48 protein-coding genes and 1 pseudogene are annotated in these 57,671 nt (G+C 59.1%); 30 read left to right on the top strand and 19 right to left on the bottom strand.

What is annotated here, in order from left to right; all coding sequences use genetic code 11:
- Positions 1-8 precede the first annotated feature (8 nt).
- The 17 genes from RE428_RS14325 (at position 9) to RE428_RS14245 (ending at position 18,534) form a co-directional block, all read left to right on the top strand.
- Entirely contained in the window at positions 9-446 is a 438-nt protein-coding gene (locus RE428_RS14325) for a TlpA family protein disulfide reductase (protein WP_004582707.1), read from the top strand.
- 102 nt (positions 447-548) lie between these two features.
- On the top strand, positions 549-4,028 hold the full coding sequence (gene dnaE / locus RE428_RS14320) for a DNA polymerase III subunit alpha (protein WP_004582706.1): 3,480 nt from the start codon (positions 549-551) through the stop codon (positions 4,026-4,028).
- A gap of 161 nt (positions 4,029-4,189) precedes the next feature.
- A complete protein-coding gene (gene accA / locus RE428_RS14315) occupies positions 4,190-5,143 on the top strand; it encodes an acetyl-CoA carboxylase carboxyl transferase subunit alpha (RefSeq protein ID WP_004582705.1) in 954 nt (317 codons plus the stop codon).
- A complete protein-coding gene (gene tilS, locus RE428_RS14310) occupies positions 5,127-6,449 on the top strand; it encodes a tRNA lysidine(34) synthetase TilS (RefSeq protein ID WP_004582704.1) in 1,323 nt (440 codons plus the stop codon). Before accA ends, tilS begins: the two co-directional genes overlap by 17 nt.
- Before the next feature lie 90 nt (positions 6,450-6,539).
- Positions 6,540-8,168 carry a CTP synthase gene (locus tag RE428_RS14305; RefSeq protein ID WP_004582703.1) on the top strand — a complete coding sequence of 543 codons (1,629 nt, stop codon included), beginning with the start codon at positions 6,540-6,542 and terminating at the stop codon, positions 8,166-8,168.
- A gap of 66 nt (positions 8,169-8,234) precedes the next feature.
- Entirely contained in the window at positions 8,235-9,080 is an 846-nt protein-coding gene (gene kdsA, locus RE428_RS14300) for a 3-deoxy-8-phosphooctulonate synthase (protein WP_004582702.1), read from the top strand.
- Positions 9,081-9,137: 57 nt separating this feature from the next.
- Positions 9,138-10,433 carry a phosphopyruvate hydratase gene (gene eno, locus RE428_RS14295; protein WP_004582701.1) on the top strand — a complete coding sequence of 432 codons (1,296 nt, stop codon included), beginning with the start codon at positions 9,138-9,140 and terminating at the stop codon, positions 10,431-10,433.
- Positions 10,434-10,569: 136 nt separating this feature from the next.
- Positions 10,570-10,842, top strand: a complete 273-nt coding sequence (ftsB, locus tag RE428_RS14290; RefSeq protein WP_004582700.1) for a cell division protein FtsB — start codon at positions 10,570-10,572, stop codon at positions 10,840-10,842.
- A gap of 47 nt (positions 10,843-10,889) precedes the next feature.
- Positions 10,890-11,594: a 2-C-methyl-D-erythritol 4-phosphate cytidylyltransferase gene (gene ispD, locus RE428_RS14285; RefSeq protein WP_040882727.1), complete on the top strand. Its 705-nt coding sequence runs from the start codon at positions 10,890-10,892 to the stop codon at positions 11,592-11,594.
- 53 nt (positions 11,595-11,647) lie between these two features.
- The gene (gene ispF / locus RE428_RS14280; protein ID WP_004582698.1) at positions 11,648-12,127 is read left to right on the top strand and encodes a 2-C-methyl-D-erythritol 2,4-cyclodiphosphate synthase; all 480 of its coding nucleotides are present in this window, start codon (positions 11,648-11,650) and stop codon (positions 12,125-12,127) included.
- A complete protein-coding gene (gene truD, locus RE428_RS14275; protein WP_004582697.1) occupies positions 12,124-13,104 on the top strand; it encodes a tRNA pseudouridine(13) synthase TruD in 981 nt (326 codons plus the stop codon). Before ispF ends, truD begins: the two co-directional genes overlap by 4 nt.
- A gap of 74 nt (positions 13,105-13,178) precedes the next feature.
- Positions 13,179-13,922, top strand: coding sequence for a 5'/3'-nucleotidase SurE (gene surE, locus RE428_RS14270; protein ID WP_004582696.1), 744 nt, complete (start codon positions 13,179-13,181; stop codon positions 13,920-13,922).
- A 4-nt stretch (positions 13,923-13,926) separates the two neighbouring features.
- A complete protein-coding gene (locus RE428_RS14265) occupies positions 13,927-14,583 on the top strand; it encodes a protein-L-isoaspartate(D-aspartate) O-methyltransferase (RefSeq protein ID WP_004582695.1) in 657 nt (218 codons plus the stop codon).
- A complete protein-coding gene (locus RE428_RS14260; protein ID WP_004582694.1) occupies positions 14,580-15,554 on the top strand; it encodes a polyprenyl-phosphate transporter in 975 nt (324 codons plus the stop codon). The genes RE428_RS14265 and RE428_RS14260 overlap by 4 nt, the downstream gene beginning before the upstream one ends.
- A gap of 210 nt (positions 15,555-15,764) precedes the next feature.
- Positions 15,765-16,580: a peptidoglycan DD-metalloendopeptidase family protein gene (locus RE428_RS14255; protein WP_004582693.1), complete on the top strand. Its 816-nt coding sequence runs from the start codon at positions 15,765-15,767 to the stop codon at positions 16,578-16,580.
- A 158-nt stretch (positions 16,581-16,738) separates the two neighbouring features.
- Positions 16,739-17,740 (top strand): RNA polymerase sigma factor RpoS, encoded by a 1,002-nt coding sequence (rpoS, locus tag RE428_RS14250; protein ID WP_004582692.1) that lies wholly within the window; start codon positions 16,739-16,741, stop codon positions 17,738-17,740.
- Between the two features lie 227 nt (positions 17,741-17,967).
- Positions 17,968-18,534 carry a chalcone isomerase family protein gene (locus RE428_RS14245; RefSeq protein WP_004582691.1) on the top strand — a complete coding sequence of 189 codons (567 nt, stop codon included), beginning with the start codon at positions 17,968-17,970 and terminating at the stop codon, positions 18,532-18,534.
- Between the two features lie 332 nt (positions 18,535-18,866).
- Here the strand turns inward: RE428_RS14245 and RE428_RS14240 are convergent, their stop codons facing one another.
- The 9 genes from RE428_RS14240 to metG form a co-directional block, all read right to left on the bottom strand.
- Positions 18,867-20,084 (bottom strand): integrase core domain-containing protein, encoded by a 1,218-nt coding sequence (locus RE428_RS14240; protein ID WP_338381144.1) that lies wholly within the window; start codon positions 20,082-20,084, stop codon positions 18,867-18,869.
- Positions 20,085-20,287: 203 nt separating this feature from the next.
- Positions 20,288-20,929: an endonuclease III gene (gene nth / locus RE428_RS14235; protein WP_004582690.1), complete on the bottom strand. Its 642-nt coding sequence runs from the start codon at positions 20,927-20,929 to the stop codon at positions 20,288-20,290.
- Between the two features lie 7 nt (positions 20,930-20,936).
- Entirely contained in the window at positions 20,937-21,653 is a 717-nt protein-coding gene (locus RE428_RS14230; RefSeq protein WP_004582689.1) for an electron transport complex subunit E, read from the bottom strand.
- A gap of 1 nt (position 21,654) precedes the next feature.
- Positions 21,655-22,302: an electron transport complex subunit RsxG gene (gene rsxG / locus RE428_RS14225; RefSeq protein ID WP_004582688.1), complete on the bottom strand. Its 648-nt coding sequence runs from the start codon at positions 22,300-22,302 to the stop codon at positions 21,655-21,657.
- Between the two features lie 11 nt (positions 22,303-22,313).
- Positions 22,314-23,360, bottom strand: coding sequence for an electron transport complex subunit RsxD (gene rsxD, locus RE428_RS14220; protein ID WP_040882724.1), 1,047 nt, complete (start codon positions 23,358-23,360; stop codon positions 22,314-22,316).
- 17 nt (positions 23,361-23,377) lie between these two features.
- Positions 23,378-25,588, bottom strand: a complete 2,211-nt coding sequence (gene rsxC / locus RE428_RS14215; protein ID WP_004582686.1) for an electron transport complex subunit RsxC — start codon at positions 25,586-25,588, stop codon at positions 23,378-23,380.
- The gene (rsxB, locus tag RE428_RS14210; protein ID WP_004582685.1) at positions 25,588-26,181 is read right to left on the bottom strand and encodes an electron transport complex subunit RsxB; all 594 of its coding nucleotides are present in this window, start codon (positions 26,179-26,181) and stop codon (positions 25,588-25,590) included. Before rsxB ends, rsxC begins: the two co-directional genes overlap by 1 nt.
- 13 nt (positions 26,182-26,194) lie before the next feature.
- The gene (rsxA, locus tag RE428_RS14205; RefSeq protein ID WP_004582684.1) at positions 26,195-26,776 is read right to left on the bottom strand and encodes an electron transport complex subunit RsxA; all 582 of its coding nucleotides are present in this window, start codon (positions 26,774-26,776) and stop codon (positions 26,195-26,197) included.
- Between the two features lie 111 nt (positions 26,777-26,887).
- Positions 26,888-28,933, bottom strand: coding sequence for a methionine--tRNA ligase (metG, locus tag RE428_RS14200; RefSeq protein WP_004582683.1), 2,046 nt, complete (start codon positions 28,931-28,933; stop codon positions 26,888-26,890).
- 268 nt (positions 28,934-29,201) lie between these two features.
- On the opposite strand from metG, the gene apbC reads away from it, so the two are divergent.
- The 4 genes from apbC to RE428_RS14180 all read left to right on the top strand — a co-directional run bounded on the left by apbC (position 29,202) and on the right by RE428_RS14180 (position 32,953).
- Entirely contained in the window at positions 29,202-30,299 is a 1,098-nt protein-coding gene (gene apbC / locus RE428_RS14195) for an iron-sulfur cluster carrier protein ApbC (protein ID WP_004582682.1), read from the top strand.
- Positions 30,300-30,446: 147 nt separating this feature from the next.
- Positions 30,447-31,013 (top strand): dCTP deaminase, encoded by a 567-nt coding sequence (gene dcd, locus RE428_RS14190; RefSeq protein ID WP_004582681.1) that lies wholly within the window; start codon positions 30,447-30,449, stop codon positions 31,011-31,013.
- Between the two features lie 39 nt (positions 31,014-31,052).
- The gene (locus RE428_RS14185; protein WP_004582680.1) at positions 31,053-31,652 is read left to right on the top strand and encodes a YjaG family protein; all 600 of its coding nucleotides are present in this window, start codon (positions 31,053-31,055) and stop codon (positions 31,650-31,652) included.
- Between the two features lie 38 nt (positions 31,653-31,690).
- Entirely contained in the window at positions 31,691-32,953 is a 1,263-nt protein-coding gene (locus RE428_RS14180; RefSeq protein ID WP_004582679.1) for a valine--pyruvate transaminase, read from the top strand.
- Here RE428_RS14180 and RE428_RS14175 read toward each other — a convergent pair.
- The 3 genes from RE428_RS14175 to purM form a co-directional block, all read right to left on the bottom strand.
- Entirely contained in the window at positions 32,931-33,701 is a 771-nt protein-coding gene (locus RE428_RS14175; RefSeq protein WP_004582678.1) for a DUF3108 domain-containing protein, read from the bottom strand. The two genes, RE428_RS14180 and RE428_RS14175, sit on opposite strands and share 23 nt — an antisense overlap.
- A gap of 268 nt (positions 33,702-33,969) precedes the next feature.
- Positions 33,970-34,665 (bottom strand): phosphoribosylglycinamide formyltransferase, encoded by a 696-nt coding sequence (gene purN, locus RE428_RS14170; RefSeq protein WP_227500255.1) that lies wholly within the window; start codon positions 34,663-34,665, stop codon positions 33,970-33,972.
- Positions 34,662-35,729, bottom strand: a complete 1,068-nt coding sequence (purM, locus tag RE428_RS14165; protein WP_004582676.1) for a phosphoribosylformylglycinamidine cyclo-ligase — start codon at positions 35,727-35,729, stop codon at positions 34,662-34,664. The genes purN and purM overlap by 4 nt, the downstream gene beginning before the upstream one ends.
- Positions 35,730-35,964: 235 nt before the next feature.
- Here purM and RE428_RS14160 point away from each other — a divergent pair, with 235 nt between their 5' ends.
- The 5 genes from RE428_RS14160 to RE428_RS14140 all read left to right on the top strand — a co-directional run bounded on the left by RE428_RS14160 (position 35,965) and on the right by RE428_RS14140 (position 39,847).
- Complete coding sequence (locus tag RE428_RS14160) at positions 35,965-37,338, top strand: DUF2066 domain-containing protein (RefSeq protein WP_081614631.1); 1,374 nt, start codon at positions 35,965-35,967, stop codon at positions 37,336-37,338.
- Between the two features lie 12 nt (positions 37,339-37,350).
- Positions 37,351-37,917 (top strand): CDP-alcohol phosphatidyltransferase family protein, encoded by a 567-nt coding sequence (locus tag RE428_RS14155; protein WP_004582673.1) that lies wholly within the window; start codon positions 37,351-37,353, stop codon positions 37,915-37,917.
- On the top strand, positions 37,899-38,609 hold the full coding sequence (gene hda, locus RE428_RS14150) for a DnaA regulatory inactivator Hda (protein WP_004582672.1): 711 nt from the start codon (positions 37,899-37,901) through the stop codon (positions 38,607-38,609). Before RE428_RS14155 ends, hda begins: the two co-directional genes overlap by 19 nt.
- 83 nt (positions 38,610-38,692) lie before the next feature.
- Entirely contained in the window at positions 38,693-39,484 is a 792-nt protein-coding gene (locus RE428_RS14145; RefSeq protein WP_004582671.1) for a ParA family protein, read from the top strand.
- A 21-nt stretch (positions 39,485-39,505) separates the two neighbouring features.
- Positions 39,506-39,847, top strand: coding sequence for a YqcC family protein (locus RE428_RS14140; protein ID WP_227500254.1), 342 nt, complete (start codon positions 39,506-39,508; stop codon positions 39,845-39,847).
- A gap of 84 nt (positions 39,848-39,931) precedes the next feature.
- Here RE428_RS14140 and RE428_RS14135 read toward each other — a convergent pair whose 3' ends face one another.
- The gene (locus tag RE428_RS14135) at positions 39,932-42,688 is read right to left on the bottom strand and encodes a bifunctional diguanylate cyclase/phosphodiesterase (protein ID WP_004582669.1); all 2,757 of its coding nucleotides are present in this window, start codon (positions 42,686-42,688) and stop codon (positions 39,932-39,934) included.
- 388 nt (positions 42,689-43,076) lie between these two features.
- The gene (nadC, locus tag RE428_RS14130; protein ID WP_004582668.1) at positions 43,077-43,943 is read right to left on the bottom strand and encodes a carboxylating nicotinate-nucleotide diphosphorylase; all 867 of its coding nucleotides are present in this window, start codon (positions 43,941-43,943) and stop codon (positions 43,077-43,079) included.
- A gap of 412 nt (positions 43,944-44,355) precedes the next feature.
- Between nadC and RE428_RS14125 the strand changes: the two genes are divergently transcribed.
- The 4 genes from RE428_RS14125 (at position 44,356) to RE428_RS14110 (ending at position 50,806) form a co-directional block, all read left to right on the top strand.
- Complete coding sequence (locus RE428_RS14125; RefSeq protein ID WP_040882722.1) at positions 44,356-46,812, top strand: DUF1631 domain-containing protein; 2,457 nt, start codon at positions 44,356-44,358, stop codon at positions 46,810-46,812.
- Positions 46,813-46,972: 160 nt separating this feature from the next.
- Positions 46,973-47,620 carry a 1,6-anhydro-N-acetylmuramyl-L-alanine amidase AmpD gene (ampD, locus tag RE428_RS14120; RefSeq protein ID WP_004582666.1) on the top strand — a complete coding sequence of 216 codons (648 nt, stop codon included), beginning with the start codon at positions 46,973-46,975 and terminating at the stop codon, positions 47,618-47,620.
- Complete coding sequence (ampE, locus tag RE428_RS14115) at positions 47,617-48,507, top strand: regulatory signaling modulator protein AmpE (RefSeq protein WP_004582665.1); 891 nt, start codon at positions 47,617-47,619, stop codon at positions 48,505-48,507. Before ampD ends, ampE begins: the two co-directional genes overlap by 4 nt.
- Positions 48,508-48,811: 304 nt before the next feature.
- On the top strand, positions 48,812-50,806 hold the full coding sequence (locus tag RE428_RS14110) for a methyl-accepting chemotaxis protein (protein ID WP_227500252.1): 1,995 nt from the start codon (positions 48,812-48,814) through the stop codon (positions 50,804-50,806).
- 69 nt (positions 50,807-50,875) lie between these two features.
- Here the strand turns inward: RE428_RS14110 and RE428_RS14105 are convergent, their stop codons facing one another.
- The 5 genes and pseudogenes from RE428_RS14105 to RE428_RS14085 all read right to left on the bottom strand — a co-directional run bounded on the left by RE428_RS14105 (position 50,876) and on the right by RE428_RS14085 (position 57,399).
- Positions 50,876-51,439, bottom strand: a complete 564-nt coding sequence (locus RE428_RS14105; RefSeq protein WP_004582663.1) for a cob(I)yrinic acid a,c-diamide adenosyltransferase — start codon at positions 51,437-51,439, stop codon at positions 50,876-50,878.
- A gap of 55 nt (positions 51,440-51,494) precedes the next feature.
- Entirely contained in the window at positions 51,495-52,400 is a 906-nt protein-coding gene (locus RE428_RS14100; RefSeq protein ID WP_004582662.1) for a ketopantoate reductase family protein, read from the bottom strand.
- Positions 52,401-52,435: 35 nt separating this feature from the next.
- Positions 52,436-55,284 (bottom strand): annotated as a pseudogene (locus tag RE428_RS14095) (valine--tRNA ligase).
- 152 nt (positions 55,285-55,436) lie between these two features.
- Positions 55,437-55,913 (bottom strand): DNA polymerase III subunit chi, encoded by a 477-nt coding sequence (locus tag RE428_RS14090; RefSeq protein WP_004582660.1) that lies wholly within the window; start codon positions 55,911-55,913, stop codon positions 55,437-55,439.
- Positions 55,914-55,920: 7 nt separating this feature from the next.
- Positions 55,921-57,399 carry a leucyl aminopeptidase gene (locus RE428_RS14085; RefSeq protein ID WP_004582659.1) on the bottom strand — a complete coding sequence of 493 codons (1,479 nt, stop codon included), beginning with the start codon at positions 57,397-57,399 and terminating at the stop codon, positions 55,921-55,923.
- Positions 57,400-57,671: the final 272 nt, after the last annotated feature.

The raw sequence follows: 57,671 nt of genomic DNA, 5'->3' as shown, positions 1-57,671 counted from the left end.
GGCCGCGTTTGAAGTACCTCAAACTCCCTATGGTGTTGTTTGCCCTCGTCATTCTCGTCGGCTGCGAGCGCACGGCCTTCCAGGACGCCCAGGGCGAGACGCTGGACTGGGACGAACTGCGCGGGCAGTGGGTGGTCGTCAATTACTGGGCGGAATGGTGTAAGCCCTGCCTGGAGGAAATCCCGGAACTGAATGCGCTCGACGAAACGGAGAAGGCGACTGTTCTGGGCGTAAATTTTGACGGCATCACCGGGCAGGCCCTGCGCGATGTGGGAGCCAAGATGGATATCCGATTCCGCATGCTGGCTGAAGATCCAGGCCCTGAACTGGGCTGGAAACTTCCGGTGGGTCTACCGGCCTCGTATGTGGTGACCCCCGAAGGCGAACTGCTTGAAGCCCGCTTTGGCCCCCAGACCAAGGAAGGCCTGCTGGAATTGATGCAGTAATCCGGCGCTTACAGAATGATGCCTAAAGGGCGCGATTTGTGCTGCGCCGACTGGTAGAATTCTCCGTCAATCCTGAAAGAACCGAGCCTCGACTGACGTCCCATGCCGAATACGTTTGTACACCTGCGCGTTCACTCCGAATACTCCCTGGTTGATGGTCTGGTCCGGATCAAGCCATTCATCAATCGCGTGGCTGAGCTGAACATGCCGGCGGTGGGCCTGACCGAGCAATCCAACATGTGCTCGCTGGTCCGTTTCTATAAGGCTGCTATGGGCGCCGGCGTCAAGCCGATCATTGGGGCCGATATCTGGCTGGCCAATCCGGATGAGCCGGAAAAACCCTTTCGCCTGACCCTCTTTGCCCGCAACGAAACCGGCTACCGTCACCTTACCGAAATCATCTCCCTGGGCTACACCGACGGCCAGCTGTATGGCGTGCCGATTATCGACAAGCGCTGGATCGAGGAACGCAGTGAGGGAATGATTGCGCTCTCCGGCGCCAAGATGGGCGACGTGGGACGTGCGTTGCTGGCAGGCAAATCCGACCTGGCGCGGGAGCGGGCAGAGTACTGGAAGTCGTTGTTCCCGGACGCCTATTACCTCGAGCTGCACCGCACCGGCCGCCAGGGTGACGAGGACTGCCTGCATTTGAGTGTCGAGCTGGCTGACGCCCTGGATTTGCCGGTCGTTGCGACCAACGATGTGCACTTCCTCAACCAGGAAGACTTCGAGGCCCATGAGGCCCGGGTGTGTATCGGTGAGAGCCGCACCCTCGACGATCCCCGCCGTGACCGCCGTTTCAGTGACGAGCAATACCTGCGCAGTCCTGAGGAAATGATCGAGCTGTTCTCGGACATTCCCGAGGCGATCGAGAATACGGTGGAAATCGCCCGCCGCTGTAACGTCAAGGTGCGCATGGGCGAGTACTTCCTGCCGGATTACCCCGTCCCGGAAGGCATGACCATGGACGACTTCTTCCGCAAGGTATCGGAAGAGGGGCTGGAAGATCGACTGTCCCGGACTTTGGATCCGGACGATCCAGAGTATGAAGACAAGCGCGCAGCCTACTACAAGCGGCTCAACTTCGAGCTGGATATCATTATCCAGATGGGGTTCCCCGGCTACTTCCTCATCGTTATGGACTTCATCAAGTGGGCCAAGAACAACGGGGTACCGGTTGGCCCCGGCCGGGGTTCCGGTGCCGGTTCACTGGTGGCCTACGCGCAGCAGATCACCGATCTCGATCCGCTTGAATACGACCTGCTGTTCGAGCGCTTCCTAAACCCGGAGCGGGTCTCCATGCCCGACTTCGACGTCGACTTCTGTATGGAAGGCCGCGACCGGGTAATCGACTATGTGGCCGAGAAGTACGGCCGGGCAGCGGTTTCCCAGATCATCACCTTCGGTACCATGGCGGCCAAGGCGGTCGTGCGAGACGTGGCGCGGGTGCAGGGTAAGTCCTATGGTCTGGCGGACAAGCTCTCAAAGCTGATTCCCTTCGAAGTGGGGATGACCCTGAACAAGGCGATCGAGCAGGAAGAGCAGCTCAAGGATTTCCTCAACCAGGACGAGGAAGCCCAGGAAATCTGGGAGATGGCGCTCAAGCTTGAGGGCGTGTGCCGTAACGCCGGTAAGCATGCGGGGGGTGTCGTTATCGCACCCACCAAGATTACCGATTTCTCGCCCCTCTATTGTGATGACGAGGGCGGTAGCCCGGTGACCCAGTTCGATAAGGGCGACGTTGAAGATGCCGGCCTGGTCAAGTTCGACTTCCTCGGCCTGCGAACCCTGACGATCATCAACTGGGCCCTGGAGATGATCAATCCCAAGCGGGAGAAGCAGGGCGAGGCACCGCTGGACATCGGCAAGATTCCGCTGGATGACGCGCCGTCGTTCGATATGCTCAAGAAGGCCGAGACCACGGCTGTGTTCCAGCTGGAATCCCGCGGCATGAAAGACCTGATCCGCCGCCTTCAGCCGGACTGCCTTGAAGACATGATCGCCCTGGTAGCCCTGTTCCGTCCGGGGCCGCTGCAATCGGGCATGGTGGATGACTTCATCGACCGGAAGCACGGGCGCCAGCCGATGTCGTTCCCGCACCCGGATTACCAGTATGACGGCCTGAAGCCGGTTCTGGAGCCCACCTACGGGGTTATCCTGTACCAGGAACAGGTCATGCAGATTGCTCAGGTGATGGCCGGCTACACGCTGGGCAACGCGGATATGCTGCGCCGGGCGATGGGTAAGAAAAAGCCCGAGGAAATGGCCAAGCAGAAGCAGTTTTTCCTCGATGGGTGTGAAAAGAACGGCATCGACAAGACGCTCGCCGAAAACATCTTCGACCTGGTGGAAAAGTTCGCCGGTTACGGCTTCAACAAGTCGCACTCCGCTGCCTATGCGCTGGTGTCCTATCAGACGCTTTGGCTCAAGGCACATTACACTGCGGAGTTTATGGCCGCGGTCCTCACCGCCGATATGCAGAACACCGACAAGGTGGTCACGCTGGTCGAGGAATGCCGCAACCTCAAGCTCGACCTCGTTCTGCCGGACGTGAACACGTCAGCCTATACCTTCACGGTGAACGACGAAGGGCAGGTGGTTTATGGTCTGGGCGCGATCAAGGGCCTCGGCGAAGGGCCGATCCAGAGTATCGTCGAGGCGCGGGCTGACGGCGGACCGTTCAAGGATATGTTCGATTTTTGCCAGCGTGTCGACCTGAAGCGGGTCAACAAGCGTGCTATCGAAGCCCTGATCCGAGCTGGTGCTCTGGACAAGATGGGCCCGGGCCGCGCTGCAATGATGGCGAGTATCGAAAAGGCAGTGCAACAGGCCGGTCAGCAGTCCCGCAACGAATCGGTCGGTATGGTGGATATGTTCGGCGAAATGCTGGACGGCACCGAGAACGATCCGTTCGAGGAGGTCCGGAAAGTACGCGAGTGGCCTGAAAAGCAGCGCTTGAAAGGCGAGAAGGATACCCTGGGGCTATACCTGACCGGTCATCCGTTCGACGAATATGAGAGGGAAGTGCGCCGCTTCGCTCGCCAGTCCATCGCTGATCTCAAACCAAGCAAGGGATCGCAGCGGGTCGCAGGTCTTGTGGTTGCCATGCGCACGATGAAGAACAAGCGTGGCCAGACGATGGCCTTCGTAACGTTGGACGATCGCTCGGCGCGGATCGAAGCCACGCTGTTCTCGGAGACCTTCAACGAGAATCGCGACCTGCTGCAGTCGGACGAAGTGGTTGTGGTCGATGGCGTCGTCAGTCACGACGATTATTCCGGCTCGATCAAAATGCGTGTCAGCGATGTCATGGACGTTGCCACGGCCCGGCAGCGCTATAGCCGTGGTCTGCAGATGTGTTTGAACGCCGGCCAGTTGGGCAATGGTTTGCTGGAGAAACTGGACAAGACGCTGCAGCCGTATCGCGGTCAGGGTTGCCCGGTCTGGATCGAGTACCAGAGCGAGCAGGCACGTACGCGGATACAGCTCGGCGATGGCTGGCGGGTCCAGCCTAACGACGATTTGCTGCTAAACTTGCGTCATCTGATCGGTGAACAAGCGGTTCAGCTGGTTTACGACTAACCTTTATGGGATGCCCGTAAATGAAGTGGGCACCCAAGGAATCGCTATACGCTGGCGCTTCCCTTATACCAATGTCCGCTTTTTATGGATGAAAGGGCCTGTTAGTTTGCGCCTAACAACACGTTTTAAAGTCGCCTACAAGCTAACGACTACGGAAGATCATGAATCCCAACTATCTGGATTTTGAACAGCCCATTGCCGACCTGGAAGCCAAGATCGAAGAACTGCGTCTGGTTGGTAACGACAGTGACATCAACATCACGGACGAAATCAGCCGTCTCAAGAACAAGAGCGTCAGTCTCACCGAGAGCATCTTCTCCAACCTGACGCCCTGGGACATCGCCCGGCTGGCCCGCCATCCCCGGCGGCCATATACGCTGGACTACATTGAGCTGATGTTCGAGGATTTCGACGAACTTCATGGCGACCGCCGCTATGCAGACGATCTGTCGATTGTCGGTGGTACGGCGCGTCTGGACGGCCAACCCGTGATGGTGATCGGCCACCAGAAAGGCCGCGAGGTGAAGGATAAGGTCAAGCGCAATTTCGGCATGCCACGGCCGGAAGGTTACCGTAAGGCCCTGCGCCTGATGGAGTTGGCCGAGCGTTTCCGCCTTCCTATTCTGACCTTTATCGACACGCCGGGCGCCTACCCCGGTATTGGCGCCGAGGAGCGCGGCCAGAGTGAAGCAATCGCCTTTAACCTCGCCGTGATGTCACGCCTGAAAACGCCGGTGATTTCCACTGTTATCGGCGAGGGCGGCTCAGGTGGCGCCCTGGCCATTGGTGTTTGCGACCGTCTTTATATGCTGCAGTATTCCACCTACTCGGTGATCTCACCGGAGGGTTGCGCCTCTATCCTGTGGAAGAGCGCCGAATATGCTGCCCAGGCCGCCGAGGCCATGGGGGTCACGGCCAACCGCCTGAAAGAGCTGAACCTGGCTGACGTGGTTATTTCCGAACCGCTGGGCGGGGCACACCGCTCTCCGGAAGAAATGGCCGAGGCCCTCAAGGCCCAGCTCAAGTCCGGGTTGGCGGAACTGGGCGCATTGTCTACCGAGGATCTCGTCGGCCAACGTTATGAACGCCTGACGGCCTATGACACAGGCCGTTGACAGGCTGAATCCTTCTTCATGGCCGGATGACCTGATCCGGGCCATGAATGCCATCCCCGCCGCTGATTGCATCCATGTTGCTGTCAGCGGCGGCCTCGATTCCATCTTCCTACTCCATGCCGTCTCCGTCTGGTTTGGTGAACGCGGCAAGGTGTCCGTGTGTGCGCTTCACGTCAATCATCAGCTCCAGCGAGCTGCGGCCACCATGGAGACATGCTGTCGGCGAACGTGCGATTTGCTGGGCATTCCGCTGAGTGTGACCACCGTTGATGTCGCCGTGGGAGAAAACCTTGAAAACCGGGCGCGCAACGCCCGATATGCGGTGTTCGAGGAGCAGTTGCAGGCCGGCGAACTGCTGCTCATGGCCCATCATGCCAACGATCAGGCCGAGACGGTCCTGTTCAGGCTGATTCGTGGGAGCGGTAGCCGTGGACTGGCTGGTATACCACGCGAACGCGCACTGGGTGATGGCTGCCTATTTCGTCCCCTGCTGGATCTGCCAAGGGAGCGCATCCGTGCATTGGCGACAGCCTGGCAACTGGACTGGGTTGACGATCCCAGCAACGACGATCCATCGATCGACCGGAACTTCCTGCGTCACCGGGTCATTGAACCCCTCAGTGTACGCTGGCCGGGCGTTATATCGAGCCTGGGGCGATCCGCCAGGCAAAGTGCCGAAGCAACGGAACTTGGCCACAAACTTGCCCAGTTGCAGCTACGGGACATCCGGGATGAGCAGGGGCGTCTCGCTATCGCGGGCCTGAGTGCACTGTCCCAAGCTGAACAGAAAAATCTGCTACGCTGGTGGTTGATCGATCGACATCTTGAGCCTCCGGGCGCCGTACGATTGGAGCAAGGTCTGCATGATCTGTTGGTGGCTTCAGCAGATCGCCTGCCTGAACTGGTGGGCGAAAACTATGCGATCCGGCGGTTCCAGGGCCATCTGTATTGCGTTGTCGGCGAACATGAGCCGCCCCCAGAGCCCATCACCTGGAACCCGCTGGACACGGTGGTTTGGGCTGGCGGCTACTTGCGCACCATCGGAGATGGCGTACCGGACAGGCAGTTCACCGTTACGGTTCGTACGGGCGGAGAGCGTTTGCGGCCCCGACCGGGCGGACCGACCCGACCACTAAAGAAGTGGTTGCAGGAGCAGGGCGTGCCTCCCTGGGAAAGGGAACGACTCCCACTGGTTTGGGCTGGCGATGAGCTGGTCGCTGTGGGCAGTTTCTGGCTATCTCCGACGTTATTCGATAACCCCCAGAAGGCCTCATGGCGGATTATCTGGGGGCGGGATTGTCGTTGAGTAAGTGGGGGGCTTCTGGTAATCTGGCGTCCCATCTTGAGATGACAATCTCCCCCCTTCACCGAACCAGATAAATCACACGGAAACTGCATGACGCGTTATATTTTCGTCACCGGCGGTGTCGTGTCCTCATTGGGCAAAGGGATCGCTTCCGCTTCCCTTGCGGCCATCCTCGAGGCACGCGGCTTAAAGGTCACTATTCTCAAGCTGGACCCCTACATCAACGTCGATCCAGGCACCATGAGCCCCTTCCAGCATGGTGAAGTGTTCGTGACCGAGGACGGTGCCGAAACCGACCTCGACCTGGGTCACTACGAACGTTTCATCCGCACGCCGATGAGCCGTCGCAACAACTTTACGACCGGGCGCGTCTACGAAGAGGTTATTCGGAAAGAGCGCCGCGGCGATTACCTGGGTGGTACCGTCCAGGTCATTCCCCACATCACCGACGAAATCAAGCGTCGTGTGGTCGAAGGTGCAGCCGGGGCCGACGTCGCCCTGATCGAGATCGGTGGTACCGTGGGTGACATCGAGTCCCTGCCGTTCCTCGAGGCGACCCGCCAGCTCAAGGTCGAAGTAGGACCGCGCCGGGCGCTGTTCATGCACCTTACCCTGGTGCCCTATATTGCCACCGCCGGCGAGATCAAGACCAAGCCGACCCAGCACTCGGTGAAGGAAATGCGCTCGATCGGTCTGCAGCCGGATATCCTGCTTTGCCGTTCCGAGCATGAGGTGGACGCCAGCTCCCGTCGAAAGATCGCGCTGTTCACCAACGTGGAAGAGAAGGCGGTTATCCCGCTGCAGGATGCGCGTTCCATCTACGAGATCCCCCGCATGCTGCACGGCCATGGCCTGGATGAAATCATCATTGAGCGCTTTGGGCTGGAAGCCGGCCCGGCAGACCTCTCAGAATGGGATGCTGTCGTCGAAGCTCAGCTCAACCCCGAGCACGAAGTCACCATTGCCATGGTCGGCAAGTACATGGAGTTGCTGGACGCCTATAAGTCCCTGATCGAATCGCTGCTCCACGCCGGCATCAAGACGCGTACCAAGATCAATATCAACTACATCGATTCCGAGGATATCGAGCGCGACGGTACCGGCGTGCTGGAGTCCGCGGATGCGATCCTGGTGCCTGGTGGGTTCGGTGAGCGCGGGGTTGAAGGCAAGATCGAGACGGTTCGCTACGCGCGCGAGAACAAGGTGCCTTATCTGGGGATCTGTCTGGGTATGCAGGTGGCTGTTATCGAATACGCCCGTAACGTCGCCGGTCTTAAGGATGCCCACAGTACGGAGTTCCGCGCGCAGACGGCTACACCGGTGGTTGGCCTGATCACTGAATGGCTGGACGCCACTGGCCAGAAGGAACTGCGGGATGCCGGTTCGGACCTGGGTGGCACCATGCGTCTGGGCGCGCAGGATTGCGTGCTGACCGAGGATTCGACCATTGCCAAGTGCTATGGGCGCAAGGTGATTCGTGAGCGGCACCGTCATCGCTACGAGGTGAACAACCACTTCCTTCCGGAAATTGAGAAAGCCGGACTGCGCGTCTCCGGTCACTCTGCCGATGGCAAGCTGGTGGAAGTGGTCGAGGTTGCGGACCATCCCTGGTTCGTGGCCTGCCAGTTCCACCCGGAGTTTACCTCCACGCCCCGTGATGGCCATGCGCTGTTCAAGGGCTTTGTCGAGGCCGCGCTGGCGCGGAAGAAATCCCAGTAAATCCATGCGCCAGCAGCGTCTAGCTACCGGCGCAGTTGTTTCCAGAGCAGGAGGCGATTGTCCGCCATGTCCCAGAAAACCGTCACGGTTTCCAACCTGAATGTTTCCAATGAGCAGCCGTTCACCCTGTTCGGTGGAATGAATGTTCTGGAATCCCGTGAGCTGGCGCTGGAAGTTGCCGAAGCCTACGTGGATATCACGCATCGTCTGGGCATCCCTTACGTCTTCAAGGCTTCATTCGACAAGGCCAATCGGTCGTCGATCCACTCTTTCCGCGGTCCTGGCCTCGATGCTGGCCTGGAAATACTGAAGGACATAAAGGATCGTTTCGGCGTTCCGATCATCACCGACGTGCATGAACCCTGGCAGGCGCAGCCAGCTTCGGAGGTATGCGAGGTTATCCAGCTCCCGGCTTTCCTCAGCCGCCAGACCGACCTGGTGGAAGCCATGGCGCGGACCGGCGCGGCGATCAACATCAAGAAGGCACAATTCCTCGCGCCTCAGGAAATGAAGCACATCATCAATAAGTGCCGTGAGGCTGGCAATGATCGGGTCATCCTGTGCGAGCGCGGCAGCAGTTTCGGCTATAACAACCTGGTTGTCGACATGCTCGGTTTCGGCATCATGAAGTCCTTTGGCTACCCGGTACTTTTCGATGTGACCCACGCCCTGCAGATGCCCGGGGGCCGCGCCGACTCGGCCGGTGGTCGCCGTGCGCAAGTGTCCGAGCTGGCGCGAGCAGGCATGTCCCAGGGACTGGCTGGGCTTTTCCTGGAGGCCCATCCGGATCCCGAGAAGGCCAAGTGCGACGGTCCCTGCGCCTTACGCCTGAACCAGCTGGAACCTTTCCTCAAGCAGATCAAGGCCATCGACGATCTGGTGAAAGGTTTCGAGCCTCTAGATACCGCCTGAACCATTTTTAATAACAACACCCTCTAACCGATAACGACGTTTACGGAGAAATGAAGCATGACGAAGATCGCGGACATCAAAGCACGCGAAATCCTCGACTCCCGCGGTAACCCCACTGTCGAGGCGGATGTTGTCCTCGAATCCGGTACGGTGGGACGTGCCTGTGCGCCGTCCGGTGCGTCCACCGGCTCCCGCGAAGCACTCGAACTGCGTGACAAGGATACGTCCCGTTATCTGGGCAAAGGTGTCACCAAGGCGGTGGAAGCAGTCAATACCCGCATCCGCGATGCGCTGATCGGCTTCGACGCGGCTGACCAGCGTGGTCTCGACAAGGTGATGATTGACCTTGACGGCACCGACAACAAGGCAAACCTGGGGGCCAACGCCATACTCGCCGTGTCCCTGGCGGCGGCCAAGGCTGCGGCAACCGAGCGCAATCTGCCGCTGTATGCCCACATCGCTGAAATCAACGGTACCGCCGGCCAGTACTCCATGCCGGTACCGATGATGAATATCCTTAACGGCGGTGAGCATGCCGACAACAACGTCGACATTCAGGAATTCATGATCCAGCCGGTGGCGGCGCCGTCGTTCTCCGAAGCACTGCGTATAGGTGCCGAGATCTTTCACAACCTGAAGAAAGTGCTGCAGGCCAAGGGACTGAATACCGCCGTGGGTGACGAAGGCGGCTTTGCGCCGGACCTGCCTTCCAATGAAGCCGCCCTTGGCGTCATCAAGGAAGCCGTGGAGAAGGCCGGCTATGAGCTGGGCAAGGACGTGACCCTGGCGCTGGACTGCGCGTCTTCTGAATTCTACCGGGATGGCCAATACGACCTGTCGGGCGAGGGCAAGAAGTATGACGCTGCTGGTTTTGCCGACTACCTTGCGGGCCTTTGCGACAGCTACCCCATCGTCTCCATCGAAGACGGCATGGATGAGAGCGACTGGGATGGCTGGGCGACTTTGACCCAGAAGATTGGTGACCGTGTCCAATTGGTCGGAGACGATCTTTTCGTGACCAATACCAAGATTCTGAAACAGGGTATCGACAAGTCCATTGCCAACTCAATCCTGATCAAGTTCAATCAGATTGGCAGCCTGAGCGAAACCCTGGATGCCATCAAGATGGCCCAGGATGCCGGCTATACTGCGGTCATCTCCCACCGTTCCGGTGAGACAGAAGACACCACGATTGCCGACCTGGCAGTAGCGACCTGCGCCGGCCAGATCAAGACCGGTTCCCTGTGTCGTTCCGATCGTGTTGCCAAGTATAACCAGCTGCTGCGCATCGAACAGGAGCTGGGGGAGAAAGCACCTTACCGTGGCCGTAAGGAAATTAAGGGGCAGGCGTAATAGCAGCCGATCAATTTATAGGCTAGACTTTACCCGAGGTTGTAAACGCAGCGCACTGAATGTGCGCTGTTTTTGTCTCTTAAGAGGCTTTTTCCTCGTTCCAGGGCTTCTATAGTTTGGCTTCAAGGTAAGGTTGATGAAGGTTTTGTGGGCAGTCATGGCTGTGTTTATCGTCCTCCTGCAGGTGCGCCTGTGGGTGGGTGAGGGCAGTTTTGCCCAAGTCTGGCAGCTCCAGGACAAAATCGACGTGCAGAAGGCCGAAAATGCCAAGCTCGCCAACCGCAATGAACGTCTTTACGCGGAGGTGCTGAACCTGCGCAGTGGGCAGGGTGCGATCGAGGAGCGGGCGCGTATGAACCTTGGCCTTATCCGTAAGGATGAAACCTTTTTCCTGGTGGTCGAACCCTGAGTCGCCACGCTCTCCGGACTTCCCATGACACATCCGCAATATTTGACATGACACGTCCTCACTACTGGCTGGTCGTCCCTGCGGCGGGAATTGGTCAGCGCATGTCCGCCGACCGGCCCAAGCAATACCTGCAGATCCGAAATCGCTTTATTCTCGATATTACCCTGTCCCGTTTATTGGACACCGGCCACTTCTCTGGTGCGATGGTCGCGCTGCATGCGGACGATCAATGGTTTGCGTCCAGCGAGAGTGTGCAGGATTCGAGGGTATCCACGTGTCTTGGTGGGGCCGAACGCGCGGATTCCGTCTTGGCGGGGCTAGCGGCCCTGCGGGATGTCGCCAGTGATGAGGATTGGGTGCTTGTTCACGATGTGGCCCGCCCCTGTCTGGCGATTGCAGACCTGACGCGGTTGTTGAAAGATCTCGAAGGCGATTCGGTGGGAGGGCTGCTGGCGGCGCCGGTCTCCGATACCATCAAGCGCCAAATTGCGAGCGGTGGCCGGGTTGGCGAAACGGTCAGTCGCGATGGCCTGTGGCGTGCCCAGACCCCCCAGCAGTTTCGTTACGGGCTGTTGAAACAGTCGCTTGAGTTGGCCAAGAGCAAAGATATTGCGATTACCGATGAAGCGTCGGCGGTGGAGGCTGCGGGCTACGCGCCAAAGCTGGTGCCAGGGCGTGCCGATAACCTGAAGGTTACGGTGCCGGAAGATTTGCCGTTAGCGGGCTGGCTGCTCGATCAGATCGACGATTGAATCGAGCCGGAGAATCGCCTCGACAAGATGAAAGCAAGCACAGGACAGTAACCATGCGCATAGGTCAGGGCTACGACGTTCACGCGTTTTGTGAAGGTGACAGCATTATCGTCGGCGGTGTCCGTATCCCCCATAACCGGGGAGTTAAAGCCCACTCCGATGGAGACGTTCTGTTGCACGCGATAGCCGATGCCCTTCTCGGGGCGGCCGCTTTGGGGGACATCGGTCACTTCTTTCCGGACACCGACGAACAGTGGAAGGGCGCAGATAGCCGCGAGCTGCTCAGGGCCGTGTACCGGGCTGTGCAGGCGGAAGGTTACCGAGTGGCAAATCTGGATAGCACGCTGATCGCCCAGAAGCCAAAAATGGCGCCTCATCTGGACGAAATGCGCACATTGATTGCCTCTGACCTTGGTGTTGATAAGGGCGCCGTCAGCGTGAAGGCCACTACGACGGAAAAACTGGGTTTCGAAGGTCGTGAGGAAGGCATCGCTTGCCAGGCGATTTGCTTGCTGATGGGTGCGGAAGTATGAGCCAGTGGCGCCTGGATTGGCCACCGGCTTCGGGGCAGCGACTCGGTACCTGTGTGCTGCGCCAGGAAGCGGACGATTTCCAGGTTGATGAACTGATCGATATCGAGTTTACCGGCGAGGGAGAGCATCTCTGTCTGCGGCTGCAAAAAACCGGTGACAACACCGAGTTCGTAGCGAAGGAGCTGGCTCGAATGGCCGGTTTGAGGCCCTTTGATGTCAGCTTCTGCGGACTGAAGGATCGGCACGCAGTGACGCGTCAATGGTTTAGTCTTTACCGCCCGGGCAAACCCGACGACACAGCTTTTATCAACACGGTCAACGAGCGATGGCCAGTACTGGACCACAGTCGTCACCGCCGTAAGCTGCGGCGCGGCGAGCATCTGGGCAATCACTTTCGCCTGCGCTTGCGAGAAGTCACCGCCGGCCAGGCGGAGGTCGATCAGCGCCTATCCCGAATCGCGCTCGAAGGTGTACCCAATTACTTCGGTCCCCAGCGTTTTGGTCGCGATGGCGGCAACCTGGCTAAGGCCGTTGCCGACGGGGGTCGGCCAAGACGAGGGCGCAACTTCAAGGCTGGTCTTGCTTTTTCCGCTGCACGTTCCTGGCTGTTCAATGAGATCTTGGCCGAGCGGGTCGAGCAGGGCAACTGGCACCGGACGCTTGAGGGCGAACCGTCATCCGAACCCACGGGGCCACTCTGGGGCGATGGTGGCACCTCGGCGGCAGGCGTGGCAGCGGATCTTGAATGGGCTGTGGTTGATCGTTTTCCCGAGGTTAAAGCGGTGTTTTCCTCCACACGCATGAAGCCGGAACGTCGATCTCTGGCCCTACCGCTCAGCGGTCTCACATGGACCTGGGAATCCAGTGATACACTCTTTCTCGACTTCGTGCTGGGTGCCGGCGGCTTTGCCACGGCGTTAGTGGCTGAAATTCTGGATGCCGTGTCTGGCGGGCCTGTTACAAACCCGGCATCATAAGCTTTTTGCGGCGCGCAAAATGAACATTTCCCTGCGGACATTCTCGTGGCCGCAGCAACCGAACGGAGCAAAGTGTGCACATTCTGTTGGCGAACGACGATGGCGTTCATTCACCGGGTCTGAAGCAGCTCTACGAAGGACTGGAAGGATTGGGGGACCTCCGGGTCGTCGCCCCGGACCGCGACCATAGTGGTGCCAGTAATTCCTTGACGCTGAACCGTCCGCTAACGGTCGAAAAACATCCACAGGGCTTCCTATCGGTTGACGGCACCCCTACCGACTGTGTGCATCTCGCGGTCAATGGACTGTTCGATCACGGTTTTGACCGTGTCGTATCCGGCATCAACACCCACGCCAACCTGGGCGACGATGTGATCTATTCGGGCACCGTCGCGGCCGCCACCGAAGGCCGTTTCCTGGGTATGCCCGCTATCGCCGTGTCGCTGGTCAATGCCGGTCATTTCCACTACGAGACCGCAGCTCGGGCCGTACGCACGTTATTGGAAAAGGATGCTTCCCTGGCCCTGGGACCGCGTTGCCTGCTTAACGTCAATGTACCGGATCTGCCCTGGGAAGAAATCCAGGGTTTCCAGGTGACGCGCCTTGGCCATCGCGGCCGCGGTGAGTCCGCGGTGCCGATGACCTGTCCGAGGGGCAAGAAACGTTACTGGATTGGTGCGGCAGGAGAAGGCGATGATGCCGGTCCGGGGACTGATTTCCATGCGGTCCAGCATGGCTATGTCTCTGTTACGCCGATCCAGGTCGATATGACCCGGCACGAGGCGCTGGATTCTCTGCGCAACTGGCTGGAGGCGTGACGGGATGATGTCGGAAATGCAGGGCATCGGCATGACGTCCCGCCGTACCCGAATGCGGTTGATACAGCGTCTCCGGGATGGTGGGATCAAGGATGAACGGGTATTGCAGGCTATCGCCGAAACGCCCCGACATATTTTCCTCGACGAGGCGCTGTCCCACCGCGCCTACGAGGATACCGCACTCCCCATCGGTCACCAGCAGACGCTTTCCCAGCCTTATATCGTGGCCCGGATGACCGAGATCCTGATGGAGCATCAGCCGAGCCGCGTACTCGAGTTGGGTACCGGGTCCGGCTATCAGGCTGCGATACTGGCCCACCTTGTCGACGAGGTTTTCAGCGTCGAGCGTATCAAGCCGCTATTGGACAGGGCTCGGGAACGTATGCGCACCCTGGGCTACCGCAAGGTCCAGCTGCGGCATTCTGATGGTGGCATGGGCTGGCCAGAGCAAGGGCCTTTCGACGGAATTATCGTTACGGCGGCGCCGTCGCGTATTCCGGAGGACCTCTTACCTCAGCTGGCGGACGGTGGTGTCATGGTTGCGCCCATTGGTGAAGGCGCCCAAATGCTGACACGCATTGTTCGCAAGGGGGATAATTACGATACCAGCGAAATCGAGCCGGTCCGCTTCGTACCCCTGTTAGGTGGCATTGTACGATGACCGAGCCTGTCACTACTCCGGTCGATGAGGACAAGGCCCAGCATCCGATTGGGGTGTTCCTGCGGGGGATCGCCATGGGTGCGGCGGACGTGGTGCCTGGTGTCTCGGGCGGCACCATTGCCTTCATCACCGGCATCTATATCCGGCTTCTAGATGCGATCAGTGCGTTTCCCCGGGCATTCCTTGGCGAATTGCTCAAGGGGCGTTGGACGATGTTCTGGCAGCGCATTGACGGCACCTTCCTGGTGGCGTTATTCGCGGGCATCCTGACCAGCATCGTAACCCTGGCTGGTGCGATCAAGTATGCGCTCGAAGCCCATCCGATCATGCTCTGGAGCTTCTTTTTTGGCCTTATCCTGGCTTCAGCCTGGCACGTGGGGCGGGAGATCGAACGCTGGCGAGTGCGTCAGATCATGTTATTGGTCGGCGGGGCCGCCTTCGCCTGGTGGGTGACGCAGCTGAACCCGGGGCAAGCACCGGTCACGTCCTTGACCCTGTTCGGAGCTGGCGCCCTTGCGATCTGCGCCATGATACTGCCGGGTATTTCCGGCAGTTTCATCCTCCTGATCCTGGGCATGTACAGCCCGGTACTTACCGCCGTTAACGAATTGCAACTGGACCGTCTCGCGCTGTTTGTGACAGGTTGTCTTCTCGGCCTGCTGTCGATCGCACAACTGCTTTCCTGGGCCTTTGCCCGCTACCGGGATGCCATGCTGGCCCTGCTTACCGGCTTTATGTTGGGTGCACTTAATAAGGTCTGGCCCTGGAAGGAGGCTGTCACCTGGCGTACGAACAGTCATGGTGAGCGGGTACCGTTGGAAGAAATCAATCTGATGCCCGGAACCTACGCCAATGTAACGGGGGACTCAGCGACCCTGTCGACGGCGATCCTGCTGGCGATTCTCGGTATCGTAATCGTGCTGGGACTCGACTGGCTGGGCCGGGTTATGCGTGAGAAAAAAGTGGCTTGAGTCTCAGTTAAAGTGTGAACCTGTTACTTTTGGTGTTACCGTTCGGAACACTGAGGCAGGTTAAGTAACTTTAATCTGGATAAAAAATGTGCAATAAATTAGAGGCTTATATTGCACTCTTCAGAGAGCGCACTATTTTTCATACAAATTTGAAATAAAAAAGAAGCTGTTATTTCCGTGAGCTTAGATGGTCGTAACGATGTTCAGGGCATGGGCTCGGTGCTTGCGTACCTGAAACCACGTGACCGACGCCCCGTCTTCCGGGGCCTGGGGCTCTGGCTGCTCGCGTTGATGCTGCTCTCAGGCTGCAACACCACCGATATCTACCGTGACGACCGCTACAATCCGCCCGTGTATTGGGGGCGGCATGTGGTCAAGCCTGGCGAAACTCTCTACAGCATCGCCTGGCGTTATGGCCGAGATTATCGCGAACTCGGTAACGCCAACGGCATTTCGCCACCCTACCATATCAAGGCCGGGCAGGTTATCCGGCTCGACTTGAGAGGCAGGGTGCCTGCCAATGCGCCGCCCTCGCGTTCGACCGCGGCGGCCCGCCCACCACCTAAACCCACGCCCTCTACGGCGCCGAAGCCTCGGGTCGAGCAGGCGCCCCGCGCTGATGCGTCCCTGGCAAAACAGACCCAAGTGGTATCCAGTATTCAATGGCGCTGGCCCAACATTGGCCCCGTAATTGCAGGATACTCTTCGTCGGGAAAAGTCAATAAGGGGATTGATATTTCCGGCAAGGCGGGTGATCCCATAAGGGCCGCTGCCAGTGGTAACGTAGTCTATGCAGGCAACGGTCTACTGGGATACGGTAACCTTATAATCATCAACCATGATGAGCATTTCCTGAGCGCATATGCGCACAACCGCAAAATATTGGTGCAGGAGGGCGAAAACGTCAGGGCGGGTCAGCTCATTGCCGAAATGGGCAGCAGCAGCGCCAATGAAGTCAAGCTGCACTTCGAAATCAGAAAAAACGGAAATCCGGTGGATCCCAGACACTACCTTCCGCCGCGATGACCTTGGCTCCGCCCGACTGTTGAAAGACTATCTCTGAATAGAGCGTGTAACAGACCTGAAAAACAAACATGCAATAAGCAGTTGAGACAACAGCAGTCACCTCCGAACAACAAGAATTCCGGAAGGTGACAAAAAGGGTTTAAGGCGGGGCTAGAACTATGTCAGCAGAGCGTGAAGAACTCATTGTTGATCGGGTAGCGGATGTCGAGGATCCAGAAGAAGAGACTTTGACTGCCGTAGACAGTAATGACGACCAGGATGACGATTCGCCACTGAGCGACGGATCCGACCTCTCAAAAGCCACTGGCCGTTACTACACGAGCCAGAAGCAGCTGGATGCCACCCAGCTCTATCTCAACGAGATTGGTTTCTCACCACTCCTCACTCCCGAAGAAGAAGTCTATTTTGCGCGCCTGGCTCGTAAGGGCGAGGAGTCAGGCCGCAAGCGCATGATCGAGAGTAACCTGCGCCTGGTGGTCAAGATCGCCCGGCGCTACGTCAACCGGGGCTTGACCCTGCTCGACCTGATCGAGGAGGGCAACCTGGGGCTGATCCGCGCGGTGGAGAAGTTTGATCCTGAGCGCGGTTTCCGTTTCTCCACCTATGCCACCTGGTGGATTCGTCAGACAATCGAGCGTGCGATCATGAACCAGACGCGCACGATCCGGCTGCCGATTCATGTGGTGAAGGAGCTCAATCTCTATCTGCGTGCTGCCCGCGAGCTGACCCAGAAGCTCGATCACGAGCCTTCTGCGGAAGAGATCGCGCAGATGGTCGACAAACCGGTGACCGATGTGAAGCGGATGCTCGGGCTCAACGAGCGCGTGACATCGGTCGATACGCCGATCGGAAGCACCGGCGAGAAGTCGCTACTGGATACGGTAGCGGACGAGGGGGCAACCGACCCGGCAGATCTCCTGCAGGACACCAACATGCAGGGCTGCATCGAGCGCTGGCTGGATCAGCTCAGCGACAAGCAGCAGGAAGTTCTCTCCCGGCGCTTCGGTCTACGCGGTTACCAGACCAGCACGCTTGAAGAAGTCGGCCAGGAGATTGGTTTGACCCGCGAGCGGGTGCGCCAGATCCAGGTCGAGGCGCTGCGTCGCCTGCGTGAGATCCTGGAGAAGGAAGGCCTGTCCGGCACGACGCTGTTCAAATAAGCTCACCTGACAGACCAAGAAGCCGGCGTCTCCTTAAGGAGGGAGCCGGCTTCTTGCGTTCAGGGAGAGCCATAAATTGCCGATAGACTTTGTCCGAGGTTCCTTGGACTTCACGGCAAATGAGAACCAGACATCAGAGACCTGTCCCTCCCGTTGCTAAAATGCAATTGGTCTGCAAGGGGCCAGAGCGTAAAATAAATAAGAATCAAAAGTTTAGGGACATGACGATGAAAAAGGTAACCTCTGCACTGCTGCTTTCCCTGGCCCTGGTGGGCCCTGCTTCTGCGGTCACCGTCGAGGGCGTCGACGTGCCGGAACAGTTGGCAGCCAACGACTCCAAGCTGGTCCTCAACGGTGCCGGCGTTCGCTCCAAGTGGTTCCTCGACCTCTACGTGGGCAGCCTCTATGTGCCCCAGAGCCAGTCTGATGCCCAGGCGATTATCGATGCCGACGAGCCCCAGGCGATTCGTCTGAATATCATTTCCGGAATGATTACCAGCGACAAGATGACCTCCGCCACCCTTGAGGGCTTCGAGTCATCCACCGACGGCAACACCGCCCCGGTGCAGGCGGAAATCGACAAATTCATGAATGTCTTCAAGGAAGAGATCAAGGAGGGCGATGTTTTTGAGCTGGTCTACGTGCCGGGCGAGGGCACTCAGGTCTACAAGAATGGCGAGAAGAAAGACACCATCACCGGTATGCCGTTCAAGAAAGCGTTGTTTGGCATCTGGCTGTCCGACGAACCGGCGCAGGACGATTTGAAAGCGGCGATGTTGGGCAAAGGCGACTGATCCCACTACCTTCGAAAAAGGAGTCAATCTGGCTCCTTTTTCTATTACTGGAGGAACCTCCAGGATCACTTCTCTCTTCGAGTCAGGATTGATCGCTTGGCAGTCCTTCGGGCTGCTCCGAAGCTAAAGAGGGTGTTGCAAAAGCACAAGCATCCCAAAAGTACCGCCATAAACTCCCTCTCCCCTCGCGGGAGAGGGCCGGGGAGAGGGGGAGGCGCCGTCAGGCGCTCGTCGGTGCCAGAGGCGACTGCAAGCGAGGCTGTCGCCTCGTCCTCCTCTCTCTGTGCAACCGGAACATAGGTAACACTTTGAACCGGCAACATGGGTTACACCTATTCCCCCGCATGCCACTCGCATGCGGGCTCCAATCGCGCGGTTTTGAGGTTAATATGACCGAGCAGATGGGTGCTGTATCGCACCTCGACCCGGTCATTCTCCACCTCTTGCAGGCCTACGCGATGTCTGGCTAACAGCCCGCTGATGTAGATCAGATGGCCCTGCCACTTGATTTCGCCGTTGTGACGAACGTTGCGAACCGCCTGGTCCACGTTATATTCAATCGGGCGCAGCACGGGCGAGTACCGACGCCTTGAGGGCTGATACACGCTGGCCGGTGTTTGCCTGCCCAGCGCCTCATGGCTGCGTTGTTCGTTAAACTCCTCACGGAATGCCTGCAGCGTGGTCTGTTGCTGCATCAAGCTTGTCCCGCGCATCCGTCCACCCACTGCTCGATTCAGTGAACCGTGCATGCGCTCGTGACGGGCATTCTGTGTGGGCGTTCCCGGCTTGCTACGATGCACCCCAATGCCCAGCTCGACCCACCATTTCGACAGTCGCGTCAGACCTCCTGCTGAGCGACTGGCGAAGGGCGCCCCGTTGTCGGACAAGATCCCCTCCGGCAGACCGTACTCATGGAAAACCCATTCCATAATCGGCTTCGCCTGGACGTAGTCTGTTGCGCTCACGCCATGACAGCCCAAGACATAACGGCTGGCATTGTCGGTTACCGTGAGCGGATAACACCAGCGCCCGCCGGCCGTCCGGTACTGCCCCTTGTAGTCCACACTCCACAGCGCATTATTGCGATCACCCAGTTCAAACGGTTGCGGGTCGGCCGGGTACGGCCGCTTGTAGCGCCGTTTCTTGACCAGACCCGCCGCTTTGAGTATCTCACCGGCCGTGCTGTCTGCCGGCAATGCCATCGCCGGTTCTAGCTCACGCAAGCGGTCCAGAACCTTCTTGGGGCCAAAGCTGGGATGGACTTTCTTGATCGCCACAATCTGTTCAGCCACGTCCTCCGCCACTGCATGTGGGCAATAGTGCGGCGCTCGGGAGCGCTCCTGCAGCCCACCGGCACCTTCCTCCTGGTAGCGCCTGATCCACTTGTAAGCCGTCTTGCGGCTAATGCCGTAGCCGCGGGCCAGATCGCTTACACCGTGCCCGCCCTGCAGCCAGGCCGCGATCAACTGCATCTTCAGATCCATTACACAAGTCTCTTTCCAGGGCATGGGCGCGTCCTCCTTGCCCATACCGTAACTTGTGTAACCCATGTTCCCGGCTTGAGGTGTTACCTATGTTGCCGGTTTGCACACTCCAAACCTCTCTCCCGCCAGGGGAGAGAGGCTTAAAGCCGCAAGCTTTTGCAACACCCTCTAAAGCGTCGGCTACATTTATCCAGTTTTCCTTGAGCGTGTAGCAGATGCTTCAGCTTCTGAGGCGCCGAAAGGTGCCCCGTTCTTCTGCGAATCGCCGCCTAGTCCAAATAATCCCGCTTCTGCTTGAACTCGCAAAGATCCTCGATAATACAAACACCGCACTTGGGCTTTCGTGCCACACAGGTATAACGGCCATGCAGGATCAGCCAATGATGGGCGTCCTGCAGGTAGGGCCTGGGAACCAGGCGTAGCAACCGCTTTTCCACTTCGCTGACGTTTTTACCCGGTGCAATGCCGGTGCGATTCGAGACCCTGAAGATATGCGTGTCGACCGCCATGGTTGGCTGCCCAAACGCCGTATTGAGTACAACGTTTGCGGTTTTTCGGCCTACGCCGGGCAGGGCCTCGAGTTCTTCCCGAGTGCTCGGCACTTCGCCGTCGTGCTGTTCCACAAGCGCTCGACACGTCTTGATCACGTTTTCCGCTTTGCTGTTAAACAGGCCGATGGTTTTGATGTATTCCTTCAGACCATCCACCCCCAAGTCGAGGATAGCCTGCGGCGTATTGGCGACTGGAAAGAGTTTGGCGGTCGCCTTGTTTACCCCGACATCGGTGGCCTGGGCCGAGAGGATCACAGCGATCAGCAACTCGAAGGGATTGTCATAGACCAGTTCGGTCGTCGGATTGGGATTGGCGGATTTCAGGCGCTCAAAGATTGCGGTGCGTTTTTCCTTGTTCATGCCGTCCTCAGGAAACGTTGCCGGTAACACGGACTCGCTTGCTGCCAACCTCTATAGGTTTGACCTCGCGGGCTTCGCGGCGTTTGCGGATCTGGCCGTCGATGCCGTTCTTCAGGGCGATCAGGAAGCCGAGACCCACGAAAGCCCCAGGCGGTAACACCATGAAGAGCACATTGGCGTAATCCTCGAAGACCTGGATTCGCCAGTCCGCGGCGACCGGCCCGAAGATCAGGTCCATGTCCGTGAGTAACGTGCCCCGGCCGATGAGTTCCCGGATGCCGCCGAGGGCGATGAGCACAAGCAGGAAACCCAGGCCCATCATGAAGCCGTCCAGCATAGAGGGCAGGATAGGATTACGGGAAGCAAAGGCGTCCGCACGACCCAGGATGGCGCAGTTGGTGACGATTAAGGGGATGAAGATACCTAGAATCTGGTAAAGCTCGTAGGTGAAGGCCTGCATCAGCAGTTCGGCGCAGGTGACGAACGAGGCAATGATCATGACGAAGGCCGGCAGGCGCACCGATTTCGAGACGAAGTTACGGATCAGGGAGACGGACAGGTTGGAGCCCACCAACACCAGCAATGTGGCCAGGCCAAGGCCGATGCCGTTCACAACGGTGCCTGTGACCGCCAGGAGGGGGCATAGACCGAGCACCTGGACCAAGGCCGGATTGTTGGTCCAGAGGCCGTCCTTGATCAGCTCGATGGGCGTCTTGTTCGCCATATCAGTTCTCATCTCCGTCGCGTGCCGGTTCCGTGCGGGTTAGCTTCGGTCGGTTTTCCTCGAAATATTGCAACGTGCCGTGAACCGCCGAAACCACGGCCCGGGGGGTTATGGTAGCACCGGTAAACTGGTCGAACTGGCCCCCGTCCTTGACCACCGCCCACTGGTCGCTCGGAACGTTCTCAAGCGATTTGCCGTTGAAGCTGTAGATCCAGTTGGACTTCTTGGTTTCCACCTTGTCGCCCAGACCCGGTGTCTCTCTGTGTTGGGTCACGCGTACGCCGAGGACCTCACCGCTGTCAGCGATTCCAACCAGCATACGGATTTCGCCGGAATAGCCGTTCGGGGCAACGGCCGGCAGGATGACGCCACTAATCGTACCGTGCTGCCGGGCAATGTGGGCTTGTGCCTCGACGTCCAGCCCCAGTTTGTCGGAAGGCCCAACATTCACCGTGTCCTGCAGCAAGTCGTTGTCATGCAGGTCTTCCGGGAGAATTTCAAGCAGTGCTCCGGCCTCGGCCTGGCGAACCTGGTCCTGGATACGCTCCTGGGTGAATGCGTGGGTCAGGGCGATCGTGCCCGCCGTGATCACGGCGAACAGGGCGAGGCCGATCGCGTTGCGGATGATGGACTGTCCGAGTGCTGCCATAGTCTTGCCTGTCAGGCCTTGCCGGGTTTCACGCGCCGTGCACGTTGGTGGCCGTAGGTGCGAGGCTGGGTGTAATGGTCGATAAATGGTACGGCGAAGTTCATCAGCAGTACCGCGAAGGCGACCGCGTCCGGGTAGCTGCCCCAGGTGCGGATAATGTACAGCAGCACACCGATTCCTGCGCCGTAGATCAATTTGCCCTTATGGCTGGTGGCGGCCGAGACCGGGTCGGTGGCAATAAAGAAGGCGCCGAGCATGGTCGCGCCGGAGAGCAGGTGAATCGAGAGCGGTGTGTACTGGTCGATGTCCCAGCCGAAGGCGAGGCTCATGACTGCAAGTCCGGCCAGCATACTGACCGGGATATGCCAGGTAATGATCTTCAGCCCCAGAAGTATCAGACCGCCCGCGAGAAACGCCAGGTTCACCCACTCCCAGCCCTTGGACACGAAATCGCCGAACGCAGGATGCTGCAGCACCTGGGTTGATAGCTGGGACGTGATGTCGTGCTTGTAGATATCCAGCGGTGTCGCCATGGTGTAGCCGTCTATCGGAGCGCGGCCGCCGAAGTTCAGCGCCAGGGTTTCAAGCAGGCTTGGCGTTTCGGGGGAGCCCAAGCCGGTCGGGCTGGCCCAGTTGGTGGTCATGGCCACCGGGAACGAGATCAGTACGAGTGCGTAGCCCACCATCGCCGGGTTGAAGGGATTGGAGCCCAGACCGCCATAGAGCTGCTTGGCGAGGATGATGGCCACCACCACCGCAACCGCACAGACCCACCAGGGCGCAAGAGGCGGCAGTGAAAGACCCAGCAGCAGGCCCGTAACGGCGGCGGTGTTGTCGCGCAGGAAAAAGCCGACCGGGCGCTGGCGGAGCTTCAGCATGGCAGCTTCCGTCCCCATGGCCATGGCGACACAGAATACCGTGTTGACCAGGTTGCCCCAGCCGAAGAATGCCGTCTGGACGGCCAGGCCGGGCAGGGTGGCAAGGATGACCCACAGCATGACCCGCGAGGTACGCTGCGGGCCATGGGCGTGAGGAGATGAAAGTCTGAGGAATGCCATTCGGTTACTCGCTGCTGTCAGGATGCAGTGTCTGCAGTGCCTCGCGCTTCAGTTAAAGCCTGCTTGGCGCGGGCGACGCGGTCCTGGTTCTTGGCCACGGCCCGTTCGAGCTTGTCCACGTTGTCGCCGCCGGATGTTCTGGCTTCCTCAAGCATGCCTTGCATGGTCTCGAGCTTGGCCTTCGCCTTGTCCAGGGTGGCTTCCAATTCGGCGATTTGCGTTTGGTTTTGAGTGGCCTCGAGCGGGGCTGATGGCATTGCCTCTTTGAGCGCTTTCTCTGCTACGGCCACCCGTTGCTCGTTCTTGGCGACCGCCCGCTCCAGCTTCTCAACATTGTCCCCGCCCTGACTACGAGCTTCGTCCAGCATCGATCGCGTGTTATCCAGCTTGGCCTGCGCCTTATCCAGCCTGTTCTCCAGCTCCGCCAGATCCGGTGTCTGGGGCTCGGCTATTGTGGTTGCTCGGGCTTCGGACGGGGTATCGGCCTTCGCCTTATGGAGCGCGGCCTGTGTCTCGCGGACCCGTTGCTCGTTCTTTGCCACGGCGCGTTCCAGTTTCTCCACATCGCCGCCCTTGGTCCGGGCGTCCTTCAGCAGACCTTCCATGTTTTTCAGCTTGGCTTTGGCCTTGGTGAGGCTTTTCTCCAGCTCCTCAATGGATGGACCTTCCGGGGTGCTGGTCCCGGTCTCCGGGGCTTTTACGCCCTTACGCGCGAGTGCCGCTTGCACGGCGGCACTGGCGGAGGCTTTGGCGGGTGCCGCCTCTTGTTGAGCTTTCTTCTCGGCCTGGGCTTTGGCGGCAGCTTCGGCCCGTGCCTTGCGCTTGGCTTCTTTCTCCGCCTGTTCCCGTTCCAATCGGGCCTGACGTGCCTCGAAACGTTCCCGCGCGCGGTCCGACTTCAACTGGTCCTCGCGCTGCTGGCGGATTTCACCCTTGGCGTAACGATAGAACTGCACCAGCGGAATCGTGCTGGGGCAGACGTAGGAACAGGCGCCGCACTCGATACAGTCGAACAGGTTGTGCTGCTCGGCTTTCTCGAATTCCTTGGCCTGGGAGAACCAGAACAGCTGCTGGGGCAGCAGCTCCATAGGACAGACTTCGGCACACATGCCGCAGCGGATGCAGGGCTGAGCGGGTGGAGGTGCGGGGAATTCCTGGGGCGAACCGGCGATCACGCAGTTGGTAGTCTTGATGACCGGCACTTCGGGGGTATCCAGGGTAAAACCCATCATCGGGCCGCCCATGATCAGGCGCTCGGTACCAGCATTGTCGAAGCCGCTCTGTTCCAGCAGAAAGCTGATCGGAGTGCCGATTAGCGTCTCGACGTTACCCTTCTGCGCTATGCCTTCGCCGGTCAGGGTGGTGATGCGCGAAATCAGGGGCTCGCCATGACGAATCGCCCTATAGACCGCCGCCGCGGTGCCGACGTTCTGGCACATAACGCCGATATCCGCGGGAATTCTGCCATGGGGGACTTCCAGACCGGTGAGTAGCTGGATCAGTTGCTTCTCGCCGCCGGATGGGTATTTGGTGGGCACCACCACGATTTCGATCTGCGTACCTTCTACGGCCCGCTGCAAAGCCTCGATCGCTTGAGGCTTGTTGTCCTCGATGCCGATCAGGCATTCCTCCGGTTCGAGGATATAAGCCATGATTTCCAGCCCGCCGACGATTTCGTTGGCGCGGGACCGCATAAGCATGTCGTCGGCGGTGATGTAGGGTTCGCATTCGGCGCCATTGACGATCAGCGTCTTGACCTTGTCTTCCTTTGGTGGATGCAGCTTGATTTCAGTCGGGAAGCCGGCGCCGCCCATGCCGGCGATACCCGCCTGACGGATGCGTTCCAGTAATGCTCGGGGGGAGGCTTGGCGATAGTCGGCGAGCGCCTCCAGCTCGATCCAGCGCTCCTCGCCATCGGGAAGGATAACCACACACCAGTCGGTCATGCCCGACGGATGGGGCACCGGATGCGGGATCACACTTTCCACGATGCCTGAGGTCGGCGCGTGGATCGCCACACTTAGCCGGCCCTGGGGTTCGGCCAGCATCTGGCCTTTGAGTACCGTCTGCCCCGGTTCCACCAAGGCCTGTGCCGGTGCACCGATATGCTGCTGCAAAGGCACACAAAGATACTCTGGCAGAGGCAGGTTACGGATCGATGCCCGCGTGGACTGCTGCTTGTTTTCCGGCGGATGGATGCCGCCCGGGAAATCCCAGATCTTGCGCATCAGGAGATCACCTCGTACCGGTCAGAGGCGATGATCCGGTCTTTCGCCGGAACCAGGTTCGGGCGCTCCCAGTTCCAGTTCCTGATACCGGTTTCCACCGGCACCATATCGATACAGTCCACCGGGCAGGGTTCGACGCAGAGATCGCAGCCGGTGCATTCGCTCTCGATCACCGTGTGCATGTGTTTTGCGGCGCCGAGGATGGCGTCCACCGGGCAGGCCTGGATGCACTTGGTGCAGCCGATACACTCATCTTCTCGAATCACGGCCACGCGCTTGCCCTGGTCGACGCCGTGGTCGGCATCAAGCGGCTGGGGCTCGACGTCAAGTAAGTCGGCCAGCGCGTGAATGGTGGCTTCGCCGCCCGGCGGGCATTTGTTGATGGCGTCGCCGTTGGCGATGGATTCAGCGTAGGGGCGACAGCCAGGAAAGCCACATTGGCCACACTGGGTCTGGGGCAGCAGCGAATCGATCTGGTCCACCAGCGGGTTGCCTTCCACGCGGAAACGTTCGGCAGCGAAGCCGAGCAGGCCTCCAAAGATCAGGGAGAGGGCAACAAGGGCGCCAATGGCGATGAGGATACTCGTCCACATGGTGCTTGCTCCGTCAGACGCTGACCAGGCCGGTAAAGCCTAGGAAAGCCAATGACATCAAACCTGCGGTGACCATACCAATGGCGGCGCCCCGGAAAGCTACCGGCACATCGGCCACCGCAATACGCTCGCGCATGGCGGCGAAGAAGACCAATACCAGGGAGAAGCCAATGGCTGCGCCCATTCCGTAGAGCACGGACTCGATAAAGTTGTTATTGCGGTTGAGGTTGAGCAGGGCTACCCCCAGCACCGCACAGTTGGTGGTGATCAGCGGCAGGAAGATACCCAGCACCCGGTAGAGGAGCGGGCTGGTCTTGCGCACCACCATCTCGGTGAACTGCACGACGACGGCGATCACCAGGATAAAGGTGATGGTCTTGAGAAAGGCGAGATCAAGCGGCGCCAGCAGGTAGGTGTAGACCAGGTAGCTGCATACCGAAGACAGGGTCAGGACGAAGGTCGTTGCCAAAGACATCCCCATGGCGGTCTCCAGCTTGTTGGACACCCCCATGAAGGGACATAGGCCCAGGAACTGGACCAAGACAAAATTATTGACCAGAATCGTGCTGACCAGGATCAGCAGATAATCTGTCATGGGATCTCTCTCCGCACTTATGGGTGCGCTTTTCTCGTGAGCTTTCGAACCCGGTTTCCCGGGTTTCGAGAGGCTCTTATTCTAGGGCGTGGTGCCTGGCCTCAGCTTGATTCACATCACCCGCTGGCCGGGTTTGGCGCCGGAATCCGGTGACAGGATAAAGATGTCCTTGCCGCCGGGACCTGCTGCCAGAACCATGCCTTCGGATAGCCCGAACTTCATCTTGCGCGGCGCCAGGTTGGCCACCATAACGGTTAGCCGGCCCTGCAGGTCTTCCGGCGCGTAAGCCGACTTGATGCCGGCGAAGACGTTGCGTTCGCCTTCGCCGATGTTCAGGGTCAGGCGCAGCAGTTTGTCGGCGCCTTCCACGTGCTCGGCTTTGATGATCTCTGCCACGCGCAGGTCCACCTTCACGAAATCGTTGAAGTCGATCTCGTCGGCTATCGGTTCGACATGACTCTCGACTTCCTTGGCTGACTTCTCTCCAGTGGCGGCCGGCAACTCTTCCTTCGATGCATCGAGCATGTTTTCGATCTGGCTCATCTCGACCCGATTCATCAGCGGTTTGAACTTGTTGATCGCGTGACCTTCCAGCAACTTGGCGCGGCCGTTCCAGTCCAGTGGCGCATTGAGGAACGCCTCGGATGCTTTGGCAGTGGCGGGCAGGATCGGCGCCAGATAGGTCATCAGCAGGCGGAACATGTTGATGGCGTTGGTGGAAATGGCCTGCACTTCCGCTGCCTTGTCCTCATCCTTGATGCGGACCCAGGGCTCCTCATCGTTGACATACTGGTTGGCGATATCTGCCAACTCCATGATGCGACGCATGGCGCGGCCAAACTCGCGGTTCTCATAATGCTCGGCGATTTCCTCACCGGCCTGGACGAAAGTGGCCAGCTTGGACGACTCGGTCACCTGACCGAGTTTGCCGTCGAACTTCTTGGTAATGAAGCCCGCGGTGCGGCTGGCAATGTTCACCACCTTGCCCACGAGGTCGGAATTCACGCGCTGGGCAAAATCCTCCAGATTGAGGTCCATATCGTCCACGTTGCTGGTCAGCTTGGTGGCGAAGTAATAGCGCAGGTACTCCGGGTTCAGGTGGTCCAGATAGGTCTTCGCCATGATGAAGGTGCCGCGGGATTTGGACATCTTCTTGCCGTTCACGGTGATAAAGCCGTGGGCGTAGACCGCCGTGGGCGTGCGGTACCCGGCGCTATACAGCATGGAGGGCCAGAACAGGGCGTGGAAGTTGATGATGTCCTTGCCGATGAAGTGGTAGACCTCAGCCTTGGAATCCGGCTTCCAGAAATGGTCGAAATCCAGGTCGTCGCGACGGTCGCACAGGTTCTTGAAGCTGGCCAGGTAGCCGATCGGCGCGTCCAGCCAGACGTAGAAGTACTTGCCGGGCGCGTCCGGGATCTCGAAGCCGAAGTAGGGCGCGTCACGGCTGATGTCCCATTCCTGCAGCCCTGCGTCCAGCCATTCGGCCAGCTTATTGGCAACCTGCGGTTGAAGCGTGCCGCTGCGGGTCCAGGTGCGCAGGAACTCCGCAAATTCCGGCAGGCGGAAGAAGTAGTGCTCGGATTCCTTGTCGATCGGGGTGGCGCCCGATACGGCGGAACGCGGGTTGATCAGCTCCGCCGGGGTATAGGTGGCGCCGCAGACTTCGCAATTGTCGCCGTACTGGTCCTCAGACTTGCACTTGGGGCAGGTGCCCTTGATGAAGCGGTCCGCAAGGAACATGTTCTTCTCGGGGTCATACGCCTGGGTAATGCTGCGAGTGGCGATATGCCCATTCTTCTTCAACTGCTCGTAGATGTAGCCCGAGAACTCGCGGTTTTCCTCCGAGTGCGTGCTGTAGTAGTTGTCGAAGTCGATCAGGAAGCCGGCGAAATCCTGTTGGTGTTCCTGGTTGATCCTTTCGATCAGCGCTTCGGAGGTAATGCCCTCTCGTTCGGCGCGGAGCATGATCGCGGTGCCGTGGGCATCGTCGGCGCAGACGTAGACACAGTTATTCCCGCGCATGTTCTGGTAGCGCACCCAGATATCGGTCTGGATGTATTCCAGCAGATGGCCCAGGTGGATCGGGCCATTGGCATACGGCAGGGCGCTGGTAACCAGGATGTCGCGCTTGGACTGTGCATTGGCTTGCGTCATTGGATATCCCAAACGTTGATCAGGAATGATGTCGTTCCGGCGAGCCTGAAGCGCGCCGGAAAAATGGGTCCCGAATGATACCGTTCACGGCCGTATTTTTCATCCCGTTTATTGATCCAAGCCCTTTTGAGGCCCGTTTGGCACGCCACCTGCCGCGCAGTGGTTCAGTGTTCGACGGCCCTGTGATTAAATAGGCTTTCAGTAATAACGCACTGTTTTAGTCAGGTACTTCACCTCACCCCCAAAAGATTTCCGCACGGAGACGGATATGAGCCAGATTTCCCGCGAAGCCATTGATTCTGCAATTCGAGAATATCGGGACCCGTACCTCAACGAGGACCTGTTCGCGTTGGATGCGGTGAAATCGGTGGAGATCGATGGCGATGCAGTTACGGTGCAGGTAGAGCTTCACTACCCGTCAGAGGGGATTGCCGGCGGACTGCGACAGATCGTCGCTAATGCGATTGAGAATGTTCCTGGGGTGTCCTCGGCCACGGTGAACACGCGACAGTCCATCCGGGCCTATCGTGCCCAGAAAGACCTTCAGTCCATTTCAGGGGTCAAGAATATTATCGCGGTTGCGTCCGGCAAGGGTGGCGTGGGCAAATCCACCACCGCCGTGAACCTGGCGCTGGCGCTCCACCTGGAAGGCTGCCGCGTGGGCATTCTCGATGCGGACATCTACGGTCCCAGCGTGGGTATGATGCTTGGCTTGCCGGAAGGGACGCGTCCAAAGACCCGGGACAACAAGTTCTTCATTCCGGTACCGGCCCATGGCGTCGAAGCCATGTCCATGGCATTCCTGGTCACCGATAAGACGCCGATGGTCTGGCGTGGACCGATGGTCAGTGGTGCCATGCAGCAACTGTTGACCCAGACCCAGTGGAATGACCTGGATTACCTGATCGTCGATATGCCGCCGGGCACTGGCGATATCCAGTTGACCCTGGCGCAGAAAGTGCCCGTCACCGGAGCGGTGGTCGTCACTACGCCTCAGGATATCGCGCTACTTGACTGCAAGAAGGGCATTGAGATGTTTCGCAAGGTCGACATTCCCGTGCTCGGCGTGATCGAGAACATGAGCATGCACATCTGCAGCAACTGCGGTCACCACGAGCCACTATTCGGCGAGGGTGGTGGCCAGCGTGTTGCCGAGAGCTATGAAACCGAGCTGTTGGGGCAGCTCCCGCTGCATATGACGATTCGCGAACAGACCGATAGCGGCCAACCGACAGTGATTGCGGAGCCAGATTCCGAGGTGGCCCGGATCTATCGCGATTCCGCACGCCGCATGGGTGCATTGCTATCACGCCGCGAGCGCAACCTGACGTCGCCAATCCCAAGTATTTCCGTCAGCGACGACTGATATCACTCAACGGTAACCGATGGTAATGGAGCGGGCCCCGATACTCGAGGCCCGGCATGTCATCGCTTTGTTTTACGGTCCCTCAGGCGTTACCATACCCACCTTTGTCGGGCGCACGCCCAGAAGCTTCTTGCGAGAATACAGACGATGACGATTAAGGCAGACAAGTGGATCCGACGCATGGCGCAGACCCATGGCATGATCGAGCCGTTCGAGCCCGATCAGGTGCGTGAGTCCTCCAAGGGGCGGGTGATCTCTTACGGAACTTCAAGTTACGGCTACGATGTGCGCTGTAGCAACGAGTTCAAGATCTTCACCAACGTGCATTCGGCGACGGTTGATCCCAAGAACTTTGACGAGCAGAGCTTCGTCAACGTCACCAGCGATGTCTGTATCATACCGCCTAACTCTTTTGCTCTTGCGCGTACGGTGGAGTATTTCCGTATTCCGCGTAATGTGCTGACCATCTGTCTGGGCAAGTCCACATACGCCCGCTGCGGTATTATCGTCAATGTCACCCCGCTGGAACCGGAATGGGAAGGTCAGGTGACCCTGGAGTTCTCCAACACCACCAATCTGCCGGCCAAGATCTACGCCAACGAAGGGGTGGCACAGATGTTGTTCTTCGAGTCCGACGAAGTCTGCGATACCAGCTACATGGATCGCGGCGGTAAGTACCAGGGACAGCGGGGCGTCACCCTGCCGCGGACCTGACGGCATGCCCCTGGGTGATGAGGTTAAGGAGATCAATCTGTGAACGCCAACCAGTTTCTCAAGGCTCTGGAGCAATTGCGTGGTTGGCGGGAATTCGCTTTTATCCTGGCGCTGGCGGAGCGTGCGTTTCCCAATTACGTGATCTTTGACGAGGCGATCGGCGCCAAACAGTCCGCGAAAATGCGGATGCTATTGGACGAAGCCTGGGGCATGCTGCAGGAAAAGGTCGGTGATGCCCGGGTGACCCAAAACCTGGCGCGGCTGGAAAGTCTGGCACCAGACCCGGAAGCCTACGACATGTACGGCGTCTATCCGGCCGATGACTTCTGCCGGCTACTGGAACAGGCGTTGCTGAACCGGCTCAATTCGACATGCCAACGCGCGCTGGAAGCCTCTCAGATGGCAACAGCCACTGTTGCGCAATTTATCGAGGTGTCGGAGGGTGGCGATCTGAGTGAAGACGAGCTGGTACGCCTGCTGGACCGGCACGAATTGATGAAAGTCGACAAGCTTTTCCAGCGCGAGTTGATCCTCTCCCTCAAGAAACAGCGTGTTCCCACCGAATCCTACATTGCCAGCGTGCGCGAGGATGCCGCCAACGACGGTATCAGTAACCTGGGTATCGCGCTGGACGATTAATCGCCTCTCCCCCCATAGAATCTGTCAGGAAACCCTTCATGAAACTCTCCGCATTCGGACGCAAATTCACCGCAGGAGCCGGCATCACCTCGCTGATGGATGATCTGGGCAATGCGTTGGCGTCCGGCGATGACATGATCATGATGGGGGGTGGTAATCCGGGCCACGTGCCGGCGATCCAGGAACGGCTGCGGGAGGTTCTGGGCGGTATCACCGCCGATAAGGACGCTTTCAAGAGGCTGGTGGGCGTCTACGATCCGCCCCAGGGTGAGAAGCGGTTCATCGAGGCCCTGGCGGACCTGCTGAACGCGGAATATGGCTGGGGTTTGCAGCCTGGAAATATCGCCCTGACCAACGGCAGTCAGGCAGCCTTTTTCATGTTGTTCAATATGTTCGCCGGCGACGACGGGCAAGGGCAGGAGCGCCATATCCTCCTGCCATTGGCCCCGGAATACATCGGCTATGCCGATGCCGGGTTAAGTCGCAACCTGTTCCGGGCGGTGAAGCCGGAGATCACGTCGACGGGCGAGCACGAGTTCAAGTACCGCGTGAATTTCGATGCACTTGAGGTCACGGACTCTACCGGCGCCATCTGCGTGTCCCGGCCAACCAATCCTACAGGCAACGTCGTAACCGATGAAGAAATGGCACACCTGGAGACGCTGGCAATACAGCACGATGTTCCGTTGATCGTCGACGGCGCCTACGGAACGCCCTTTCCCAGCCTGTTGTTCGTCGACGCGACGCCGCGCTGGAATGATCAGATTATTCTCTGCCTGAGTCTGTCGAAGCTCGGTTTGCCGGCAGCGCGGACCGGTATCGTGATTGCCGCTGAGCCGGTTATCCGTGCGCTTTCCGGGATTAACGCCATCATGAACCTGGCGACAGGCAGCTTCGGCGCGATGCTCGCCGAGCCCCTGGTGCGCAGTGGCGAGATCCTGTCGCTCAGCCGGGATGTCGTTTGTCCCTTCTATCGGGAAAAGATGCAAAAGGCGGTTGCCGTGCTCCATGAGCGTCTCGGCGAGCGCTGTCCGTGGTCAGTTCACAAGCCGGAAGGGGCTATGTTCCTTTGGCTCTGGTTTCCTGATTTGCCGATTACCAGCCTGGAACTCTATGAACGCCTGAAGCAGCGTGGGGTACTGGTTGTGTCAGGGCATTATTTCTTTCCCGGGCTGCCGGAGGATGACTGGCGGCACCGACACGAGTGCCTGAGGGTGACCTATTCCCAGGACGACGAGCGCGTAGCCCGCGGGTTGGAGATCATCGCCGACGAAGTGCTCAAGGTGTGGACGGAGGCGTGACAGCCTCACCGGCCACCGTGGCGTTTTCAAGGTGGATCTCGTAACGGGTGCCATCATCCTCGATCTGCACCAAGCGGACTAGCAGATAGTCCCATTCCGGGGCGAACCACATGAACGTCTTGCGTTTCTTTTCGGGCGCCCGGACTTTCTCCACCTTGACGGTATCGATCGTACCCAGTTGTGAATCGATTATCTCCTCGCCGACCACCTTGTAGGTATCGTCATCCAGTCGATTCTTGTTCACGATCTGGTAATGCATTTCCGTCTGTCCGCTCTTGAGATCCTGTCTCAACTGGAGCTGGTAATTGAGAGGATCGAGGGTTTGGGGCGGTAGCTCCATGTCGATCTCGGTGTCTTCATAGTTGCCGGTTACCCGGTTATCCGCCCAGTTGAAATTCATGGCGCGATGCCTATCGGGGATGACCAGCCCTTCCAGTGCGTAACGGTAAGTGCTGGGGTAGGCTTGACCGTCTCGCCACAGGAAGCGGGAGGTCTCCGTAATATCGGCAATAAACGAGTCGACCCTGAACTCGGATAGCCAAGAACCGTCCTCTAGCTGCTTGACAGAGCGGGTGGCTGAACCTTTTACCGGTATGCCTTTTTCCAGGCTGGCCTTGTAAGTGGCTTCGAGCTGAACCGGGCCCGATTCCCTGGGCGTTTCTTCCGCTGCTAAGGGTGTGGCGAGAAGCGCGCTAACGGCTATCAGGAGGTGCTTGAGGTCTCTGGGAGCTTTCTGGGCGAACATCATTTTTGTTAACGATGGCTCTGGTTAGGAGTGGAGGTTGCTCTGGGCTGATAGTGCTGGGCTGACAGTGCTGAGCTAATGGTAGCCAAGCGTCTATCGATAACGCCTTCGTTCGAGTCGATCATTTCTCCATCAATATGAGATCGATATCGAATTGAAACGGGTTCGATATGGCTTTGTAGCATCGGTGCCAGCCTAATAACCTAGGTGAAGGCCGGCACCGCTGCAAGTGACCGGTTTGAAACCTTATGGTTCCCGATCGGGGAAGGAATTACTGGTAGACGTCGGCTGGTAGGGTCAGGATGGCGGGAATAGGTTCGCCATCGAACAGAACCTCATCCTTCTCGCTCAGGTTGATGCGTCCTTCGCAGAACCAGCGAACGATAATGGGATAGAGCACGTGTTCCCGCGCCTGGACCCTTGCCCCAAGGGTCTGGTCCGTATCGTTCTCCAGTACAGGCACCTGTGCCTGCGCGATAACCGGCCCGCCATCTAGCTCTTCGGTGACGAAGTGGATGGACGTGCCATGCGCCGTGTCGCCTGCTTCGAGCGCCCTCGCATGGGTTTTGAGGCCTTGGTACTTGGGCAGCAGCGATGGGTGGACGTTCAGTAGGCGGCCACGGAAATGACGCACGAAATCGTCGGTCAGGATGCGCATGAAGCCGGCGAGTACGATCAGGTCCGGATTGAGGTTTTCCAGTTTGTGGATCAGTTCGCCATCGAAACTTTCCCGGCTGCTGTACCGGGTGTGATCGATCACGAATGTCTCGATATTGGCCTGCTCGGCGTATTGCAGGCCGGCGGCTTCCGGGCGGTTAGAGCCCACTGCCACGATTTGTCCCGGGAACTCCGTCGCCATGGCAGCCTCGATCAGGGCCTGCAGGTTCGTGCCGGCCCCGGAGATCAGTACGACGATACGTGCCTTGGTCGGAGTGCCTGAACCGGATGGGGTCATCTGTGATGTCATACCTGCGCGGCACCCGGGCGGTATTTCACGCGATCACCGTGCTGGTCGTCCTTGGCAAGTGCTTCGACGTGGCCCAGGCGCCAGGCTTTCTCGCCCAGTCCTGTCAGGGTGTCCAGTGCCTCCTGGGCCTGTGCTTCGGGGACGCAAACGATCATGCCGATTCCGCAGTTGAATGTGCGGTACATCTCATGGTCTTCGACGCCGCCAGCCTCCTTGAGCCACTGGAATACGGGCGGAAGGTCCCAGCTCTGCGTATCGACAATCGCAGCCGCGCCGTCCGGCAATACCCGGGGAATGTTCTCCGGCAAGCCGCCACCGGTGATGTGAGCCAGCGCGCGAACGTCGATGGTCTTGATCAGCTTGAGCAGATTCTTCACGTAGATGCGGGTCGGCTCCATCAATGCATCGGCCAGCGTAGAGTCGCCTACCGGCATATCGAGGTCGGCTTTGCTGACTTCCAGGATCTTGCGGATCAGGGAGTAGCCGTTGGAGTGGGGGCCGGAAGAGGCCAGGGCCAGTAGCGCGTCGCCCGCCTGCACACGCATGCCGTCGATAATTTCATTGCGCTCTACGACACCGACGCAGAAACCGGCCAGGTCGTAGTCGTCGCCCTCGTACATGCCCGGCATTTCAGCAGTCTCGCCGCCGACCAGGGCGCAGCCCGCCAGCTCGCAGCCGCGACCGATGCCGTCGACCACGTCGGCAGCGACGTCGACATTGAGTTTGCCAGTGGCATAGTAGTCAAGGAACATCAGTGGCTCCGCGCCGCCGACCACCAGGTCGTTGACGCACATGGCGACCAGGTCGATACCGATGGAATCGTGACGGTTTAACTGCATGGCCAGCCGCAGTTTGGTGCCGACGCCATCGGTACCGGAGACCAGGATCGGCTCCTTGTAGCCGGTGGGCAGCGCCACCATGGCACCGAAACCACCCAGGCCGCCAAGTACCTCGGGGCGACGGGTTCTGGCGGCCGTGTTCTTGATGCGCTCGACAAGTGCGTTGCCGGCGTCGATATCCACGCCCGCGTCGCGGTAGGTGAGTCCGGTCTTCTGTTCACTCATGACGGTGTTGGCCCTGATCTGGAAAAGGCGGCAATTTTAGCAGGTGGAGCAGGGCGGTCCAATGGATTACGGGCGCCAACCCCGGTTTTTCCCCGCGGGAATACCGAAACGGTAGATGGAGATATGTTCACGCAACGCGCACGGGTTCGATAGGGCTTCGCTACTCAGTGCCTGGGCCATGGTGTATCCTATCGGCCATTCCAGTCCGCCATTCCAGCGAACAGCAGGGTGATTCATGAATTCAGCAGTCATGCCGCAGATCAGGACGCTGCTCCTGTTCCTTTTTACGCTTGTGCCGGTTGCAGCGTCCGCTGTAACGGTGGAAGGGCTCTACCGCACCCAGGTGCCGGTTGCAGGGTCCACCGAAGAGGCGCAGCAGGCTGCGTATGCGGAAGGACTGCGCCAGGTATTGAGCCGGGTGGCGGGCAACCGGGAGGTGCTGGAAAGCGAGCAGATCGGCCCCCTGCTCGATAATGCCGAATCCCTCCTGCAATCCTACCAGTACCAGCGTTCGCCGGAAGGTACGGATATGCTCTCGCTGACCTTTGGTTCGGTGGCCGTGAACCGGGCACTGGCTGATATGCAGGTCCCGGTGTGGGGCGCCAATCGCCCACTAACGCTGGCCTGGGTGGCCGTGGATTCCGGTCGTGATCGCTGGGTACTGACCTCGAACGACGATGGACTCGATGAACGTGGCCGCTGGGCTCGTGCTTTCAGCGAGGCAGCAGCGGAACGCGGTCTGCCTCTGGCCTTGCCACCGGAGGAGGTGCGTCAGGACCGTGATCTGCTGTCGGAAATCCGGGGACAGTTCATGGAGAATCTGCAGGCGAAGGCCAAGAACTACGCCGGCAATCTGGTCAGCGTGGTGAATGTCAGTCGCCGGGGTTCCGACTGGGAAGCACGGTGGCGTCTGGAGGGACCGGCCTTCAACGAGACCGGGGAAATACGGGGCGCCGGGTCGTCGGAAGCCCTGGCCGATGCGGTGGTGGATGCCTGGGCGGACAAACTGGCCGCACGCTATTCGGTGGAAGCCGGCGAAGTTTCGGACGCGCAGCGGGTCGATCTGAAGATCGAGAATGTCGCGTCGTTGGAAGCCTACGGTGCCGTATTGAACTCCCTGAACGGCATGACGCCGGTGGTATCCGCCGGCCCGGTCCGCGTTAATGGCAACGTCGCCACCATGCGTGTGAGTTTCTCAGGTGAACTGTCCGTGCTGCAGGAATACATCGCCCTCGATTCCCGTTTTGTTCCTCAACAAGTGGGTTCCGAATCCGTTAGCATGGCGGGGGAAGATGCAGCAAACCAGACGCGGCAGCCGACGTCATCGCAACCTGGTGAGTCCAGCCAGCAGGCCTCTGGGTCAACGGCTGAACCGGAACAGGAGGCCGTTGCCCAGCGTACCGAAACGGGAGGCAGCCAGGCGCAGAGTCAGCAGTCGCCGTCCAGCGGTCAGGGCAATCAATCATTGCTCCAATATCGCCCGATCGAGTCTGGCAGCGCCGACGAGGAGGATAGCGAGCAGAGCTTCGAATCCCTGTATCCGGTACTGCGCTATCGTTGGGCTGGTGTCGGCGGACAGGTTCCCGGTCTCGAATCCGGAGTCGAATAAGGAAGCGGAGAGTTGCAGGTGACGGACGTCAATCGCTGGCGCTGGATTCCAAACGCACTCACCTTTCTGCGGGTGTTGCTGATCATTCCTTTTGCCGTATCCCTGTACGACGAGGAGTACCGTTCGGCCTTACTGGTTTTCCTGATTGCTGCTGCCTCGGACGGATTCGATGGCTACCTTGCGCGTCACTTCGATTGGAAATCCCGTCTCGGAGCCATTGCTGATCCGCTGGCGGACAAGGCCCTACTCATCACATCCTATCTCATGCTCACATTGACGGGCGTACTTCCGCTCTGGCTTTTTCTACTGGTGATCGGGCGTGATCTGGTCATTGTTTCCGGAGGGCTTGCCTATCATTATTTTATCGGGCGCTTTGATATGCAGCCGAGCATGCTGGGCAAGCTCAATACGCTGGTGCAGATACTGGTCGTACTTGCGATCGTGGTCTACCTGGCAGGCTATCCGATGCAGCCATGGGTAATTCCAGGCGGCATCTGGCTCGTGGCTGCAACGGCGCTCGCCAGCGGCCTCCATTACATTCTTGTCTGGACCCGTCGCGCATGGCTGGCAACACACTAGAAGGGGCTCAGCTAACGCTGGGCGTGCGATTGCGCGACGATGCGACATTCGCCAATTTTCTCGGTGAACGAAATGCGCCGGCAGCGGAAAAACTGAAGGCCTTGTCGGAAGATAACACGCTGCCGGTGATCGTCGTATGTGGCGATAGCGGTACCGGCAAGAGCCATTTGTTGCAGGCAGTCTGTCACCATAGCGAACATCGCGGCCTTTCGGCCCTTTGCCTGAACCTGGGGGAGCTCGCATCGCTTGGGCCTCAGGTTCTGCAGGGCATGGAAGCGTTCGAGCGGGTTTGTCTGGATGATATTGAAGCGGTCGCGGGTAATGCGCACTGGGAAGAAGCGCTGTTTCATCTGTTCAACCGTATGCTGGACAATGGTCACCAGTTGATCCTGAGTGCCCTGGAGCCACCCGCGCGGCTGGAGATCATGCTGGGCGATCTGGCATCTCGCTTGCAGCACGGTGTGGTTATACAGTTGGGTCTACCTCGGGATGAGGATCGCCTGCTTATTCTTGGAAGGCGCGCCGAGCGTCGTGGCCTGTTCCTGCCGGAGGATGTCAGCCGCTTTATCCTCCGTCGTGCGCCACGCCACACCGGCGAACTTCTCGCCATCCTGGAGCGTCTCGACGAAGATTCACTCCGGGAGCAGCGTCGCCTTACCATTCCGTTCGTGAAGTCGGTGATGGGCTGGTGATAGGCCGGTAATTGGCGATAGGACGACGATCGGGATTGAGGGCTGAAATACAACCAGCCCGAGAATAAAAGGACGAGGACATCATGAGACGAGTCGTGTTCAACCAGAAAGGCGGTGTTGGCAAATCCAGTATCACCTGCAACCTGGCGGCCATTACGGCGGCCGAAGGTAAGCGAACACTGGTGGTCGATCTCGATCCGCAGGGGAATTCCACCCAGTACCTGCTGGGCAAGCGGGCCGAGGAGTTGAAGGATACGGTGGCCGATTTGCTGGAGCAGACGGTCTCTTTCTCGGTATTCAACCGGCGCCCTGACGAATTCGTACATGCCACGCCGTTCCCCAACCTGTTCGTCATGCCTTCAAGTCCGGAGCTGGACTTCCTCGAGCGTAAGCTCGAAGCCAAGCACAAAATCTACAAGCTGCGCGAAGCCCTCAAGAAGCTGGGGGAGAATTTCGACGAGATCTACATCGATACCGCGCCGGCGCTGGACTTCTACACACGTTCGGCCCTGATTGCTGCCCAACGATGCCTGATTCCATTTGATTGTGACGATTTCTCGCGTCAGGCGCTATACAGCATCCTCGGCGAGATCCAGGATCTGCAAGAAGACCACAACCCGGACCTGGTGGTCGAAGGTATTGTCGCCAACCAGTTTCAGGCACGCGCGAGTCTTCCGAAGCAACTGGTGCAGGAGTTGGTGGAAGAAGGGCTACCGATCCTCTCCGTGCGTTTATCGAGTTCCGTGAAGATGCGAGAATCCCATCAGGCGCGTCAGCCTCTGGTGCATTTTGCGCCGAAACACAACCTGACCCGTCAGTACATGAACCTGTATCGCCTGCTTAATGGCGAAAAAGTGGAAGCCGAGCCTTTATAGGTTTCGGCTGGGGGAATCCGTTTGACGAAGTATCAAGTGACGCAGGCGGCGTACATTGCCGACGGCCTGCTTGCCATCGAAACCGAACTACGTCGGCTCGACTACTGGGATTCGGAGCCACCAGCGCCTGAAGCTCTGGAAAGCAGCCAGCCATTCTGTGTGGACACCCTGTCTTTTCCCCAGTGGCTCCAATTCATGTTCCTGCCTCGCATGAAGTACCTGATCGAAGAGGATATGGCACTTCCCGCGGTCTCCGGCATTGCGCCTATGGCCGAGGAATTCTTCCGCCAGGAGGATGCCTCCGGCAAGGTGGTCATCAACGAACTTGCCCGGATCGATGCCCTACTTTCCGGTGGGCAGTAGTTCTTCGCGACTATTGCCCGGTATGACCAGCGGCCTCTCGACTAATGGCCTCCATGAAGCCAATGCCTGCGTGATCTGCCGCGATTAGTGGTTGCGGTCGTTTGGATTGTGGTGTCGCAGGGGCAGGGAGTACTGGTCTTCCGGCAACAGCTGCCGCCCTTTACTGACCTCGTCGAACAAAGTACCCAGGCCTGAACTTGGTAAGGGCGGACAGAAGCGGTGACCCTGCATCAGGTGACAGCCGGCACTGCGCATGAAGCTATCCTCTTCCGCCGTTTCCACGCTGGATGCGGAGACGGTTAGCGAGAGCTGGCGAGCCAGGTTGATCAGGGTGTGCACGATCGCCGCCGTATTCTCTTCCGTCGGGGCCTGCTGCAACAGGTCCTTGTCGATCTTAACCTGGTCGAAGGGCAGTTCGCGTAACAGGCGCAGGGACGACAGGCCACTGCCGAAGCGATCCAGTATCAGGCCGATGCCCAGTTTCTTGAGGCGCTCAAGGGTTCTGGCTGTCTCGTCCAGCCGATCGCTGAGTACGCGTTCATCGATCTCGAGGGCCAGCAGGCTGGGATCAAGGTGAGTGTCGCCAATAATGCGCTGCAGGCGAGAGGCCAATTGCGGATGATTGTACTGGCGCGATGACAGGTTGATGCTTACGGTGATCGGCGCCGGGCTCATGGCCTGGATCGCCCGGGCCTGCAGGCAGGCGTTGTGACAGACCCATTCCCCAAGCTGTTGTAGCTGGCCCGTCTGCTCGGCGACATCGAGAAAATCGTTAGGTGCCAGCAGGCCGCGAGTCGGGTGATTCCACCGCAGCAGCGCTTCCAGCCCGACGATGCGACCCGAACGGGCATTGATCATCGGCTGGTAATAGAGATCCAGCTGGCCCTCACGAATGGCCTCGCGCAGTTCGCGCTCCAGGGCCATTTGCCGTTGCATTTCCTCGTTCATGTCCCGGCTAAAGAACTGGATATTGTTGCGTCCAGCTTTTTTTGCGCGGTACATCGCCATGTCCGCATTCTTCAGCAGGTCGTCGTAGGTCTTACCATCCAGCGGCGCCAAGGTGATGCCGATACTGGAGGTGATCACCAGCTCGCCGCTGGGCACGCGAACAGGCTCGGTAATGGCGTTGAGGATACCGCGGGCGACTTTCTCGCAGCCATCTGCACCGTTGACCTGGTTCAGCAGGATGGCGAATTCATCACCACCGAGTCGGGCGATAGTGTCTTCCTCCCGCACGTTATTCTGTAGGCGGCGAGCCAGTTCCTGCAGCAATTCGTCGCCGGCATCGTGGCCGAGGGTGTCGTTGATGCGCTTGAAGTGGTCAACGTCCAGCGCGATCAGGGCGCAGTAGTGGCCGTGGCGCAGTGCGCTGGCGATGGCCTGACGGCAGCGGTCCTCGAACAGTCGCCGGTTGGCAGTATCGGTCAGGACGTCATAGTGAGCCAGGTAGTGGAGCTGGTTCTGGGTTTCGCGGATCTCGGAAATATCCTGGCCGATTAGGATGATTTGGACCGGCGTGTCTTCGTCCTCTTCCTGGAGGCGGTTGATATTCCAGAGGATCGTGTGACTGGTGCCATCAAAACTGTTTACGCGGGTCTCGATCTGGTCGCGGGTGAGCCCAGTGGTCAATACCTTTGTGATCTTCCACGCCAGCTCATCCCGTTGCTCCAGGGGAATGAAGGTTTCCAGCAGGTTGCGGTCCAACGCCTCGTCGCGACTATAGCCAAACAGGGTCTCCGCGGCGTTGTTCCACTGCCGTATCGACGTATCGCGGTCTACCACAATGATCGGATTGCTGGTGTTCTCGAACAGGGCTCGGAAATGACGCGACGAGCGCCGGAAGGATTTCTCCGCCTGCTCGCGGATAAAGATTTCGTCCTTGAGCTCGAAATTGGTGAGCTGGAGCTCCCGGGTGCGCTCCTCGACTGTGGTCTCCAGGCTGTTCTCCACGCGTTCACGGTCCGCCAGGAGCACGCGTACATAGCAGCACGTGCCTGCGATAGCGACGATCAGAGTTTCGCCCAGCAGCGTGTCGATCGCTTTGGCGGCGTTCGGGTCTGTCTGCAGGAAGACGCAGGCAAGGGCGACGAATGTTGCCACCGTGATCGCCATCATGCTGCCGCTCAACGAGAAGCGAGTCGACGACCAGGTCATCAGCGGTAGCAGCAGGAATAGGGCCTGCATCACGTCATACAGGGTCATGCCTACGATAAACAGGAGCCCCGCGGTCCAGAGAATCCACTCCAGCGGCCGGTAGAACAGGCGGGCAACCATGGGTTCACGTACCAGGCTCAGGATCAAGGGGCAAACCGTAAGGGTGCCGAGAGCATGGGAGAACCAGGTGAGCAGCAGGACCTCATTAATCGGCGTGCTGCCCTGGACTGCGGTTTGTGCCGCCAGGTAAGTAATCGGCAGGGCAGCCGCCAGGGAAGCGACGGTGATGGCACCCAGGAGCCAGATAAAGCCCAGATAGTCGGAAAGCGGATTGCGACCGCGCGAGGCCTGCCAGAAGACCCAGTACGCCGTTAATGGCGCCAGGGCATAAGAGAGGAAAACCGCCAGGAAAATGTCCAGGGAGCGGGTCGGGTCATTTTCTGCGGACTGGTAGACATGGACCAGGCCCGCAACAAACAGCGCCACCAGAATCGGCAGGATCGCCCGGCGCCCTCTCAGTAGCAGAAGCGCCAGTGCCAGGCCCGAAGGCAGCCAGGCCACGGAAATAGTGTCGACCTGCGTAGGGAGTTGCAGGCTGACCAGCGCAAGCGCGAGTATGCCCGCGGCAGTCAGTCCGTAGGCGAGCATGGCCTTGCCGGAGTCAACGAAGCGTGAGAGAGCGTTCAACGGAAACCCTTCCCTGGAACATAATGGGGTCTTGCGTCCTGATGCCAGAATTCAACCATAGCGCCGTAGCACGGAACCTCTCGCCTTTTTTTTCGCGCCTGCCTGTGCACTAGATGCGTGACGAGGGCGCTCTATACAAGGGCAATCCGGCCAGCGCTGGTACGCCACCCGACTCCAGTTTTCCGATGCGTTACACGTGTATGGGTGTAATTACGCCTGATCGGTGTACACATGCTTCCATCGGTTGCTCACATTCTTCCAATGTAGCCACGCTCTATGGCTATCACGCTCGCCTCAACAGCGTATCCCGAATTGCCGCGGTAACCTCCTTAATAACGGTTACCATCTGTAATCCAGCGGGTTGCGGGACGACGTGTCAGCATGATGGTTACATAGAAAGCCGAAGTGAAAGATCGACCGCCTCGAGGTCCTTGGTGAGGGTTCCTAATGAAATATAGTCCACTCCCGTCTCGGCGACAGGTATCAGGGTAGTTTCGTTGATACCACCGGAAGCTTCGATTTTCGCCTGATGTCCGTTCTCGCCGGCAGCCTGATTTTCCCTTACGGCCTGGCGTATATCCGCCAGGGAGAATTCGTCGAGCATGATAATGTCTGCGCCGGCGGTGAGCGCCTGGCGGAATTCATCGAGATTTTCTGTCTCGATTTCCACCGGCTTACCCGGCGCAATTCGATGTGCGGCGGCGACGGCATCGCCGATGGAGCCGCAGGCGGCAATATGGTTTTCCTTGATCAGGAAGGCATCGTACAGCCCGATTCGGTGGTTGTAGCAGCCGCCACAGGTGACGGCGTATTTCTGCGCCAGGCGCAGGCCCGGTAGGGTTTTACGGGTATCCAGCAGCCGCACGCCGGTATGTGCCACGCTATCGGCGTACTGCCGGCAGCGGGTGGCAACGCCGGACAGCGTCTGTAACCAGTTGAGGGCGCAGCGTTCTGCAGTAAGCAGGCTGCGGGCGTCACCTTTAACTGCGAACAATACCTGGTCGGGCTCCACCCGATCGCCGTCCTGACAGAACCATTCGATATCAACGCTTGCGTCCACCTGTCGGAAGACCTCGTTGACCCAGGCTCGCCCGGCGATAACGGCCTTCTCACGGGTAATGACCCGGGCCGATGCCTGACGTTCGGCAGGAATAAGCTGGGCGGTAATATCGCCGCTGCCGACGTCTTCTTGAAGGCTCAGGGCGACCGCCTGGCTGCGTGAGTGGCTGAGCTGTTGGCTAGTGAAGGCGGTCATTGGCTTGGGGAGACTCCGGGATGGTGAAAATCAGGGCAAGTTTACTGACTGATGAGGGCAGGGCCAACCCAAAAGACGACAGTATTTGCACTTGTCAACATGGATTCGACGCCAGGTGAGGGTGACGCAATGCGTCAACCTAATGTAGTCGGGAGCGTCATAACCAGCTTCCCGCAACTGATTGACTGACGGGTAAATCATCAGGAATTGTGAACTGGTTCCCTCGAACACAATCGGTGACAAAACCTGACACAAGATGACGCAGAAACAGCCTATGATGCAGACATGCTTGTAAACTAATGTGAAATCCGGAAAAACGTCAAAGCGGGTTTCAAGGCCTGTGCGGACAGGCTCGGGGCCACCCCGGAAGTGGCGAGTAGTAGTGACGAAGAACGTCTCGGGGGCAATCTCAATGAGCACTGACAATCGTGTCGTAAGCTTGCGGAAGGGAGCGGTGGAAAGCGCATTCGCGCTTCCGACGGCCTTGATTCGCCTTCGCGATTATTCTGGTCAGGCCCTGCGTAAGGAACTCACCGAATTCTTCGATAGTGCCGACGATGCCCTGTTCAACATGGCCGACAAGGCGGGCACCAATCAGGACCAGACCGCCTACTTCGACGCGATGCGCGAACTGCGCCTGCGCCGTAAGTCCATGACCCTCTCCATGCTGCAATGGGTCGCTCGCGCATTCAACGAAATCGGTTCCTTCGATCCACAGCCCCGTTCCGGTGGTTTGACCGAGGTGGATCAGGATAGCCTGAGCCTGCTGGACCATGGGGACCTCGAACAGCAGGTCGCTATCGACAACCTCACCACCAAGTTGCGTAACCGGCACCTGGAATCCATCCGGATGCTGGTCAGTCGCTTCCAGCACCTGGCTCCGAAGGTGAATCTGGAAGACCGTCAGATGCCGCTCAGTCCGGAGGTGATCTGCAGCGGCCTGCAGGAAGCCTGTAACGATCTGGATATCGATATCCGCGCCAAGCTGGTCGTGCTCAAGCTGTTCGACAAGCTCTTTATTACCCGGCTCGACAGCCTCTACCGGGATGCCAACACCCTGCTGATCAAGAGCGGCGTGCTGCCTGACATGAAGCGACCGCCGATCAGCGGCGCCGGTGTGAATGGCAACGCTGCTACGGCTCGCGGGCAGGTGCCCCCGTCGGAGCATCAGTCCTCCGGTGAGATCTCCGAAGCTGGCGATGCTGTAGGTGCTGCAGGAGAAGGGAGCGAAGGTAGTGATGCTACGTTCTCCGAACTTTCCGCGCTGTTGCATAGCGCACCGGGCAGTGATGATTCGGTAGGCTCGGGCCAGGTCTCCGCCGGCCAGGGTGCCGGCGCGCTCAATACGACTGACCTGATGAAATACCTGGCGTTGCTTCAACGCCGCGCCGATGCTACCGGCGCCTCTTCCTCCACCGGCCAGTCGGTGTCTTCCAGCAACCTGACACAGCAGGTGGAATCGCTGCTGGCTCGCCGCGGGCAGGGTATGGGCTCGCTGAACCAGGTGGATGCGGATGTGGTCAACCTGGTGACGATGCTGTTCGACTTTATCCTGGAGGATCGCCAGCTTCCGCCGCAGATGAAGACCATCATTGGGCGCCTGCAGATCCCGATCCTCAAGGTGGCCTTGCTGGATCGCAGCTTCTTCAATCGCGGTGGCCATCCGGCCCGCAAGCTCCTCAACGAACTGGCCATGGCGGGTATCGGCTGGAACGAGAAAGCAGAAGGCCAGCGTGATCCCCTGCGCGACAAGATCCAGGCCGTTGCCGATCGCTTGCTGGGCGACTTTACCGACAATGTCGATATCTTCTCCGAACTTCTGGAGGAATTCAGCCATTTCATGGACCTGGATCGTCGCCGCCGGGAGTTGGTTGAACAGCGACTGCGCGATGCCGAGGAAGGACGTGCACGTCAGGAGCGGGCCCGTGCCGCCGCCACGGAAGTGCTGGAAACGGTAACCCGTGATCGTCAACTGCCGCCGGTGGTGGAGAAGCTGCTTGGCGAACCTTGGTCCAAGGTCCTGCAATTCTTCTACCTGCGTGAAGGCGAAGATAGCAACAATTGGAAAAAGTCCGCCAAACTTGCTGAGCAATTGGTATGGAGCGTCGACCCGCAGCCGGTCACTGAAGAAACGCGAGGCGAACTGTTGCGCCGGATTCCGGCCATCGTGGACAACCTGCGCAAGGGGTTGCATAGCATCTCCTGGGACCCGTTTGCCAGCGATGCGATGATTCGGGACCTTGAACTGGCCCACGTCGATGCACTCCAGCAACTGGCCCTCGAGACGCCGGCCCCCGAAGTACCCGTAGTGGATAAACCGGCCGCCAATACACGTGCATCGGATGTCACTGGAGAGCCTGCGCACGCCCGCTCGACAATCCCGCACGACGAATTGGCGGCCCTGGCTGCAGCCGAATTCCGTGAAGTTCAGGCCAGGCGCCAGCCCGAGTCTGACGCGACGCCCACGCAGGCGGAGCCCCAGCAGGTGGGAGAAGTCGGCGTCCGTTCGACGGAAGAGGCTCCTGCGAAAGCCAGGGTCGAAGTGCAGGCCGCACCGGTGCAAGCAGAGGCAAGGATTCCCGGCGTGGACCCGCGCTGGATCGAGACCGCTGAGAAACTGCGGGTTGGCTCCTGGGTGGAACTGCTCAGCGATGGTCAGAAGACGCGTTGTAAGCTTGCCGCGATTATCAAGGCGACCGGTAAGTACATCTTCGTCAACCGCAACGGCGCAAAGGTGTCTGAATACAGTCTGGACGACGTGGCAAAAGCGCTCTCCACCGGTGAAGTCAGCATGCTGGATGATGGCTTGATCTTCGACCGGGCACTGGAATCCATCATCGACAATTTGCGTCACAGCCGGCGCGATTGATCGCCTTCGGCGGGGCTCGCGTTGGGGCCTCGCCGAGTCTCCCTGAATGGCCACTTCCGTTGCTTTGTGCTTCAATCATCGTAAAATTGCGGGCTGAATCGGGCGCCTCTGACCCGATCGGAACAATAAAAGACAGTGGGATTCATGCAGCGGTATTGTGATGGGTCCGCTAGACGGCTTTGATGGAAGCATCTTGATTTCCGAGCACTATCCACACGCGTTCTCGATCGACGAAGCCGGCTGGCTTGAGGGCGCCAGGCATTGTCCTTCACCGAATTTCGGCGTCCGCCCGAACGATGCGTCCATTTCCCTCCTCGTGGTCCACAACATCAGCCTGCCGCCCGGGCAGTTTGGCGGGGACGCCATCGAGCGCTTCTTCTGCAACCGGCTCGACGCGGAGGAGCACCCCTATTTTCAGCAGATCTGCGAAATGAAGGTTTCCGCTCACGCCCTGGTACGGCGGGATGGGGAGTGCGTCCAGTTCGTCTCCTTTCTCGATCGGGCGTGGCACGCCGGTCGCTCCAGTTTCCAGGGGGAAGAGGAGTGTAACGACTTCAGTATTGGCATTGAGCTCGAAGGCGCCGACGATATCCCCTACGAGCCCGAGCAATACCTGACCCTGGCGCGGATAGCACGGGCACTGATGCAGCGTTGGCCGCGGATCAGTCAGGAGCGGATGACAGGCCACAGCGACATCGCCCCAGGCCGCAAGACCGATCCAGGCCCCGCTTTCAGTTGGCCTACCTTTTTCGAGGCTCTCCTGGAAGCTCAGGATGCTCCGGCGAACGGCGTGGGTCGCTCACAATGAGTTTTGTCGTACTGCTGATCGCCTACGGAGTACGTCGGCTGCTGGATGGCTCCCAGGAATCCGGCTCGGACCCGGTATTTCGTCGTCTCCTGGCCCATGCCCCCGGTGTCGAGGCGGGACGGGAATCGCGACCGGTAGTGCCATTCCTCCTAATGATCGCATGCGTCGTGCTGGTTGCGGCAGTGGATATTGGACTCAGTCGCAGTAGCTGGTGGATGCTGACCTGGCCCTTGGATCTGGTATTGCTGGTCTTCGCCATGGGCGTTCCAGGCTGGCGCAACCCGATGCGGGCCTACGGCGAAGCCTGGCGCCGTGGAGATGCCCAGGCCGCCTGGCATCACGTCAATCATCTTATTTCCGCCGAGGAGCGTGGCTCGGCCTCGGCACCGGAGCAACTGCATCGCTCCCTGGCCCGACAGTTCATCCTTGTGGTCTTCGAGCGGTATTTCTTCCTCATCTTCTGGTACGTGCTCTTGGGGCCTGCTGGCTTGGTCTGGGCGCGGCTGGCATTGGCCTGGCGCGACCACTGGCCGCACCCCGCAACGCGGCACCCGTGTGCCCGCATGGTTTCCCTGATGGCCTGGATACCTGCCCGCCTGTTGAGCTTCAGCTTTGGTATCGCTGGCGATTTGAGCGGTTGGCTGCGTCAAACTCGTAAAAAGTTGCTAAATCCGGGTATCAGGTCGAGAGATCTGCTGTTCTTGGGTGCCAACGGGGCGCTTTCCAGTTATTCTCTTGATCCAGAACGCTTTGCCTCGACGCATCCCGACGAGTGGCCGGATTACGGTGAGCGCAGCCTGCGGGCCGTGCGAGACCTGCTCAATCGCAGCATGCTGGTCTGGATTTGCGCTTTGGCGCTATTTGCCATTGGTGGCGTCTTCACTTAAGAGGATGTCGCAAGACTAAAAGCTCTCGTTCATGCAGCGTTGGAAGCCGTGGAGCGCAGGCAACCGGCTCGACCAATAACAATAAACAAACGAAGTCGACCTCAAGTTTTTGAAGACCCTGGCGACATAATAAGTACGTTCATGAAATTCACGTCAGGGAGGGCGATGTGCTCGTTTCTGCTCCGGGCTTAACACCACGGCACCGGGGGCAGGCAATAAAAACAACTAGGTCTATAAAACGGCCGCAGGCACTGAGCATTAAGGGGGATCAGTGAAGCAACTTTTGTATCCTGCAGTTGCGTTGATGAACAGGCTGCCAATGATCTACAAGTTCAGCCTGATCAGTGTTCTTTTCCTTCTGCCGATCGGCGGCTTGTCCTATCTACTTGTCAGTCAGCTCAATAACTCCATAGCCGCTATTGATCGCGAGGCCGAAGGTCTGGAGCAGTTCCGGGAGGCTAACGCCCTGGTCCGGGCGGCCTACGCTTACCGTGACTACCGTTCCGTGGGGAAGATGACTAACGATGAGGCTGTGCTCGCCAAGAGTGCCGAGGCCCGGGCCGTTATCGACGCGTCTTTTGAGAGTCTGTTGGGCGCCGAAGTGAGCTTCGATGCCAGCGGTGGCTGGACTGCCCAGGTGGAAGCCTTGCAACAGGAGTGGGAAACCCTCAAGAGCGAAGATATCTTCCAGAGCAACATCGATCCCCAGTTCAAGTACTATCAGGAGTTCGTTCAGAAGGCCCGCTCATTACTGGCGTCGACGCTGAAAGTATCCGGTCTGGCCCAAGACCCGTTACCCGAGAATCAACTGCTCCTGGAACTGGGTACGACTTCCCTCCATGACTCCATGAGCGCCCAGGGGCAGGTCCGGGCGTTTGCCATCTATAGCCTGGCCCAGGGGCAGGTAGGTTACGCCCTGGCGGACGCCATGAACGAGCTGTTCGATCGCCTCACAAACTTGCACAGTCGCCTGGAATCCGAACTCCAGGTCGGCTTGAGTTCTTCCGAGGCGCTTAACCAGCATGCGGACCTGGCTAACGCCGTTGTCCAAAGCAGTCTCACTGTACGCGACGCTCTCGATGTTAACGTCATCACGCCTTACCGGCTGGAAATGCCCTGGCAGGAGTTCGACGAGCTGGTGAATGCGGAGCTGGAGCGGCACTTTGCGCTCCAGACCCACATATTCGACGCCGTGGGAGCCAATCTTGCGAGTCGGCTCGATACCGAAAGCCATCAGCGGCTGATTATCTTCCTGGCGTTGGGCGTGGTGCTGGCGATAATCGTCTACCTCTACCTGGGGTTCTTCATGTCCGTGAAAATGGCCATCACCCAGTTCGGCCGTGCGGCGCGCAAGGTGGCTGATGGTGACATGACCGTTCGTATCGACCTACAGAACCGTGACGAGCTGGGGGCGCTAACCAGCGAGTTCAACAACATGACCTCGAAGATGGCGGAATTGATCCGGTCCGTCAGCCGAACCACGGGCGATGTCGACGGCCAGGCCGTGCGTGTCAACGATACCGCATCTGCCAATAGCGAAGCGGTTTCCCGCCAGATGCAGGAGACTGACCAGATTTCCGATGCCATGCATCAGATGGTCGACACCGTGCAGGAAGTGGCCGAGAGCGCCCAACGGGCGTCCGATTCCGCTACCCATGCCGAGCGGGATGCCGATAAGGGGCGTCAGGTTGTAGCCGAGAGTGTCGATACCATCCATCGTCTGGCGGCGGAGATCAGAGGCGCAGTGGATGTTATCAACCGCGTCAGCGCTGACAGCGACAGCATCAGCCAGGTGCTGGTGGAGATCAAGGCGATTGCTGAACAAACGAACCTGCTTGCGTTGAATGCCGCCATCGAAGCCGCACGGGCCGGTGATCAGGGGCGCGGCTTCGCGGTCGTAGCTGACGAGGTTCGCTCGCTGTCCCAGCGTACGCATAAGTCGACCGAAGACATCGAGGAAATGATCGGTCGACTCCAGGATGGCGTGAAGGAAGCGGTCAAGGCGATGACCAACAGCCACGAGGTCACCGATGCCACGGTGGAGAAATCATCCGAAGTGACCCAGGCGCTGGAGAAAATCCTGGCCGGTATCTCGACCATCGTGGATATGAGTCACCAGATTGCGCAGGCTTCAGAAGAACAGTCCGCCGTGGCCAAGAACATCAACACTAACGTCGAGCAGATCACCGAGCTGGGTCACACTACTGCAGACAATGCGAAGGAAACTCTGGAAGCGTCCCGTGAAATGTCCGACCTTACCGCTGAATTGCGGCAACTGGTGGGTTCTTTCCGGGTCTAGAGCGGCGTTTACGGTTCAAACAAGAAAAGGCGGAGTTTGATGACTCCGCCTTTTTATCGGCTACCTGGTTTACTCAGCGTCAGGTTTGGGCGTGGGTGACCATAGCACTTCCTCTCCACCCTCTTTTCTCACCAGTACCCGGGCAAATACGAACAACAGATCCGATAGCCGGTTGAGGTAATGCCGCGATGCCATGTTGATGGAATCCTCGTGGCCCAGCGCTACGACTACGCGCTCCGCACGCCGGCAGATGGCCCGGGCCAGGTGGCAATGGGCAGCGTCGCGCCGACCACCAGGTAAGATGAAGTTCTTCAACGGCGGCAGGTTCTCGTTCCACTGATCCAGCGTCTGCTCCAGCCACTCGATGTGCCCGTCGCCGATGATTTGGCTGCCGGGGACGGCAAATTCGCCACCGAGATCAAACAAGTGGTGCTGGATACGACGCAGCACCTCGGCCAGTTCCGCCTCGTTGGCCAGATATTCGATAAGCACACCGATCTGGCAGTTCAGTTCATCCACCGTGCCCATGGCGTCGACGCGCTGGGCATTCTTGGCAATGCGACTGCCATCGGCAAGTCCGGTTGACCCGTCGTCACCGGTACGTGTGTAGATCTTTGAGAGTCGATAACCCATCTTGGCGTCCTATTAAGTCAGTGATCTGGAGATCGGTAGTCTGGAAATCGGTGTCCTAACGCAGGGCTTTTACGGCCTCGGTCAACGCACGGTTTACCGGCGCGGGCAAACCGAGACTCTCTGATTCGCGGGCGATGAAACCGTTCATCATGTCCACTTCGGTCGGCCGACCAGAACGGATGTCCTGGCGCATCGACGAACTGTTGGCGGCCGTGCGCCGGGCAACATCGCGAACCCGGGCTTCCAGTTCTTCCGGATGGGCCGTACGGCCAACGGCATGCATCAATTGGCTGACTTCATGACATACCGCACCGATGCGTTCCTCAAAGTAGTCGTGACCCAGTATCTCACCGTTGGAGCAATCGAGCAGGGCGGTAAAGGGGTTGATGCCAGCGTTGATGGCCAGCTTCTGCCAGAGTCGATCTTCGACGTCCTTATCAACACTCACCTCGAGCCCGGACCGGCCCAGTTGTTCAGCGGCTGTCGCTACGTGGCTGTGGGCGCATTCGTTGAGTGCGCCGACCCAGGTCTGGCCCCGGCCGGCGTGGATCAGCTCGCCGGCTGCGTCTATGTAGGCCCCTTCAGTCGTGGAGGCAGCCAGTATCGGCACGGATGAGAAGCGGGCGGCAATCGCCTGCTGGCTGCCCATGCCGTTCTGGAACAGGATGACAGGACGACGTCGGTGCAATAGCTGCTCTGCTGAGACCAAGGCCGCTTCGGCATCCGGAGCCTTAGTCGTTAACAGTATCAGGTCGGGGGCGAGGTCATGATTCCGGCAGACCGGAATATCGATTCGATGCCTATCGCCGTGGCTGTCGCAAAACACGAAATCGATGCGGGGCGCCTGAGCAGTGCGGGTGGCGAAAAAGAGCTCTGAACAGGGTTGCAGGTAGCCTGCCCAAAGGCGACCCATGGCGCCCGCACCGATGATCAGGATCCTGGGTTTGATCGCTTGTGTCATCGGCGCGGTGCTCATGATGGGCAATGCGAAGGCGATTACATTGCTTCGATTTTAGCCCGCTGGTCCTGCAGGCGCGTCTGGCTGCTAATGGCGTCGGCCAGCTTCGCTTTCTCTTTATCTACGACATCGGCCGGAGCCTTGGCCGTGAAGTTGGCGTTGCCCAGTTTACCTTCGAGACGCTTGATCTCCTTCTCGATGCGGTCAAGTTCCTTGTCGAGGCGATCAAGCTCGGCGGACTTGTCGATCAGACCCGCCATAGGCACCAGCACTTCCATATCGCCGACCAATTGTGTGGCGGACATCGGGGCTTCGTCGTCGCCCAGCCATTCCAGACTTTCCAGCTTGGCCAGAGAGACCAGGAAGGAGCGGTTCTTGTCCATACGCTCGCGATCGGAAGCGGGGCCGCGTAGCAGTGCGGGAATCTGCTTCGCCGGGGAAATGTTCATTTCACCCCGGATATTGCGTACGGCGATGATTGCCCCCTTGAGCCATTCGATATCAGCCTCGGCTGCAGCGTCGATCTTGCTGTCTTCTGTCACAGGGTAGGGCTGGAGCATGATGGTGTCGCCGGACTTGCCGGCCAGCGGCGCAATCCGCTGCCAGATCTCCTCGGTGATGAAGGGAATGATTGGGTGCGCAAGACGCAGTACGGCTTCCAGTACGCGAACCAGGTGCGGCGGGTGCCACGCTTGGCTTCGACGGACGCGTTATCGTCGGTCAGCACCGGCTTGGACAGCTCCAGGTACCAGTCGCAGTATTCGTTCCAGATGAACTCGTAGATGGCGTACGCAGCCAGGTCGAAACGATACTGCTCGAAATGACGCGTGACCTCCTTCTCACAGCGCTGCAGGGCACTGATGATCCAGCGATCCGCCAGTGACAGGTCAACCGGCTCGTCGTTGGCGCCGCAGTCCTGCCCTTCGGTGTTCATCAGCACATAGCGAGCGGCGTTCCAGAGCTTGTTACAGAAGTTGCGATAGCCCTCGAGGCGCTTCATGTCCCAGTTGATGTCCCGACCGGTGGTGGCCAGGGAGGTCAGGGTGAAACGCAGCGCGTCGGTGCCGTGGGCGCTGATGCCTTCCGGGAATTCCTTCTCGGTGCGCTTGGCGATCTTCTTCGCCAGCTGAGGCTGCATCAGGTTGCCGGTGCGCTTTTCGAGTAGGTCGTCCAGGGAGATACCATCCATCATGTCCAGCGGGTCAAGCACGTTGCCCTTCGATTTGGACATCTTGTTGCCCTGTTCGTCACGGATCAGACCAGTGACGTAGACGGTCTTGAAGGGCACATGCGGGTTGCCGTTCTCGTCCTTCATGAAGTGCATGGTCATCATGATCATCCGGGCGACCCAGAAGAAGATGATGTCGAAGCCGGTGACCAGCACGTCGGTCGGATGGAATGTCGCCAGGCGCTCGGTGTCTTCTGGCCAGCCCAGTGTGCCGAAGGTCCACAGCGCGGAGCTGAACCAAGTGTCCAGTACGTCTTCGTCTTGCTCCAGCGGCAAGTCGGCAGCCAGATTGTATTTCTCGCGCACCGACGCCTCGTCGCGGCCAACGTAGATGTTGCCGTCAGCGTCGTACCAGGCCGGAATACGGTGGCCCCACCAGAGTTGGCGGGAAATACACCAGTCCTGGATGTCGCGCATCCAGGAGAAGTACATGTTCTCGTACTGCTTGGGCACGAACTGGATACGGCCGTCCTCGACCGCCTCGATCGCCGGCTTGGCCAGGGTCTTGGCGTCGGCGAACCACTGGTCTGTGAGCATGGGCTCGATAATCAGGCCGGAACGGTCACCCCGGGGAACGCTAAGAACGTGGTCTTCCACGCGATCGAGCAGGCCTGCGGCCTCGAGATCGGCGACGATCTGCCTGCGTGCGTCTTCGCGGGTCAGACCGCCATAGGCCTCAGGTAGTGTGCCGTCGAGTTCGGTGTTTTCCGTGCCGTCGCTGTTGAACACCTCCGCCAGGTTGCGAATGTTGGCGTCCTGGGTCATCACGTTGATCATCGGCAGGTTATTGCGCTTACCCACGGCGTAGTCATTGAAGTCGTGAGCCGGCGTGATCTTCACGCAGCCAGACCCTTTCTCCGGGTCGGCATGTTCATCGGCGACGATGGGAATCTCGCGGTTGACCAGGGGAAGCAGGATCTTCTTGCCGATAAGGTGCTGATAACGCGCGTCGGTCGGGTGAACCGCCACCGCGGTATCACCCAGCATGGTTTCCGGACGGGTGGTGGCAACCACCAGGTAATCCTTGCCATCCTGTGTCTTCTCGCCGTCCGCCAACGGATAGCGCAGATGCCAGAAGTGGCCTTTCTCTTCCTTGTTCTCCACTTCCAGGTCGGAAATGGCGGTGTGCAGTTTCGGATCCCAGTTGACCAGGCGTTTGCCGCGGTAGATCAGGCCTTCATCGTACAGGCGGATGAACACTTCCTGTACGGCGCGGTAGAAACCGTCGTCCATGGTGAAGCGCTCATGGTCCCAATCGACGGAGTTGCCCAGGCGACGCATCTGACGGGTAATGGTGCCGCCGGATTCTTCCTTCCAGTTCCAGATGCGCTTGATGAATTCTTCCCGACCCAGGTCGTGCCGGCTTTTGTCCTCTTCTACCGCCAGTTTGCGTTCGACCACCATCTGGGTGGCGATGCCCGCGTGATCCGTGCCGACCTGCCACAGCGCATTACGGCCCTGCATCCGGCGAAAACGGGTGAGGGTATCCATGATGGTGTGCTGGAAGGCGTGGCCCATGTGCAGGCTACCAGTGACATTGGGCGGCGGGATCATGATGCAGTAGGACTCGCCTTCGCCTTGCGGGCGGAAGTAACCCTTCTGTTCCCAGTTCTGGTACCACTGACGCTCAATATTCTCGGGCTGGTAGGTCTTTTCCATGGAGGACTCTGCTTCGTGCCTGGTTAGATAGTGCTGGGAACCTTCATCTGGAGATTGAACTTTTCAGATGTTCCCGGTGTTAAGTGAGGGACGTGATTATACATGCCGCGCAACGCGCGGGCGAACCGTTAAGCTGCGTTTGAAGCAGGGCTTCAGCCGCGCTGGGCACCACGTCTGGCGTCGTGGACCCGCGCCTCGATGCCCAGTTCGCGCAACTGGCGAAAATGGGCGCGGGCCTGGTTGAGCGTTTGCGGATTGCTGTTGGCAATCAAGGCAAGGCGCTGGAAACGGTCGGCGTCGGCAGGGAGCGTCTCGCCCAGGACGATAACGGTGTCCCAGTCCTCCGGCGCAGGGTTGCCTGCGAACAGACCGATGCGCTCGGGGCAGGGCTCGTTACTGGAGGCCAGTTGCCGGTGGGGGAGAAAGCTTTCCGGACTAAATTGCCAGAGCATGGTGTCCAGGGCTTCAACCTGTTCGCCAGGATTGCAGACCAGGCAGATGCGGTCACCCTGGCGCCAGGCTTTGTCGGTCAGGCGCGCCGCATAGAGCAGGCGCGCCGATTCCGTATCCTGGGGCAGGAGGTAAAACCAGTGCCGGCCTTCCGGCCGGCTATCGGTATTGCTGGACATGGGCCGCTTACTGGAGATGGGACAGCAGGTAATCTACCAGCAGCGGTACCGGACGACCGGTGGCGCCTTTGTCCTTTCCGGATACCCAGGCGGTACCGGCGATATCCAGGTGCGCCCAGCGATAGTCCTTGGTAAAGCGGGATAGGAAGCAGGCCGCAGTGATCGAACCTGCCGGACGGCCACCGATGTTCTGCATATCCGCAAAGTTGCTGTCCAACTGGGCCTGGTACTCATCCCATATCGGTAGCCGCCAGGTGCGGTCACAAGCCCGGTTACCCGATTTTGCTATGCGCTCGGCCACGCCGTCATCATTACTGAATACACCGGTCGCTTCCTTACCCAGGGCAATGATGATCGCACCGGTGAGCGTCGCGATATCGAGCACGGTCTCCGGATCGTACTTGCCCGCGTAGGTGAGGGCGTCGCACAGGACCAGACGGCCTTCGGCATCGGTGTTGAGGATCTCGATAGTCTGGCCGGACATGGAGGTGACGATGTCGCCGGGACGCGTCGCGCCACCACTGGGCATGTTCTCGGCGGCAGCAACGATACCGATTACGTTCATCGCGGGCTTGATCTCAGCCAGGGCGCGCATGGTGCCGAACACGCTGGCGGCGCCGCACATGTCGTACTTCATCTCGTCCATGCCTTCACCGGGCTTCAGGCTGATGCCGCCGGTGTCGAAGGTAATACCTTTACCGACCAGTACGTGGGGCTTCTCCTTCGCCTTACCACCCCGATATTCCATGACGATCAGCTTGGCGGGCTGGTCGCTGCCGGCAGAGACCGAAAGCAGGCTGTTCATGCCCAGCTTCTTCATCTGCTTCTCATCGAGGACTTCGGTCTTGATAACGTCGAATTCCTTGGAGAGGCTCTTTGCCTGCTCGGCCAGGAAAGTCGGATGACACACATTGGGCGGCGTATTACCCAGGTCCCGGGTCAGGCTCATGCCGTGGCCAATGGCTTCACCCGTCGCCAGTGCTGCTTTAAGCGACTTGCTGCTGGCGGAGGCGGCAAGGGTAATGCGAGCCAGCGCAGGTTTGGGTGCCTTGGTGCTCTTGAAACCGGTGAACCGATACTGCTGTTCCTCGGCGACGCGCGAAATCAGGGCGATTTTCCAGGCTTCGTCCTGATCCTTCACGTCGTTGTCTGCCAGGGCAATCACCGCGTGCTTGGTCGGGCCGTCCTGCAGGCGACCGAGTGCTGCGTTCACGACCTTGCGATAACCTGCCGGCGTCTGCGGCGACTCGCTGCCGGATCCGACCAGCAACAGGCGAGCCCAGGGTTGGCCACTGAGCGGCAGCAGCAAGGAACTGCCCGCCTTGCCAGAAATATCCCCATTCTTCTGCAAATCCTTGATCATACCGTTAAGGGCAGCGTCGGCGGCAGCGGTCGAGGCCGGCCAGTCGCCTTTCTCGGGAACCGAGACAACGAGGCAGTCAGCTTTGATGTCGGCCAGGGATTTACTGTTCAGGGTGTATTTCATGGCAGCTCCATTGATTGATTCGTGATGGGCCGGCGCGAAAGCCGTTTGCGCCGGCTAGAAGAGAGGTCTTGTTCGGAAACCTCTGATCAAGTCTATGGGCGATTCTGGGTGTATCGAACGATTCGATCAAGTGTACGCGATGGCCTGGGGCGATGCACTGCCGGCCTACCTGCGCACGCTGTGATGACCGTCCTGTCATAGCCTGTCAATCAGCGGCAAGGTTATCTAGAATAGCGCGGGTTCGTCAGAGGCTCTACGCGTCGCTTTCCGGG

This window comes from Marinobacter nanhaiticus D15-8W (assembly GCF_036511935.1).
Lineage (GTDB): Bacteria > Pseudomonadota > Gammaproteobacteria > Pseudomonadales > Oleiphilaceae > Marinobacter_A > Marinobacter_A nanhaiticus.
The sequence above is the reverse complement of the archived record's forward strand: the minus strand, read 5'-3'. Positions and strand labels throughout refer to the sequence as shown.

What these genes read in the sequence shown, in the direction of transcription:
- metG (WP_004582683.1), bottom strand. Translation starts at nt 28,933, where the DNA reads ATGACGCAAGCCAATGCACAGTCCAAGCGCGACATCCTGGTTACCAGC.
- truD (WP_004582697.1), top strand. Translation starts at nt 12,124, where the DNA reads ATGAGCCAGTGGCGCCTGGATTGGCCACCGGCTTCGGGGCAGCGACTC.
- ispF (WP_004582698.1), top strand. Translation starts at nt 11,648, where the DNA reads ATGCGCATAGGTCAGGGCTACGACGTTCACGCGTTTTGTGAAGGTGAC.
- RE428_RS14230 (WP_004582689.1), bottom strand. Translation starts at nt 21,653, where the DNA reads ATGGCGAACAAGACGCCCATCGAGCTGATCAAGGACGGCCTCTGGACC.
- kdsA (WP_004582702.1), top strand. Translation starts at nt 8,235, where the DNA reads ATGTCCCAGAAAACCGTCACGGTTTCCAACCTGAATGTTTCCAATGAG.
- nadC (WP_004582668.1), bottom strand. Translation starts at nt 43,943, where the DNA reads ATGACCGCCTTCACTAGCCAACAGCTCAGCCACTCACGCAGCCAGGCG.
- ispD (WP_040882727.1), top strand. Translation starts at nt 10,890, where the DNA reads ATGACACGTCCTCACTACTGGCTGGTCGTCCCTGCGGCGGGAATTGGT.
- rsxG (WP_004582688.1), bottom strand. Translation starts at nt 22,302, where the DNA reads ATGGCAGCACTCGGACAGTCCATCATCCGCAACGCGATCGGCCTCGCC.
- RE428_RS14245 (WP_004582691.1), top strand. Translation starts at nt 17,968, where the DNA reads ATGAAAAAGGTAACCTCTGCACTGCTGCTTTCCCTGGCCCTGGTGGGC.
- RE428_RS14265 (WP_004582695.1), top strand. Translation starts at nt 13,927, where the DNA reads ATGATGTCGGAAATGCAGGGCATCGGCATGACGTCCCGCCGTACCCGA.
- ftsB (WP_004582700.1), top strand. Translation starts at nt 10,570, where the DNA reads ATGAAGGTTTTGTGGGCAGTCATGGCTGTGTTTATCGTCCTCCTGCAG.
- rpoS (WP_004582692.1), top strand. Translation starts at nt 16,739, where the DNA reads ATGTCAGCAGAGCGTGAAGAACTCATTGTTGATCGGGTAGCGGATGTC.
- RE428_RS14160 (WP_081614631.1), top strand. Translation starts at nt 35,965, where the DNA reads ATGAATTCAGCAGTCATGCCGCAGATCAGGACGCTGCTCCTGTTCCTT.
- RE428_RS14255 (WP_004582693.1), top strand. Translation starts at nt 15,765, where the DNA reads ATGGGCTCGGTGCTTGCGTACCTGAAACCACGTGACCGACGCCCCGTC.
- RE428_RS14125 (WP_040882722.1), top strand. Translation starts at nt 44,356, where the DNA reads ATGAGCACTGACAATCGTGTCGTAAGCTTGCGGAAGGGAGCGGTGGAA.
- RE428_RS14180 (WP_004582679.1), top strand. Translation starts at nt 31,691, where the DNA reads ATGAAACTCTCCGCATTCGGACGCAAATTCACCGCAGGAGCCGGCATC.
- eno (WP_004582701.1), top strand. Translation starts at nt 9,138, where the DNA reads ATGACGAAGATCGCGGACATCAAAGCACGCGAAATCCTCGACTCCCGC.
- rsxC (WP_004582686.1), bottom strand. Translation starts at nt 25,588, where the DNA reads ATGCGCAAGATCTGGGATTTCCCGGGCGGCATCCATCCGCCGGAAAAC.
- dnaE (WP_004582706.1), top strand. Translation starts at nt 549, where the DNA reads ATGCCGAATACGTTTGTACACCTGCGCGTTCACTCCGAATACTCCCTG.
- RE428_RS14105 (WP_004582663.1), bottom strand. Translation starts at nt 51,439, where the DNA reads ATGGGTTATCGACTCTCAAAGATCTACACACGTACCGGTGACGACGGG.
- accA (WP_004582705.1), top strand. Translation starts at nt 4,190, where the DNA reads ATGAATCCCAACTATCTGGATTTTGAACAGCCCATTGCCGACCTGGAA.
- ampD (WP_004582666.1), top strand. Translation starts at nt 46,973, where the DNA reads ATGGGTCCGCTAGACGGCTTTGATGGAAGCATCTTGATTTCCGAGCAC.
- RE428_RS14090 (WP_004582660.1), bottom strand. Translation starts at nt 55,913, where the DNA reads ATGTCCAGCAATACCGATAGCCGGCCGGAAGGCCGGCACTGGTTTTAC.
- RE428_RS14305 (WP_004582703.1), top strand. Translation starts at nt 6,540, where the DNA reads ATGACGCGTTATATTTTCGTCACCGGCGGTGTCGTGTCCTCATTGGGC.
- RE428_RS14260 (WP_004582694.1), top strand. Translation starts at nt 14,580, where the DNA reads ATGACCGAGCCTGTCACTACTCCGGTCGATGAGGACAAGGCCCAGCAT.
- apbC (WP_004582682.1), top strand. Translation starts at nt 29,202, where the DNA reads ATGAGCCAGATTTCCCGCGAAGCCATTGATTCTGCAATTCGAGAATAT.
- tilS (WP_004582704.1), top strand. Translation starts at nt 5,127, where the DNA reads ATGACACAGGCCGTTGACAGGCTGAATCCTTCTTCATGGCCGGATGAC.
- RE428_RS14175 (WP_004582678.1), bottom strand. Translation starts at nt 33,701, where the DNA reads ATGATGTTCGCCCAGAAAGCTCCCAGAGACCTCAAGCACCTCCTGATA.
- nth (WP_004582690.1), bottom strand. Translation starts at nt 20,929, where the DNA reads ATGAACAAGGAAAAACGCACCGCAATCTTTGAGCGCCTGAAATCCGCC.
- purN (WP_227500255.1), bottom strand. Translation starts at nt 34,665, where the DNA reads ATGACATCACAGATGACCCCATCCGGTTCAGGCACTCCGACCAAGGCA.
- RE428_RS14145 (WP_004582671.1), top strand. Translation starts at nt 38,693, where the DNA reads ATGAGACGAGTCGTGTTCAACCAGAAAGGCGGTGTTGGCAAATCCAGT.
- ampE (WP_004582665.1), top strand. Translation starts at nt 47,617, where the DNA reads ATGAGTTTTGTCGTACTGCTGATCGCCTACGGAGTACGTCGGCTGCTG.
- hda (WP_004582672.1), top strand. Translation starts at nt 37,899, where the DNA reads ATGGCTGGCAACACACTAGAAGGGGCTCAGCTAACGCTGGGCGTGCGA.
- RE428_RS14240 (WP_338381144.1), bottom strand. Translation starts at nt 20,084, where the DNA reads ATGGGTTACACAAGTTACGGTATGGGCAAGGAGGACGCGCCCATGCCC.
- RE428_RS14085 (WP_004582659.1), bottom strand. Translation starts at nt 57,399, where the DNA reads ATGAAATACACCCTGAACAGTAAATCCCTGGCCGACATCAAAGCTGAC.
- rsxD (WP_040882724.1), bottom strand. Translation starts at nt 23,360, where the DNA reads ATGGCATTCCTCAGACTTTCATCTCCTCACGCCCATGGCCCGCAGCGT.
- dcd (WP_004582681.1), top strand. Translation starts at nt 30,447, where the DNA reads ATGACGATTAAGGCAGACAAGTGGATCCGACGCATGGCGCAGACCCAT.
- purM (WP_004582676.1), bottom strand. Translation starts at nt 35,729, where the DNA reads ATGAGTGAACAGAAGACCGGACTCACCTACCGCGACGCGGGCGTGGAT.
- rsxB (WP_004582685.1), bottom strand. Translation starts at nt 26,181, where the DNA reads ATGTGGACGAGTATCCTCATCGCCATTGGCGCCCTTGTTGCCCTCTCC.
- RE428_RS14100 (WP_004582662.1), bottom strand. Translation starts at nt 52,400, where the DNA reads ATGACACAAGCGATCAAACCCAGGATCCTGATCATCGGTGCGGGCGCC.
- RE428_RS14110 (WP_227500252.1), top strand. Translation starts at nt 48,812, where the DNA reads ATGAACAGGCTGCCAATGATCTACAAGTTCAGCCTGATCAGTGTTCTT.
- rsxA (WP_004582684.1), bottom strand. Translation starts at nt 26,776, where the DNA reads ATGACAGATTATCTGCTGATCCTGGTCAGCACGATTCTGGTCAATAAT.